The 57,671-nt window shown below is 70.7% G+C and carries 55 protein-coding genes (2 of these 55 only partly in view); 17 read left to right on the forward strand and 38 right to left on the reverse strand.

All coding sequences use genetic code 11. The annotated features are described in order from the left end of the window. Positions 1-1,530 carry the 3' portion of a formate C-acetyltransferase gene (gene pflB / locus H9651_RS05500; protein ID WP_191718168.1) on the forward strand. 741 nt of this gene lie to the left of the window's left edge, so 1,530 of the gene's 2,271 nt are visible here — the last part of the coding sequence; its start codon lies off the left edge, out of view; it ends in the stop codon at positions 1,528-1,530. Positions 1,531-1,634: 104 nt separating this feature from the next. Further along, on the forward strand, positions 1,635-2,348 hold the full coding sequence (gene pflA, locus H9651_RS05505; RefSeq protein ID WP_318244774.1) for a pyruvate formate-lyase-activating protein: 714 nt from the start codon (positions 1,635-1,637) through the stop codon (positions 2,346-2,348). Positions 2,349-2,357: 9 nt separating this feature from the next. Here pflA and dxr read toward each other — a convergent pair whose 3' ends face one another. Together dxr and H9651_RS05515 are read right to left on the reverse strand one after the other, a co-directional pair. Then, complete coding sequence (dxr, locus tag H9651_RS05510; RefSeq protein ID WP_191718171.1) at positions 2,358-3,443, reverse strand: 1-deoxy-D-xylulose-5-phosphate reductoisomerase; 1,086 nt, start codon at positions 3,441-3,443, stop codon at positions 2,358-2,360. 15 nt (positions 3,444-3,458) lie between these two features. Further along, entirely contained in the window at positions 3,459-4,406 is a 948-nt protein-coding gene (locus H9651_RS05515; RefSeq protein WP_191718173.1) for an FKBP-type peptidyl-prolyl cis-trans isomerase, read from the reverse strand. 170 nt (positions 4,407-4,576) lie between these two features. On the opposite strand from H9651_RS05515, the gene H9651_RS05520 reads away from it, so the two are divergent. Then, the gene (locus tag H9651_RS05520) at positions 4,577-5,308 is read left to right on the forward strand and encodes a lysophospholipid acyltransferase family protein (RefSeq protein WP_318244795.1); all 732 of its coding nucleotides are present in this window, start codon (positions 4,577-4,579) and stop codon (positions 5,306-5,308) included. 9 nt (positions 5,309-5,317) lie between these two features. Here H9651_RS05520 and H9651_RS05525 read toward each other — a convergent pair whose 3' ends face one another. Beyond that, a complete protein-coding gene (locus H9651_RS05525; protein WP_191718174.1) occupies positions 5,318-5,791 on the reverse strand; it encodes an OsmC family protein in 474 nt (157 codons plus the stop codon). 48 nt (positions 5,792-5,839) lie between these two features. On the opposite strand from H9651_RS05525, the gene H9651_RS05530 reads away from it, so the two are divergent. After that, on the forward strand, positions 5,840-6,832 hold the full coding sequence (locus H9651_RS05530; RefSeq protein ID WP_191718176.1) for an asparaginase: 993 nt from the start codon (positions 5,840-5,842) through the stop codon (positions 6,830-6,832). A 38-nt stretch (positions 6,833-6,870) separates the two neighbouring features. Further along, positions 6,871-7,986, forward strand: coding sequence for an alanine dehydrogenase (gene ald, locus H9651_RS05535; RefSeq protein WP_191718178.1), 1,116 nt, complete (start codon positions 6,871-6,873; stop codon positions 7,984-7,986). Positions 7,987-7,989: 3 nt separating this feature from the next. On the opposite strand, the gene H9651_RS05540 is transcribed toward ald, so the two are convergent. The 20 genes from H9651_RS05540 to prmC all read right to left on the reverse strand — a co-directional run bounded on the left by H9651_RS05540 (position 7,990) and on the right by prmC (position 30,490). Then, positions 7,990-9,213: a saccharopine dehydrogenase family protein gene (locus H9651_RS05540; protein WP_191718180.1), complete on the reverse strand. Its 1,224-nt coding sequence runs from the start codon at positions 9,211-9,213 to the stop codon at positions 7,990-7,992. Positions 9,214-9,223: 10 nt separating this feature from the next. Beyond that, on the reverse strand, positions 9,224-10,783 hold the full coding sequence (locus tag H9651_RS05545; protein ID WP_191718182.1) for an APC family permease: 1,560 nt from the start codon (positions 10,781-10,783) through the stop codon (positions 9,224-9,226). Between the two features lie 52 nt (positions 10,784-10,835). Beyond that, positions 10,836-13,610: an FtsK/SpoIIIE domain-containing protein gene (locus H9651_RS05550; protein ID WP_191718184.1), complete on the reverse strand. Its 2,775-nt coding sequence runs from the start codon at positions 13,608-13,610 to the stop codon at positions 10,836-10,838. Positions 13,611-13,676: 66 nt separating this feature from the next. Beyond that, complete coding sequence (locus H9651_RS05555) at positions 13,677-14,594, reverse strand: PP2C family protein-serine/threonine phosphatase (RefSeq protein ID WP_191718186.1); 918 nt, start codon at positions 14,592-14,594, stop codon at positions 13,677-13,679. A gap of 50 nt (positions 14,595-14,644) precedes the next feature. Beyond that, positions 14,645-16,606: an ABC transporter ATP-binding protein gene (locus tag H9651_RS05560; RefSeq protein WP_191718188.1), complete on the reverse strand. Its 1,962-nt coding sequence runs from the start codon at positions 16,604-16,606 to the stop codon at positions 14,645-14,647. After that, positions 16,603-18,333, reverse strand: a complete 1,731-nt coding sequence (locus H9651_RS05565) for an ABC transporter ATP-binding protein (RefSeq protein ID WP_191718190.1) — start codon at positions 18,331-18,333, stop codon at positions 16,603-16,605. Before H9651_RS05565 ends, H9651_RS05560 begins: the two co-directional genes overlap by 4 nt. Before the next feature lie 197 nt (positions 18,334-18,530). Beyond that, positions 18,531-19,262, reverse strand: coding sequence for a DUF5684 domain-containing protein (locus H9651_RS05570; protein WP_191718192.1), 732 nt, complete (start codon positions 19,260-19,262; stop codon positions 18,531-18,533). 175 nt (positions 19,263-19,437) lie between these two features. After that, a complete protein-coding gene (locus tag H9651_RS05575) occupies positions 19,438-20,187 on the reverse strand; it encodes a YaaA family protein (RefSeq protein WP_191718194.1) in 750 nt (249 codons plus the stop codon). An 88-nt stretch (positions 20,188-20,275) separates the two neighbouring features. Continuing rightward, positions 20,276-20,536: a F0F1 ATP synthase subunit epsilon gene (locus H9651_RS05580; RefSeq protein WP_191718196.1), complete on the reverse strand. Its 261-nt coding sequence runs from the start codon at positions 20,534-20,536 to the stop codon at positions 20,276-20,278. 1 nt (position 20,537) lies between these two features. Then, on the reverse strand, positions 20,538-21,983 hold the full coding sequence (gene atpD / locus H9651_RS05585) for a F0F1 ATP synthase subunit beta (RefSeq protein ID WP_191718197.1): 1,446 nt from the start codon (positions 21,981-21,983) through the stop codon (positions 20,538-20,540). A gap of 18 nt (positions 21,984-22,001) precedes the next feature. Further along, a complete protein-coding gene (locus H9651_RS05590; RefSeq protein WP_191718199.1) occupies positions 22,002-22,904 on the reverse strand; it encodes a F0F1 ATP synthase subunit gamma in 903 nt (300 codons plus the stop codon). 20 nt (positions 22,905-22,924) lie between these two features. Next, on the reverse strand, positions 22,925-24,565 hold the full coding sequence (gene atpA / locus H9651_RS05595) for a F0F1 ATP synthase subunit alpha (protein ID WP_191718201.1): 1,641 nt from the start codon (positions 24,563-24,565) through the stop codon (positions 22,925-22,927). A gap of 63 nt (positions 24,566-24,628) precedes the next feature. Further along, complete coding sequence (locus tag H9651_RS05600) at positions 24,629-25,420, reverse strand: F0F1 ATP synthase subunit delta (RefSeq protein ID WP_191718202.1); 792 nt, start codon at positions 25,418-25,420, stop codon at positions 24,629-24,631. Beyond that, positions 25,420-25,971 carry a F0F1 ATP synthase subunit B gene (locus tag H9651_RS05605; RefSeq protein WP_191718204.1) on the reverse strand — a complete coding sequence of 184 codons (552 nt, stop codon included), beginning with the start codon at positions 25,969-25,971 and terminating at the stop codon, positions 25,420-25,422. The genes H9651_RS05600 and H9651_RS05605 overlap by 1 nt, the downstream gene beginning before the upstream one ends. Positions 25,972-25,999: 28 nt before the next feature. After that, complete coding sequence (gene atpE / locus H9651_RS05610) at positions 26,000-26,233, reverse strand: ATP synthase F0 subunit C (protein WP_067163287.1); 234 nt, start codon at positions 26,231-26,233, stop codon at positions 26,000-26,002. A 44-nt stretch (positions 26,234-26,277) separates the two neighbouring features. Beyond that, entirely contained in the window at positions 26,278-27,063 is a 786-nt protein-coding gene (atpB, locus tag H9651_RS05615) for a F0F1 ATP synthase subunit A (protein ID WP_225216464.1), read from the reverse strand. 146 nt (positions 27,064-27,209) lie between these two features. After that, positions 27,210-27,698 (reverse strand): hypothetical protein, encoded by a 489-nt coding sequence (locus H9651_RS05620; protein WP_191718206.1) that lies wholly within the window; start codon positions 27,696-27,698, stop codon positions 27,210-27,212. Next, a complete protein-coding gene (locus H9651_RS05625) occupies positions 27,695-28,849 on the reverse strand; it encodes an MraY family glycosyltransferase (RefSeq protein WP_191718208.1) in 1,155 nt (384 codons plus the stop codon). The genes H9651_RS05620 and H9651_RS05625 overlap by 4 nt, the downstream gene beginning before the upstream one ends. Next, entirely contained in the window at positions 28,846-29,556 is a 711-nt protein-coding gene (locus H9651_RS05630; protein ID WP_191718210.1) for an L-threonylcarbamoyladenylate synthase, read from the reverse strand. Before H9651_RS05630 ends, H9651_RS05625 begins: the two co-directional genes overlap by 4 nt. Before the next feature lie 46 nt (positions 29,557-29,602). Beyond that, positions 29,603-30,490 carry a peptide chain release factor N(5)-glutamine methyltransferase gene (gene prmC / locus H9651_RS05635; protein WP_191718212.1) on the reverse strand — a complete coding sequence of 296 codons (888 nt, stop codon included), beginning with the start codon at positions 30,488-30,490 and terminating at the stop codon, positions 29,603-29,605. A 151-nt stretch (positions 30,491-30,641) separates the two neighbouring features. Here prmC and cysK (H9651_RS05640) point away from each other — a divergent pair, with 151 nt between their 5' ends. The 4 genes from cysK (H9651_RS05640) to H9651_RS05655 all read left to right on the forward strand — a co-directional run bounded on the left by cysK (H9651_RS05640) (position 30,642) and on the right by H9651_RS05655 (position 33,656). Next, entirely contained in the window at positions 30,642-31,580 is a 939-nt protein-coding gene (gene cysK / locus H9651_RS05640) for a cysteine synthase A (RefSeq protein WP_191718214.1), read from the forward strand. 68 nt (positions 31,581-31,648) lie between these two features. After that, positions 31,649-32,602: a cysteine synthase A gene (gene cysK, locus H9651_RS05645; RefSeq protein ID WP_191718215.1), complete on the forward strand. Its 954-nt coding sequence runs from the start codon at positions 31,649-31,651 to the stop codon at positions 32,600-32,602. Further along, the gene (epsC, locus tag H9651_RS05650) at positions 32,602-33,192 is read left to right on the forward strand and encodes a serine O-acetyltransferase EpsC (RefSeq protein ID WP_191718217.1); all 591 of its coding nucleotides are present in this window, start codon (positions 32,602-32,604) and stop codon (positions 33,190-33,192) included. The genes cysK (H9651_RS05645) and epsC overlap by 1 nt, the downstream gene beginning before the upstream one ends. Positions 33,193-33,236: 44 nt before the next feature. Continuing rightward, on the forward strand, positions 33,237-33,656 hold the full coding sequence (locus tag H9651_RS05655; RefSeq protein ID WP_191718219.1) for a VOC family protein: 420 nt from the start codon (positions 33,237-33,239) through the stop codon (positions 33,654-33,656). Here H9651_RS05655 and H9651_RS05660 read toward each other — a convergent pair. The 12 genes from H9651_RS05660 to H9651_RS05715 all read right to left on the reverse strand — a co-directional run bounded on the left by H9651_RS05660 (position 33,653) and on the right by H9651_RS05715 (position 47,801). After that, positions 33,653-35,125, reverse strand: coding sequence for an HNH endonuclease signature motif containing protein (locus H9651_RS05660; protein ID WP_191718221.1), 1,473 nt, complete (start codon positions 35,123-35,125; stop codon positions 33,653-33,655). The two genes, H9651_RS05655 and H9651_RS05660, sit on opposite strands and share 4 nt — an antisense overlap. A gap of 177 nt (positions 35,126-35,302) precedes the next feature. Then, positions 35,303-35,518: a hypothetical protein gene (locus H9651_RS05665; protein ID WP_191718223.1), complete on the reverse strand. Its 216-nt coding sequence runs from the start codon at positions 35,516-35,518 to the stop codon at positions 35,303-35,305. A gap of 56 nt (positions 35,519-35,574) precedes the next feature. Beyond that, positions 35,575-35,985: a hypothetical protein gene (locus H9651_RS05670; RefSeq protein ID WP_191718225.1), complete on the reverse strand. Its 411-nt coding sequence runs from the start codon at positions 35,983-35,985 to the stop codon at positions 35,575-35,577. A gap of 31 nt (positions 35,986-36,016) precedes the next feature. Then, a complete protein-coding gene (gene prfA / locus H9651_RS05675) occupies positions 36,017-37,096 on the reverse strand; it encodes a peptide chain release factor 1 (RefSeq protein WP_191718556.1) in 1,080 nt (359 codons plus the stop codon). Between the two features lie 28 nt (positions 37,097-37,124). After that, positions 37,125-39,302 (reverse strand): transcription termination factor Rho, encoded by a 2,178-nt coding sequence (gene rho / locus H9651_RS05680; RefSeq protein WP_318244775.1) that lies wholly within the window; start codon positions 39,300-39,302, stop codon positions 37,125-37,127. Between the two features lie 158 nt (positions 39,303-39,460). Beyond that, positions 39,461-40,429: a homoserine kinase gene (thrB, locus tag H9651_RS05685; RefSeq protein ID WP_191718231.1), complete on the reverse strand. Its 969-nt coding sequence runs from the start codon at positions 40,427-40,429 to the stop codon at positions 39,461-39,463. After that, positions 40,426-41,511 (reverse strand): threonine synthase, encoded by a 1,086-nt coding sequence (gene thrC, locus H9651_RS05690; RefSeq protein WP_191718233.1) that lies wholly within the window; start codon positions 41,509-41,511, stop codon positions 40,426-40,428. The genes thrB and thrC overlap by 4 nt, the downstream gene beginning before the upstream one ends. 1 nt (position 41,512) lies before the next feature. After that, the gene (locus H9651_RS05695; RefSeq protein ID WP_191718235.1) at positions 41,513-42,862 is read right to left on the reverse strand and encodes a homoserine dehydrogenase; all 1,350 of its coding nucleotides are present in this window, start codon (positions 42,860-42,862) and stop codon (positions 41,513-41,515) included. Then, positions 42,859-44,271: a diaminopimelate decarboxylase gene (lysA, locus tag H9651_RS05700; RefSeq protein ID WP_191718557.1), complete on the reverse strand. Its 1,413-nt coding sequence runs from the start codon at positions 44,269-44,271 to the stop codon at positions 42,859-42,861. Before lysA ends, H9651_RS05695 begins: the two co-directional genes overlap by 4 nt. A 152-nt stretch (positions 44,272-44,423) precedes the next feature. Beyond that, the gene (locus tag H9651_RS05705) at positions 44,424-45,260 is read right to left on the reverse strand and encodes an LmeA family phospholipid-binding protein (protein ID WP_191718237.1); all 837 of its coding nucleotides are present in this window, start codon (positions 45,258-45,260) and stop codon (positions 44,424-44,426) included. A 1-nt stretch (position 45,261) separates the two neighbouring features. Further along, positions 45,262-46,926, reverse strand: coding sequence for an arginine--tRNA ligase (argS, locus tag H9651_RS05710; protein WP_191718239.1), 1,665 nt, complete (start codon positions 46,924-46,926; stop codon positions 45,262-45,264). A gap of 38 nt (positions 46,927-46,964) precedes the next feature. After that, positions 46,965-47,801: a transglutaminase-like domain-containing protein gene (locus H9651_RS05715; protein WP_191718240.1), complete on the reverse strand. Its 837-nt coding sequence runs from the start codon at positions 47,799-47,801 to the stop codon at positions 46,965-46,967. 105 nt (positions 47,802-47,906) lie between these two features. On the opposite strand from H9651_RS05715, the gene H9651_RS05720 reads away from it, so the two are divergent. The 4 genes from H9651_RS05720 to H9651_RS05735 all read left to right on the forward strand — a co-directional run bounded on the left by H9651_RS05720 (position 47,907) and on the right by H9651_RS05735 (position 50,287). Continuing rightward, complete coding sequence (locus tag H9651_RS05720) at positions 47,907-48,707, forward strand: SGNH/GDSL hydrolase family protein (protein WP_191718558.1); 801 nt, start codon at positions 47,907-47,909, stop codon at positions 48,705-48,707. Positions 48,708-48,785: 78 nt separating this feature from the next. Beyond that, positions 48,786-49,589, forward strand: coding sequence for an SDR family oxidoreductase (locus H9651_RS05725; RefSeq protein WP_191718242.1), 804 nt, complete (start codon positions 48,786-48,788; stop codon positions 49,587-49,589). Between the two features lie 40 nt (positions 49,590-49,629). Beyond that, positions 49,630-50,055 (forward strand): glucose-6-phosphate dehydrogenase, encoded by a 426-nt coding sequence (locus H9651_RS05730; protein ID WP_191718244.1) that lies wholly within the window; start codon positions 49,630-49,632, stop codon positions 50,053-50,055. 73 nt (positions 50,056-50,128) lie between these two features. After that, positions 50,129-50,287, forward strand: coding sequence for a hypothetical protein (locus H9651_RS05735; protein WP_191718245.1), 159 nt, complete (start codon positions 50,129-50,131; stop codon positions 50,285-50,287). Between the two features lie 15 nt (positions 50,288-50,302). Here H9651_RS05735 and H9651_RS05740 read toward each other — a convergent pair whose 3' ends face one another. Then, positions 50,303-50,512: a hypothetical protein gene (locus H9651_RS05740; RefSeq protein WP_191718247.1), complete on the reverse strand. Its 210-nt coding sequence runs from the start codon at positions 50,510-50,512 to the stop codon at positions 50,303-50,305. A gap of 193 nt (positions 50,513-50,705) precedes the next feature. On the opposite strand from H9651_RS05740, the gene H9651_RS05745 reads away from it, so the two are divergent. From H9651_RS05745 to H9651_RS05755, 3 genes are all read left to right on the forward strand, one after another. After that, positions 50,706-53,231, forward strand: a complete 2,526-nt coding sequence (locus tag H9651_RS05745) for a LuxR C-terminal-related transcriptional regulator (protein ID WP_191718249.1) — start codon at positions 50,706-50,708, stop codon at positions 53,229-53,231. A 34-nt stretch (positions 53,232-53,265) separates the two neighbouring features. Beyond that, entirely contained in the window at positions 53,266-54,420 is a 1,155-nt protein-coding gene (locus tag H9651_RS05750) for an AI-2E family transporter (protein ID WP_191718251.1), read from the forward strand. 80 nt (positions 54,421-54,500) lie between these two features. Continuing rightward, complete coding sequence (locus tag H9651_RS05755; RefSeq protein WP_191718253.1) at positions 54,501-55,889, forward strand: hypothetical protein; 1,389 nt, start codon at positions 54,501-54,503, stop codon at positions 55,887-55,889. Between the two features lie 244 nt (positions 55,890-56,133). Here the strand turns inward: H9651_RS05755 and H9651_RS05760 are convergent, their stop codons facing one another. Beyond that, entirely contained in the window at positions 56,134-56,496 is a 363-nt protein-coding gene (locus H9651_RS05760) for an SHOCT domain-containing protein (RefSeq protein WP_191718255.1), read from the reverse strand. Positions 56,497-56,508: 12 nt separating this feature from the next. Then, positions 56,509-56,931 (reverse strand): DUF6325 family protein, encoded by a 423-nt coding sequence (locus tag H9651_RS05765; RefSeq protein ID WP_191718257.1) that lies wholly within the window; start codon positions 56,929-56,931, stop codon positions 56,509-56,511. A 359-nt stretch (positions 56,932-57,290) separates the two neighbouring features. Between H9651_RS05765 and H9651_RS05770 the strand changes: the two genes are divergently transcribed. Then, on the forward strand, positions 57,291-57,671 hold the 5' portion of the coding sequence (locus H9651_RS05770; RefSeq protein WP_191718259.1) for a hypothetical protein. The gene runs 171 nt beyond the window's last position; 381 of the gene's 552 nt are visible here — the first part of the coding sequence; the start codon lies at positions 57,291-57,293; its stop codon lies beyond the right edge, outside the window.

A 57,671-nucleotide genomic window follows, 5' to 3' on the forward strand; every position in this document is an offset into this window, starting at 1 on the left:
ACGCGCCCCGCCGCCACCGCCCGCGAGGCCGTGCAGTGGCTGTACTTCGCCTACCTCGGTGCGGTGAAGGAGCAGAACGGCGCGGCGATGAGCTTCGGGCGCAACACCGCGTTCCTCGACATCTACATCGAGCGCGACCTCGCCCGCGGCATCCTCGCCGAGCAGGACGTGCAGGAACTCATCGACGACCTCGTCATCAAGCTGCGGATCGTGCGATTCCTGCGCACCCCCGAGTACGACTCGCTGTTCTCCGGCGACCCCACCTGGGTCACCGAGTCGATCGGCGGCACCGGCGAGGACGGCCGCACGCTCGTCACCAAGACCGCGTTCCGCTTCCTGCAGACGCTGTACAACCTCGGCCCCGCGCCGGAACCCAACCTCACCGTGCTGTGGAGCAACGACCTCCCCGACGGCTTCAAGGAGTTCTGCGCACGCGTGTCGATCGACACCTCGTCGATCCAGTACGAGTCCGACGCCCACATCCGCGCCCTCTGCGGCGACGATGCGGCCATCGCGTGCTGCGTGTCGCCGATGACGGTCGGCAAGCAGATGCAGTTCTTCGGCGCTCGCGTCAACCTCGCCAAGACCCTGCTGTACGCCATCAACGGCGGCCGCGACGAGGTCAACGGCAAGCAGATCGCCCCGATCATGCCCGCCGTCACCGGCGACGTGCTCGACTACGACGACGTGCGTGCCAAGTTCCGCGTGATGATGGAGTGGCTCGCCGAGACCTACGTCGACGCGCTCAACTGCATCCACTACATGCACGACAAGTACGCCTACGAGCGCCTCGAGATGGCGCTGCACGACCGCGAGGTCCTGCGCACCATGGCCTGCGGCATCGCCGGTCTCTCGGTCGCCGCCGACTCGCTGTCGGCGATCAAGTACGCCACCGTGCACCCGGTGCGCGACGAGACCGGTCTCGTGGTCGATTACACCGTCGAGGGCGAGTTCCCCTGCTTCGGCAACGACGACGACCGTGTCGACGACATCGCCCGCGATCTCGTGACCGAGTTCATGGAGATGGTGCGCCGCCACCCGACGTACCGCAACGCGGTGCACACCCAGTCGGTGCTGACGATCACCTCGAACGTCGTGTACGGCAAGAAGACCGGCAACACCCCCGACGGTCGCCGCGCCGGACAGCCCTTCGCCCCGGGTGCGAACCCGATGAACGGGCGCGACACCCACGGTATGCTCGCCTCGACCCTCTCCGTCGCCAAGCTCCCCTTCGAGCAGGCGCAGGACGGCATCTCGCTCACCACCACCGTGGTGCCGGCCGGCCTCGGCCGCACCGAGGACGAGCGGGTGAAGAACCTGGTGGGTCTGCTGGATGCGCAGATGGTCTCGGGTGGCTACCACCTCAACGTCAACGTACTCACGCGCGAGACGCTCGAGGATGCCATGGAGCACCCCGAGGAGTACCCGCAGCTGACCATCCGTGTCTCCGGCTACGCGGTCAACTTCGTGCGTCTGACCCGCGAGCAGCAGCTCGATGTGATCAGCCGCACCTTCCACACGGGGATCTGAGCCCCGTGTCCGCCATCCTGGTGCCGGCGCCGAGTACCGCACGCCCTGACTCCGACGGACATCACGCCCGCCTCGAAGCCATGCGGACGGGTCGCGTCGCGAGCGTGCATTCCTGGGAGCTCGTCACTTCCGTGGACGGCCCCGGCACCAGGATGACGCTTTTCCTCGCCGGCTGCCCGCTGCGCTGCCAGTACTGCCACAACCCCGACACGTGGCAGCAGCGCGACGGTGCGACGACCGACATCGATGACATCCTCGCGCGGGTGAAGCGCTACCTGCCCGTGTTCGAGGCGACCGGGGGCGGCCTCACGATCTCCGGTGGTGAGCCGCTGCAGCAGCCCGCGTTCGTCACCCGGCTGGCCGCTGAGGCCTCCAAGCTCGGTGTCCACGTGGCCCTCGACACCTCCGGTTTCCTCGGCCGCAACGCCTCGACGGCGCTGCTGGACGACCTCGACCTCGTGCTCCTGGACGTGAAGTCGGGCCTGCCCGACACCTACCGCGACGTCACCGGTCGCGAGCTGCAGCCGACCATCGACTTCGGGGATCGCCTGGCGGCCAAGGGCGTGCCGGTGTGGATCCGGTTCGTCATGGTGCCCGGACTCACCGACGCCCCCGAGAACGTGGAAGCCGTCGCCGATATCGTCTCGCGCTGGCCCAACGTCGCCCGCGTCGAAGTGCTGCCCTTCCACCAGATGGGCACGTCCAAGTGGGAGCGCCTCGGCATCGAGTACCCCCTCGCCGATGTGCACCCGCCCGAGTCCGACGAGGTCGAGGCCGTCCGCGAACGGTTCCGCGCGCGGGGTCTGGTCACGTACTGAGCGTCGCCGTCACTGCGCGGCAGCGATCATGCGGTCGGCGGCGCGCCGCGCCCACTCCTCCGCCTCGGCGAGCGTCTCGCGGGTGAGCCCGTCGGGCGCCTCATGCGAGTCGACGACGCGCCGCACCGTGTCGACGATGCCGGTGAACGCCAGCGCACCCTCGTGGAACGCATCGACGGCCTGCTCGTTGGCGGCGTTGAAGACCGCCGGGTACGTGCCGCCGGCGCGGCCGACGTGCTTCGCGAGCGCGACGGCGGGAAACGCCTCCTCGTCCAGCGGCTCGAAGGTCCAGGTGGCTGCGGTGGTCCAGTCCAGCGGCCGCCCGACGCCGGAGACCCGATGCGGCCAGTCGAGACCCAGCGAGATCGGCAGGCGCATGTCGGGCGGTGACGCCTGCGCGATCGTGGAACCGTCGACGAACTCGACCATCGAATGCACGATCGACTGCGGGTGCACCACGACGTCGATGTCGGCGTAGTCGACACCGAACAGCAGGTGCGCCTCGATCACCTCGAGCCCCTTGTTCACGAGCGTGGCGGAGTTGGTGGTGACCACGCGTCCCATGTCCCACGTCGGGTGCGCGAGCGCCTGGGCGGGCGTGACGGATGCCAGTTCGGCGCGCGTGCGCCCCCGGAACGGTCCCCCGGAGGCGGTCAGCACGAGGCGGCGCACCTCGCCGGGCTCTCCCGAGCGCAGTGCCTGGGCGATGGCGGAGTGCTCGGAGTCGACCGGCACGATCTGTCCGGGCGCGGCGATCGCCGTGACGAGGTCGCCGCCCACGATGAGCGACTCCTTGTTGGCGAGGGCGAGGGTGCGCCCCGCCTCGAGCGCCGCGATCGTGGGACCGAGCCCGACCGATCCGGTGATGCCGTTGAGCACCACATCGGCCTCGACATCCCGCACCAGCTGCTCGGCTTCGTCCGCGCCGAGCGCGGTGTGCTCGACTCCGAACTCCGCCGCCTGGCGGGCCATCGCCTCACGCTGCGATCCGGCCGACAGACCGACGACATCGAACCGTCCCGGGTGGGCACGGATGACTTCGAGGGCCTGCGTGCCGATGGAGCCTGTGGAACCGAGGATGAGAACGCGACGCACGCGCTCAGCCTACGGTCACTCGGTCGGCACCTGCTGGACGCCGAGGATGTCCACGACGAAAACGAGGGTCTGGCCCACGAGATCCTCATCGTTGATCTCACCCTCGCCGTAGGCGGTCGCCGGCGGCAGCACGGCGATGACCTGCGAGCCGACCTGCTGGCCCACCAGCGCGTCGGCGAAGCCCGGCACGACCTGGGTCGTGGTGAGGGTGGCGGGAGCGGAGCCCCAGCTCTGGTCGAAGACCTCGCCGGTGTTCCACGACACACCCTGGTACTGCACGAGCACGGCATCGCCCTCGGCGACGGTCGCGCCGTCGCCCTGCTTCAGCACCGCCAACTCGTACTCGGTGGGGGCGTCGCCCTCGGGAAGGGTCACGGTGGGCGCGCCGTCCTCGGCGAGCTCGACCGTCGGCATCCCTTCGACCGGTTCCTGCTGCTCGCCCCACGCGGCCGTCGGCACGATGTCGAGCAGGTCGAGCACGTAGACCTGCGCGCCGCTGCCGGTGGCCGTATCCGCGGGGAGGGTCACGGCGACGCGCGTGCCGACCGTGGCGCACCCGAGGAAGGCTCCGATGCTGGTTTCGGCGCTGATCTGCTGCGGGAGCACCTCGCTGCCGGCGTAGCCGATCGATCCGAGTTCGGTCGCCGTCTCGGCGTCCAGCCCGACGAAGGCCACGTTCACGAGGTCACCCTCGGAGACCTGCTCGCCGTCGCCCTCGACGAGCACGGTGCTCTGGATGTCTTCGATCTCCAGTGGTGCCGAGAAGCTGACGGTGGGGACCTCCCCCACCTCGCCCTCCGCCTCGACCGCGTCCGAGGCCGCACCGGCGGGCAGCTTCGCCTCGCAGAGCGCCCCTGATCCGGGGCTCGAGGTGTCCGTCGGCTCCGGCGAGCTGCTGCACCCGGCCAGGAGAACCACCGAAACGGCGGCGACGGACAGGGCGGCGAGTGGGCGGAAGCGCACGGGAATCCTCACGGAAGATGGCAGGGGGAACTCCCCCATCTTGTCGCACTCTGCTCCGTCGCACCTGGGAGTCGCATGCGGCGGCCATGCCGGAGGGTGCATGCGAACGGGAGTAACCTCGACTGGTGACCGTGCAGCAGCCCGAACCCGACGAGCAGACGACCGGTGAAGTGTCCGTTCCCGGCATCGGCCTGGCCTACGTCATCGGCCGGTGGGTCATCGCACCGCTCGCGCGCCTGTTCTACTGGCCGCGCATCGAGGGCCGGGGGAACGTGCCGCGCAAGGGACCGGTGATCCTCGCGAGCAACCATCTGTCGTTCATCGACTCGTTCGCCATCCCCATGGCCTCGCCCCGCCCGGTCCGGTTCCTCGCCAAGGCCAGCTACTTCGACGGCAAGGGGATCAAGGGCTGGTTCTCGCGCGAGTTCTTCTACGCCGTCGGCGCGTTCCCGGTGGAGCGCGGCGCCGGGCAGGCGGCATTGGACGCCCTCGACCAGCAGAAGCGCATGCTCGAAGCAGGATGGGCGACCGCGCTGTATCCCGAAGGCACCCGCTCGATCGACGGGCGTCTGTACAAGGGACGCACGGGCGTCGCCTTCCTCGCCCTGCAGACCGGTGCGCCGGTCGTGCCGGTGGGTCTCATCGGCACGAACGAGATCATGCCCGTCGGGGCGAAGTTCCCGCGGCTGCGGCCCCGCGTCACGGTGCGCTTCGGTGAGCCGCTGGACCTGTCGCACCACGGTCCGGCGTCGTCGGGTCGCGCGCGGCGGCTCGCCACAGACGAGATCATGGCCGCCATCCACGCACTGTCGGGTCAGGAACTCGCGAACGCGTACAACGAGGCACCCGCCCAGAACCCGGTGGAGCGCATCAGGCAGGTCCTTCCGCACGAGCGCCGCTGAGGCGGTCGATCAGGCCGCGACGGCGATGACCGGCTCGTGGCGCACCGGGAAGTTCACCGAGTTCGCGATGAAACACCACTCGTGCGCCTGCGCGTGCGCGGCGAGCGCGGCGACGGCCATCGACGGGTCGGCGACGGTGACCTGCGGACGCAGCACGACCTCGCGGAACGCCCCACCACCACGGCCGTCCTCGACCATCACCCCGCTCGCCTCGTCGCGGTAGTCCGTCACCACGACGCCGACCTGAACGCACGCGTGCAGGTACGACAGCAGGTGACACTCCGACAGGGCCGCCAGCAGCAGGTCTTCGGGGTTCCACTTCGTGCGGTCGCCGCGGAAGGGTTTGTCGGCGGATGCCTCCAGCGTCGGTTTGCCGGCGATGGTGATCGTCACCGACCGGTCGTAGTCGCGGTAGCCACTCGTGCCGGTGCCGTGGTCGCCGGTCCACTGCGTCTGTACCAGGTAGCGGTGCTCACCGAACATTCCGTCAGTCTGCCACGCGGGCTGCACGCCCGGCGGCGCTAGGCTGGCATGGTGCCGCAGACGTTCTCCGCCCGTGATGCCGTGGAGCTCGCCGTGGTCGAGCGCAGCGGTTTCGTCGAGTCCCGACACACCGGCAGCGCCGTGGTGCTCTCCCCCGACGGGACGGTGCGCACCGCCCTCGGTGACGTCGACGCGCCGATCCTCCCCCGTTCCACCCTCAAACCGCTGCAGGCGCTGGGGTGTCTCACCGCGGGGGCCGAGCTCGACGGAGAACAGCTCGGTCTCGCCACCGCCAGCCACGCCGGCACCGACCGTCACGTCACGGTCGTGCGCGACATCCTGCACCGCGCCGGCGTGGGCGAAGACGACCTCGGCTGTCCCCCCGCCTGGCCGGGCGACACTGCGACCCGCGACGAGATCGTCCGCGAGCTCGGCACCCCGTCGCGCATCCGCATGAACTGCTCGGGCAAGCACGCCGCGATGATGCTCACGTGCACCGTGAACGGCTGGGACACCGAGACCTACCTCGACGTCAACCACCCGCTGCAGATGCACATCCGCGAGGTCATCGAGCGTCTGACCGGCACCAAGCTCTCGATCACGGCGACCGACGGCTGCGGTGCCCCCGTGTACGGCATGAGCCTCACGGCGCTCGCCCGCGGCATCCAGCGCATCGCCACGTCCTCCGAGCGGTCCCCCTTCGCCCTGCACCGCCACGCCGCCACGCTCGTGCGCGCCGTGCGCGAGAACCCGTGGACGATCGACGGCGACGGCCGGCCCGACACCGTCGTCATCGACAAGCTCGGCGTCTTCGCCAAGACCGGCGCCGAGGGTGTGCTGGTGATGGCCGCACCCGATGGCACGACCGTCGCACTGAAGGTCCTCGACGGCAGCGCCCGGGCGGCGACGGTCGTCGCCCTCACCCTGCTGGTCCGGGCGGGGGCACTGCCTGCCGCGCAGGTGGCCCAGGTGCTCGGAGCCCTTCCGCTGACCGTCACCGGTGGCGGCAGAGACGTCGGAGCCATCCGCCCGACGGTGTGACGACGCCCTGACCCCGGGGCGCGGAAAAGGAGCGATCAATGCGGATCTGCGTACCGACCGAGATCAAGAACAACGAGTACCGGGTGGCGCTGACCCCCGCCGGGGTGCACGACCTCGTCGCGTCGGGGCACGAGGTGTTCGTGCAGCGCGGCGCCGGCACGGGGTCGTCGATGACGGATGCCGAGTATGCCGCGGCCGGCGCGACGCTGCTGGACGACGCGGGCGAGGTGTGGGCCCGGGCGGAGCTGCTGCTGAAGGTCAAGGAGCCCGTCGCCTCGGAGTACGCGTACTTCCGGGACGACCTCGTGCTGTTCACCTATCTGCACCTCGCGGCCGACCGCGCCCTCACCGAGCGGCTCGTGGCGGACGGGGTCACCGCGATCGCGTACGAGACGGTGCAGCTGCCGGGCGGCACCCTGCCGCTGCTCGCGCCGATGAGCGAGGTCGCCGGGCGCCTCGCCCCCATGGTGGGCGCGTCGACGCTGATGCGCTCTGCCGGCGGCATCGGGCTGCTGATGTCGGGGGTCCCCGGCACCCGCCCGGCACGGGTGACGATCATCGGCGGCGGCGTCGCCGGCGCCAACGCAGCGTATCTCGCCGCCGGCATGGGCGCCGACGTCACGATCTTCGACACCAACATGCAGCGCCTGCGGTTCCTCGACGACCACTTCCAGGGCCGGGTGAAGACCGCCGCCTCCAACCCGCTCGACCTCGACGCCGCCGTGGTGTCCTCCGACCTCGTCGTGGGCTCGGTGCTCATCCCCGGGGCGAAGGCCCCCAAGCTCGTCACGAACGCGATGGTGGCGCGCATGCGGCCGGGTTCGGTGCTGGTGGACATCGCCGTCGACCAGGGTGGCTGCTTCGAGGACAGCCGCCCGACGACGCACGCCGACCCCACCTTCCTCGTTCACGGCAGCGTCTTCTACTGCGTCGCCAACATGCCCGGCGCCGTGCCCAACACCTCCACCTCGGCGCTGACGAACGCCACGATGCCCTACATCCGCCGCATCGCCGGGGTCGGCTGGCAGCAGGCGCTGCGCGCCGACCCGGCCCTGGCTGCGGGGCTGAACACGCACGGCGGCGCCGTCATCAATGCGGGCGTCGCGGCGGCGCACGGCGTCACACCTGCCCCGTTGCAGGACGCTCTCGGGTGAGGGCTACGCCAGCTCGGTGATGCCCCACGGCGACCCGTGGCCCACCGGGGCGGGGGCGGCGAGCAGGTCGAGGAAGGGGCGCGCGTCGAACGCCTCGGGGCCCCGCACGCCGGTCCCCGCCCACGCGCCCGAGGCGAGCAGCTCGAGGGCGATCACGGGATTCAGGGCCGTCTGCCAGACGACGGCCTGCGAGCGGTACTCCCGCATCGTGTCCGCGTTGTCGGCCACGTGATAGAGGTACGTCGAGCGCGGCTGCCCGTCTTTCCCCGTTCCGCGCACCCACACCCCGGCGCACGTCTTGCCGGTCATCCGGTCACCGAGGGTCGCGGGGTCCGGCAGCGCCGCGGCCACGACGTCGCGCGGGGACACCTGCACACCCTTGACCGTGAGGGGCTCGGTGCGGTCCAAGCCCACCTTGTGCAGCACCTGCAGCACCTGGATGAACTCGTCTCCCAGCCCGTATTTGAAGGTGACGCGCTTGGCCTTGGTCCACCGTGGCATCAGCAGCACCTCCTCGTGCTCGACGTTGACGCACTCGACGGGCCCGATGCCCTCGGGGAAGTCGAACACCTCCGGCTCGCTGAAGGGGGCGGTGGTGTACCAGCCGCGGTCGCGTTCGAACACGACGGGCGGATTCAGGCATTCCTCGATCGTCGTCCAGATCGAGAAGGACGGCGCGAAGTCGTACCCCGCCACGACGAGGTTCGCCCCGTCGCGCACCCCGAGCTCGTCGATCTCGTCGAACAGCTCATCCTCGGCGTAGCGGGCGAAGACATCCGAGAGCCCCGGCTCCACACCGATGCCGACGAGCGCGAGCAGCCCCGCCGCCTCCCAACGCTCGGCCTGGGCGAACTGCTCGTCGCCGAGCATGACGCCGGGAAGCTCGTACGGGCGCTCCGGGTGCGGGCGCGACAGGCTCATCGCCATGTCGAGGTACGTCGCCCCCGCCTCGAAGCAGCCGTCGAAGATGGGCATGACGAAGCGGGGATCCACCGCGTTGAGCACGTGGGTCGCGCCGTGGGCGCGGATGAGGGATGCCACCGACGCGGCATCCGACGCATCCACCTGGGCGGCGGCGAGCCGGTCGTCACCCAGGTCGTCGACGAGCGCCTGCGGGCGTGCCGGGTCGTAGTCGGCGAGGACCAGGGTCTCGAAGAAGTCGCGGCGCACGGCGATGCGCGCCGCCGCCGACCCGACCCCGCCGGCACCGATGATGAGGATGCGCATGATGCTCCGATCAGGCCAGGCCGCCGTCAACCGAGCGCGAATAGTCGGCAGGGTCTTCGCGGACGAGCACGGGGGTGTCGCGGTTGAGGCTCTCGCCGCGGAAGAACGGCTTCGCGCGGGGGAAGGCGAACCAGATCAGCATCAGCACGACCCCGAACGCGAGCGATCCGATGCCGACGACGAAAGTCCCGCCGATGCCGAGCAGCACGGTGTAGCCGTAGTCGACGTCCCACATGTCGATCGCCGAGCGCACGAACGCCCAGGTCAGCATGAGCGAGCCGAGCAGGGGCAGCAGGCCGCGGTACAGGAACGACCGGGCCGAGCCGAACAGCTCGCGACGGAAGTACCAGACGCACGAGTAGCCGGTGACGGCGTAGTAGAACGCGATCGCGAGGCCGAGGGAGAGGATCGAGTCCTGCAGGATGTTGTCGCTGATGAGCGACATCGCCACGTAGTACGCCGACGCCACGACACCCATCACGAGCGTCGAGAACGACGGCGTCTTGTACGTCGGGTGCACCCTGGCGAACCGGCGCGGCAGCGCCTTGTACGCCGCCATCGCGAGCGTGCCGCGGGCGGTGGGGAGGATCGTGGTCTGGGTGGACGACACCGCCGAGACGAGCACGGCGACCACGAGCAGCCAGCCGACGGGGCCGAGCAGCCCGTCCTTGACGGCGAGGAAGAAGTCATCGGCGTTGGCCTCGTTGCCGAGCCCGGAGCCCCCCTCGCCGATACCGGCGTACATCATGGCAGCGACCGTGACACCGACGTAGGTGACGAGGAGGATGACGGTAGTCAGCAGCGCCGCGCGTCCCGGGATGCGTTTGGGGTCCTTCGTCTCCTCGTTGAGGGCGAGGCAGGTGTCCCACCCCCAGTAGATGAACAGGGCCAGCAGCACCGCTTCGGCGAAACCCGATTCGTTGAACGCGCCGGTGTCGGTGACGAAGCCGAACGGGTTGAACCACGCCCAGTCGAATGCGGTGGGAGCCGGCGCGGTGCCGGCGAAGTAGTGCCACAGCGCCGCGACGACGAAGATCGCCAGCACGAGGTACTGCAGCCCCAGCAGCACGTTCTGGATGCGTTCGCCGATCTCCACCCCGCGCCAGCTGACCCACGTCATCGCCGCGATGAACACCACGCCCAGCAGCACGACGCGCCAGTCGTTGTTCTCGAACTCCTGGCCCACGAGCGACCAGAAGTAGATCGAGGCGATCTGGGCGAGGTTGGCGAGCACGACCATGCCGGCCACGGCCACGCCCCACCCGCCCATCCAGCCCACCCAGGGCCCGAACGCCTTCGTCCCCCAGGTGAAGGTCGTGCCGCAGTCGGGCACGGCGTTGTTGAGCTCGCGGTAGGCGAAGGCGATGAACAGCATCGGGATGAACGCGAGCACGAACGCGATCGGCGCCTGCCCACCCACCGCCAGCACGACCCAGCCGAGGGTCGCCACGAGTGAATAGACCGGCGCGGTGGAGGCGAGGCCGATGACCGTCGACCCCCACAGTCCGAGCGTTCCTGCCGCGAGCCCCTTGCCGTCGGGTCGGCTGAGGTCGATGGGCGTTGTCGTCACAGTGCCGAAATTATGCCCGTCCGCCGGTGCGGTCAAGCATGGGTTTCGCACCTCACTCCCACCGCACGCGGCGCGCCTGGGCGCGGGCGTCCCACACCCACGCGCGCGCCCTCCCCGGTGCCGCATACGGCGGGACGATTCGGGTGCCCGTCACCGCGCGCACCTCGCCCGCGCACGCCGCGTCGACGACCAGCGTGCCCCCGGCGCGCACGGCCTGCAGAGTGCGCCACTCACGCAGCCACGCCTCGGGCTCGCCCCACAGCACCGTCGTGCCTGTGGCGTCATCGGGTGACTCGCCGAGCCGGGCGACGTGCACCCCGCGCGCCGCCCACCGCTCCAGGGCGCCCCGCGCCGCAGACGCCGACGGGGTCACGAACCCGGTCACCCCCTCGGGGTGGAACAGCGCCGCGTCGGCCGCGGCGCACTCGAGCGCGGCCTCGGCGAAAGCGAACTGCACGGGGACGTCGTCGAGCACCCCGCGTCCAGGCGGCGCGTCACGGCGATGGTCGGTGGCCGCACCCCCCGCGGCGACGTGATCGGCACGCGTCGGCAGCGCCAGCACCGCACGCCGCGGCAGGAGGGGCGCGACCCGTGCGGCGACACCGGAGAGGCGCTGCGTCGTGACGATCAGGCGGATGCCGCGGCGCGCGCCGTCGCGGGCGAGCGCCTCGACCCGCTCGAGCACCAGCGCCTGGTGGTCGGGGCCGAACGGCGCCGGCAGCGCATCGAGGTCGTCGATCAGCACGAGCGTGCCCGGCGTGAGCGCGTCGAAGCCGGCGATCGCATCCCACGCCGCCTCGGCGTCGCGCGGGACGATGAGCGTGCGCGCCGGGTCGTGCTGGGCTGCGACGACGCGCAGCACGCCGGTCTTGCCCGACCCGGGCCCGCCGATCACCACCAGGCCGCGGTCATCGGGACCGAGCAGGAGGGTGCTCTGCCGCTGGTGCTGCGGCTCGTCGGCGAGGCCGAGCACGAGGGCGTCGTGAGGTGACTGCGCCGGCCGTGTCACCTCCGCCAAGGGCAGGAGGACGGGGAGGTCGGGCAGCCACGGCCGTCGCGGCGGAGGGCCCGCGTCGGCGGCTGCGGCGAGTGCGGCGAGGGTCGGGGGTGCGCACACCGCGACCCGTACCGTCCGCGCCGCGCGGTCGGCGGCGCGGCGCACCAGCGCGAGACCGCGCGCGGCGGGGTCGCCCGGCAGCACCGCCGCATCGTCGGATCCGATCACCAGGCGTGAGTCGGCGGCGTCGGTCACCCGCAGGCTGAGGCGCAGCGGACAGTTGGCCAGCAGCGCGTCGCGGAACACGCCGCTCGCGCGCTGGCCGGCGAGGATCAGGTGCATCCCGAGTGCCCGACCGCGCGCGGCGATGTCGGCGAACACGTCATGCAGCTGCGGCTGGGTTCCGACCAGGGCGGCGTACTCGTCGACGACGATCACGAGCCGAGGCAGCGCGTCGCCCGCCTCGTCGATGTCACGCGCGCCGAGCGCGGCGAGCACCCGTTCGCGGTGGCGCAGCTCTGCCCGCAGGCTCTCGATCGCGCGATGGGCGGCAGCTTCGTCGAGATCGGTGAGCACTCCCGTCACATGCGGCAGCACGGTGAGCCGGTCGAACGCACGCCCACCCTTGAAGTCGGCGAGGAGGAACGCCACCTGCGACGTCGTGTGCGTCGCACACAGCGCCGCGATCCACGTCGTCAGCAGCTCGCTCTTGCCGGCACCGGTGACCCCCGTGACGACGGCGTGCGGGCCGTCGACGACGAGGTCGACGACGACGGGTTCCGCTCCCTCCCGTCCGACGACCGCCGGCAGTGTGCCGCGGGTGGCCGCGGGCGCCGCGGCGAGCAGATCGGCGAGGTCGCCGGAAGGGGTGGGACCGCCGCCGGCGACGGCTCCCGCCCGGGCGTCGAGGGAGGCGGCGATGGCCGCCGCCTGCGCGCGCCCCACCGCCTCCACACTCACCGGTCCCGCCTGCCCGCCGTGATCGAGCCATGCCGTGGTCAGCCCGGTGAGGGTGAGGACGGCCGCGCACACGGGCGGCGGCGGCGAGCCCACGGGGACGATGGTGAGCGACACGTCCACCCCGCGCTCGCGCGCGTCACCCGGCGCGCACAGCTGCACGGCGGTGCCGGTGAGCGCCCGCCGGTGCGGGAGTGCGGCACTCCAGCCACCGTCGACACCGGCCGGTCCCACCAGCCGCACCTCCCCCGGCGGTGCGGCCAGACACACCTGCAGCGCGAGCCCGCGTGCGACGGCCGCCGCCGCGACGGGAGGGCCGACGACCGCGATGCCGTCGACGGCGGGGACGGTCAGCGGCGCGGCGGTGAGCGTCGCCGCGCGGGTGCGCAGCGCCGCGTCGGCGGCACCGCTGCCCCCACCCACGCGCACCGTGCTCGCCCGCTCCCCCACCCCGACGACGATGTGGCCCGCCCGGCCGGGGACCCGTCGCCAGATCTCGTGCGGCGCGGCGAGGAATCCCCCGACGTCGGGATGCCGCGCCGCGAGCCGTCGGCGCTCGTCCGCGTGCCGGGCGGCGATGGTCTCCACGGTCTCCGCCCGCACGCGGGCATGGCGCCGTCGGGCGCGGCGGCGGTCACGCCGGGCTGAGCGCAGGCCGTCCAGCGCCGCGCCGCCCGCCAGCAGCGGCCCCAGCGCCGCGAACCACAGCGACAGCACCGAGCCGGTCACCGCCCACAGCACGACCGCCGCGAGCGCCGGAAGCAGGGCCGACACGACCGGCAACGGCGGACGCGGGGCGGGGTCGCCGGCGACCGGCAGCGACAGCGGCTCGTCGATGGGTGGGGCCAGGGGCGCGGGGTCCGGTGCGGGCATGCTTCAGCACACCGCATCGTGAGCCGCCGGCGCGGAGCCGAGCGACCCCGTCGTGCAGGATCCGGCCTAGTCGGCGGCTGGGGAGGAGCCGGCGGTGTCGCCCGGCGCGGAGCCGGCGGTGTCGCCCGGCGCGGTGCCGTCGGCGGCGTCTGTCGGGGTGACGGCCGTCTCCGATGTCTGCGGACGCGCGGCGGTGTCGCCGTCGTCATCGCCCGCGATGCTGACGGCGGCGGTCAGCACGATGATCGAGATGTTGTCGCGACCGCCGTTCTCGACGGCGGCGTGCAGCATGGCATCCACCGCTTCGGCAGGATCGGGGCGCTCGAGCAGGAAGTGCAGGATGCCGTAGTCGGTGAGTTCCTTGGTGAGACCGTCGCTGCAGATGACGAAACGGTCGCCGTCGACGACGTCGAGGCGGACGTAGTCGGGCGTGACGCTCTCGCTGGGACCGACGGCGCGGGTGATGACGTTGCCGTACGGGTGATTCTCGGCCTCTTCGGGGCTGAGCCTGCCGGCGGAGACGAGTTCCTGCACCACCGAGTGATCGACGGTGATCTGCATGAGACTCTCGTCACGCATGAGGTACACGCGGGAGTCGCCGATGTTGAGGGTGACCCAGGTGGGCTCGTCACCTGAGGTGTCGAGGAAGACACCCGTCACGGTCGTGCCGGTGCCCTCGTCGGTGGCGCCGGGATGCTTGCCGATGTCCTCGACGGCACGCGAGAGCGCCTTCTCGATCGTCTTGGTGGAGACAGCGTCCTTCTCGGCGACCGCGGTGAGCCGTTCGATGGTGCGGGCACTGGCGATCTCGCCGCCGATGTGACCGCCCATGCCGTCGGCGACGATGAAGAGCGGGTACCGGGCGAGCAGCGCGTCCTGGTTGACCTCGCGGCGACGGCCGACGTCGGTGACGGCGGCCCACGAGAGTGTGACTTCACCACCGGGCACCTCGACGGTGCGGGTGTGGGTGGTGGCCTCGGGCACGCTGTCAGCCTTCCGATGTGTGCGGATGCGCTCCCGGGCGGAACGCGTTTTCACATCCTAGTGGACTCACGCGAAGCCGCCTCGGAATCGTCGTCGTCGATCGCGCCCTCGAACTGCGCGTTGTAGAGCCGCCAGTACGCGCCCCTCGTCGACAGCAGCTCGTCATGCGTACCCTGCTCCACGATGGCGCCGGACTCCATCACGAGGATGAGATCGGCGTCGCGGATGGTGGAGAGCCGGTGGGCGATGACGAACGAGGTGCGGTCCTGACGCAGCCGCACCATCGCGCGCTGGATGAGCAGCTCGGTGCGCGTGTCCACCGAGCTCGTCGCCTCGTCGAGGATCAACAGCCGCGGATCGGACAGGAACGCGCGCGCGATGGTCACCAACTGCCGCTCCCCCACACTGAGGTTGGTCGCCTCGTCGTCGAGCACCGTGTCGTACCCGTCGGGGAGCGCGTGCACGAACCGGTCGACGTAGGCGGCGGAGGCCGCCTGCACCATCTCCTGCTCGCTCGCGTCGGGCCGGCCGTAGAGGATGTTCTCTCGGATCGTGCCGGCGAACAGCCACGTGTCCTGCAGCACCATGCCGGTGCGCGAACGCAGGTCGTCGCGGGTCATCTCGCGCGTGTCGAGGCCGTCCAGTGTGATGCGACCGGCATCGATGTCGTAGAAGCGCATGATGAGGTTCACCAGCGTCGTCTTGCCCGCCCCGGTGGGGCCGACGATCGCGACGGTGCTGCCGGGGCGCGCCGACAGGTCGAGTCCTTCGATGAGGGGCTTGTCGGGCGTGTAACGGAACGAGACGTCCTCGAAGTCGAGGTCGCTGGCGTCACCGGAGACCGTTCGGGCGGGCTCGGGGTCGGGTGTCTGCTCCGGCTCGTCGAGCAGCTCGAACACGCGCTCCGCGCTCGCGACGCCCGACTGCAGCAGGTTGGCCATCGACCCCAGCTGGCTCAGCGGCTGGGTGAACTGCCGGGAGTACTGGATGAAAGCCTGCACGTCACCGATCGACAGGCGGCCACCCGCCACCTGCAGCCCGCCGACGACGGCGATGCCGACGTAGACGAGGTTCCCGATGAACATCATCGCGGGCATGATGATGCCCGACAGGAACTGGGCACCGAAACTGGCCCGGTACACCGCGTCGTTCTCGTCACGGAAGTCGTGTTCGACCTCGCGCTGGTGACCGAAGACCTTCACGATGGCGTGCCCCGAGAAGGTCTCCTCCACGCGGGCGTTGAGGATTCCGGTGGCCTTCCACTGCTCGACGAACAGCTTCTGCGACCGTCGCGCCACGAGCACGGTCACCACGATCGTGAGCGGGATCGTGACGAGCGCGATGAAGGCCAGCAACGGCGAGATCACGAACATCATCACCAGCACGCCGATCACCGTCAGCAGCGACACGATCACCTGCGACAGGGTCTGCTGCATCGTCTGCCCGACGTTGTCGACGTCGTTGGTGACCCGGCTGAGCAGTTCGCCGCGCTGCACCCGGTCGAAGTAGGCCAGCGGCAGCCGGTGGATCTTGTCCTCCACCTGCGTGCGCAGGCGATGCATCGCGCGCTGCACGATGCCGTTGAGGATGCGCGCCTGCAGCCAGCCGAAGATGCTGGAGAACAGGTACACCGCGACCACCGCCATGAGGATCCATCGCAGCCGCTCGAAGTCGATGCCGGCGCCGGGGACGAAGTCCATCGCGGCGAGCATGTCCGCCTGCTCCTGGTTTCCCTCGGCACGAAGCGCATCGACGACCTGTTGCTGGGTGGCGCCCGCGGGCGCCTGCAGCGAGATGAAGCCGGCGAACACCACGTTGGTGCCCTCGCCGAGGATCTTCGGTCCCGACACCGACAGGGCGACGGAGAACACCCCCAGCACCAGCACGGTGATCAGCTGCGGGAGGTCGACGCGCAGCATCCCGAACAGCCGCCGGGCGCTCGGGCCGAAGTTCTGCGCCTTCTGCACGGGGGCGGTCATCGGGCCGTGGCCGCGCGGTCCCTGGCCGCTCATGCCGCCTCCGCCGCGAGCTGCGAGGCGACGATCTCGCGGTACGTCTCGCACGTCTCGAGCAATTCGTCGTGCCGGCCGATGCCGACGATGCGACCGTGCTCGAGCACGATGATCTGGTCGGCGCCTTGGATGGTGGAGACCCGCTGACCCACCACCAGCCGGGTCGCGTCGGGCAGGTGCTCGTCCAGCGCACGGCGCAGCGCCCGGTCGGTGCTGAGGTCGAGCGCCGAGAACGAGTCGTCGAAGATGTGGATGCGCGGGTTCTTCACCAGCGCGCGGGCGATCGCCAGCCGCTGGCGCTGACCGCCCGACACGTTCGTGCCGCCCTGCGCGATCGGGGCGGCGAGCTGCTCGGGCATCGCCTCGACGAAGTCCCGCGCCTGCGCGATGCGCAACGCTTGCCAGAGCTCGTCATCGGTCGCCTCGGCGTTGCCGTATCGCAGGTTCGAGGCGACAGTGCCCGAAAACAGGAACGCGCGCTGCTGCACGAGCCCGATGCGCTGCCACAGCTCGTCGGGATCGTACTCGCGCACGTCGACGCCGTCGATGCGCACCGCACCCCCGGTGGCGTCGAACAGGCGCGGCACGAGGCCGATGAGGGTGGTCTTGCCCGACCCGGTCGAGCCGATGATGGCGGTCGTGGTGCCCGGCTCCACGGTGAAGGTGACGTCGTGGAGCACCGCGTCGTCCGCGCCGGGGTAGGCGAAGTCGACGTGGTCGAACTCGATGCGCCCGCGGGCCGGCGGGGCGGCCACGGCGACGGCGGGGGCGATGACGGAGGGCTCGGTGTCGAGCACTTCGCCGATGCGGTTCGCGCAGACCGCCGCACGCGGGATCATCACGAACATGAAGGTGGCCATCATGACCCCCATGAGGATCTGCATCATGTAGTTCAGGAAGGCGAACAGCGTGCCGATCTGCACCCCGGAATCCTGCACCTGCGCCGCGCCGAACCAGATGACCGCGACGCTGGACAGGTTCATCACGAGCATGACGGCGGGGAACATCAGCGCCATCAGGTTGCCCGCCCGCAGCGCTGTCGCCATGACGTCCTCGCTGGCATGCGAGAACCGCTTGTGCTCCTGCCGCTCCCGCACGAACGCGCGGATCACTCGGATGCCGGTGAGCTGCTCGCGCAGGATCTGGTTGACCCGGTCGATGCGCCGCTGCATCAGGGTGAACGCCGGCACCATGCGCACCACGATCAGTCCCACGATCACCAGCAGCAGCGGCACGGAGACCGCCATGAGCCACGACAGCCCGACGTCCTGGCGCACGGCCATGATGATGCCGCCGATGGCGAGCATGGGGGCGGAGATCATGAGGGTCGCCGACACCTGCACGAGCATCTGCACCTGCTGCACGTCGTTGGTGTTGCGGGTGATGAGCGACGGCGCCCCGATCTGTCCGACCTCCCGCTGCGAGAATGCGACGACGCGGTGGAAGATGTCCGAGCGCAGGTCACGGCCGACGGCCATCGCCAGGCGCGACCCGAACCAGACGGCGATGATCGCGCAGACCACCTGTACGGCGCTGACGACCAGCATCACCCCGCCCGTGGACCAGATGACCTCGATGTCACCGGTGACCACCCCGTTGTCGATGATGTCGGCGTTGAGGGTCGGGAGCATGAGGGACGCGACGGATTGCGCCAGCTGGAACACCACGACCGCGACGATGAGCGGCCACATGGGCTTGGAGTACCTGACGAGGAGCTTGCCGAGCACGGCGGGTGCCTTTCCGGGCGCCGGGCGGCGGCGCACGCGATCAGACGCTACGCCAGCCTCGGGCACTCTGCCAATCGCTCGCCCTGCGCTGTCGGCGAACGACGCTCAGACGCGGGCGGCGGCGTGCGGGAGCGGTCATGCCGCCACGCTCGCGCGCGCACAGAAGCCCTCCGCGCGAGCGGAGGGCTTCTGTGCGGTCACGGCTGCTTCGGCGGTTCCGGCGAGGCAGGCGGTTCCGTGGTGGGCGGGGCCGCCGGCGGCTCCGGAGCTGCGGGGGGCGTCGTCGGCGCCGCGGGCGGCTGGTACGGCGGGGGCTGCGTCGCCGCGGGCGGCGGATAGCCGCCAGGTGCCGGCGGCGGCTGGTACCCGGCCGGGGGCTGGGCGGGGTAGCCGGGCGCTGCGGTGTATCCGCCGCCGACGAAGCCTACCCCCGAGTTCTGGGCCGGGATGCCGGACCAGGTCGTGGTGTCGCGCAGGAAGGAGTTGGCCCACGGCGCCGGCGGCACGGCGAGGCTCCACCGCGAACGGTCGAACGCGACGATGCCGAGCCACACGATGGAAAGGAAGATGTACAGCACGACCCACACCGGCTCCTTCTGGAGCTTGAGTCCGACGCGGTAGGCCGCGAGGGCCGTGTAGACCGCGGCCGCGAGACCGAACAGCCCGCCGATGCCGACGGGGGCCAGCACGCCGGCCGCCACCCAGGCGATCAGGAGCCACCAGGGGTTGAGGTCCCCGAGCTTGGCGAAGATCATCGTGTTGTAGATCGGCACCCAGGCGCGCCACTTGCCCTGGACTCCGGCTTTGTCGAACACCTTCATCATGAAGATGGACGACACGACGTACGCGGCGACCGCGATCAGCAACCAGATGAAGCCGAAGACCAGCAGCAGTGCGACCGCACCACCGTCGGTGTCATAGGGACTCATGTCGACCTCCGAAGTCGGGAGTGGCACTCGTGAGCGCCAACGGGGTGTGTGCCCCACGCACACATGCTAGCGATGCCCGGCCCGCGGCCGTGACGACGCGCTCGCCTGGCGCGGCCCGTCCTCGCTCCCTCGCGATCGCCGAGAACACCCCGGGCACGGCAGATCGGGCTGTTGGCTAGGCGAACAGCTGCAGTTCGCCGGCGTCGCCCCGCCGCACCTGCAGCGAGCTCTGCTCGGCCCAGCGCACGAAACCCGACTCCGACCCGATGCGGGGCCGCTCCGTCGCCAGACGGCGGATGAGGGCGCCCTTGGCGTGCTTGTTGAAGTGGTTGAGGGCGCGGACGGCACCGTCGGGCCCGGGCGACACGACGCGCACGTAGGCGCTGGGGACGCTTGCGGGCACCGGCCCGAGCCCGACGTAGGCCTCGGAGCGGAGATCGAGCACGAACGCGGGTGCGGCATCGGCCAGCGCCGTCGACACGGCGCTCGACCACACGCGGCGGAGGGCGGGCAGGCCCGGCAGCGACGCGGTGGCACCCAGACGGTAGGCGGGAATCGCGTCCAGGGCCGACACCGGCCCGAACGGCGCCGAGTGGATCAGCACGTGCGCGCCCAGCCAGCGCCGAGCGCGCGCGTCGAGCGATGCCGCATCCAGCGCGTCGTACAGCACACCGGTGTACCGGTCGACGGCGGGCATGGTCGGTGCGGTGCGCAGCGCCGCGTTGACGGCGATCTCGCCGTGCTGGCGGGCACCGAGCTTGAGCCGCCGCACCGCGTCGTCGGGAGCGGCGGAGAGCGCCACGAGCGCGTCGACCACGGCGGCACGTTCGGGGGCGAGCTGCGGGAACGCGAGTGAGGCGGCATCCCAGGGGGCACCAGAACCGCCGGGGTGCTTGGTCTCGGACGGGGGCAGCAGGATCAGCACGGGCCGGTCTTTCCCCGGCGCGGCGCGCCGGAACGGCCGAATGCACCGAAGGAGAGACCCCCTCGGTGCATTCGGTCGTGCGGTTCGGTCAGGAAACCAGCGCGGCGTGTCCCGCCACGATGGTCAGCTCGTTGTTCTCCATCGAGAGGAAGCCCTCGCGCGCGTCCGCGATGACCTTGCGGCCGTCCTCGGTCGTGATGCGCACCTGCCCCTCGGCGAGCATGGCGAGCACCGGCTCGTGACCGGGCATGAAGCCGATCTCACCCTCGACGGTCTTGGCCACGACGAGGCTCGCCTCACCGGTCCAGACCTCCGCCTCAGCGGAGACGAGGCTGACGCTCAGCGCCATGTCAGCTGTTCTCCTTCTGGATCTGAGCCCACTTCGCCTCGACATCGGCGATGCCGCCGACGTTGAAGAACGCCTGCTCGGCCACGTGGTCGAAGTCGCCCTTGACGATCGCGTCGAACGACTCGATGGTCTCCTTGATCGGGACCGTGGAGCCCTCGACGCCGGTGAACTTCTTGGCCATGTAGGTGTTCTGCGAGAGGAACTGCTGGATGCGGCGTGCGCGCGACACGACGACCTTGTCCTCTTCGGACAGCTCGTCGACACCGAGGATCGCGATGATCTCCTGCAGTTCCTTGTTCTTCTGCAGGATCTGCTTCACCGCGGTCGCCACACGGTAGTGGTCCTCGCCGATGTAGCGCGGGTCGAGGATGCGGCTGGTCGAGGTCAGCGGGTCGACGGCCGGGTACAGACCCTTCGACGCGATCTCACGCGACAGTTCGGTCGTGGCGTCGAGGTGCGCGAACGTGGTCGCCGGAGCCGGGTCGGTGTAGTCGTCGGCGGGGACGTAGATCGCCTGGAGCGAGGTGATCGAGTGACCGCGGGTCGAGGTGATGCGCTCCTGGAGCACACCCATCTCGTCGGCGAGGTTCGGCTGGTAACCCACGGCGGAGGGCATGCGGCCCAGCAGCGTGGAGACCTCGGAACCGGCCTGCGTGAAGCGGAAGATGTTGTCGATGAACAGCAGCACGTCCTGCTTCTGCACGTCGCGGAAGTACTCCGCCATCGTCAGAGCCGACAGTGCCACGCGCAGACGCGTCCCCGGCGGCTCGTCCATCTGGCCGAACACGAGGGCGGTCTTCTCGAAGACACCCGCCTCTTCCATCTCGTGGATGAGGTCGTTGCCCTCGCGGGTGCGCTCACCGACACCGGCGAACACCGACACGCCACCGTGGTCCTGCGCAACGCGCTGGATCATCTCCTGGATGAGGACGGTCTTGCCGACGCCGGCCCCGCCGAACAGGCCGATCTTTCCGCCCAGCACGTACGGCGTCAGCAGGTCGATGACCTTGATGCCGGTCTCGAACATCTGGGTCTTGGACTCCAGCTGGTCGAAGTTCGGCGCCTGACGGTGGATGCCCCAGCGTTCGGTGACCTCGACGGTCTCGCCGGGTGCGCCGTTGAGCACGTCGCCGGTCACGTTGAAGACCTTGCCCTTGGTGACGTCACCGACGGGGACCGTGATGGGGCCACCGGTGTCGCGCACCTCCTGGCCGCGGACGATGCCGTCGGTGGGCTTGAGGGCGATGGCACGCACCAGGTCGTCGCCGAGGTGCTGGGCGACCTCGAGCGTGATCTCGGTGGAGTCCTCGCCGATCGTGATCGTCGTCTTCAGCGCGTTGTAGATCGCCGGGATCGAATCGTGCGGGAACTCGATGTCCACGACCGGTCCGGTGACGCGCGCGACGCGGCCTGTGACCGTGGTCGCCTCGGGTGCGGTGAGAGTCATTGTCTTCTCTTTCGGTTTCTACTTGCCTGACGCCAGGGCGTCGGCGCCGCCGACGATCTCGGCGATCTGCTGCGTGATCTCTGCCTGTCGCGCGTTGTTGCGCAGGCGGGTGTAGTCGGTGATGAGCTTGTCGGCGTTGTCGCTGGCCGACTTCATCGCCTTCTGCGTCGCGGCGTGCTTGGCCGCCGACGACTGCAGGAGGGCGTTGAAGACGCGGCTCTGCACGTAGACCGGGAGGAGCGCGTCGAGCACGACCTCCGGGCTCGGCTCGAACTCGTACAGGGGGTACACCTGACCGGAAGCCGCCTCGTCGTCGGTTGCCTCGACGACCTCGAGGGGAAGCAGTCGCATCCGCTCGGGCGTCTGGGTCATCATGCTGACGAAGCGGTTGTACACGAGGTGGATCTCGTCCACGCCGCCGTCCTCGCCGCCGCGATCGTAGGCGTCCAGCAGGGCACCCGCGATCATCTCGGCGGTGTTGAAGTGCGGAGTGTCGGTGTCACCGGTCCACTCCCCTGCGGCCTCCATGCGGCGGAACTGGAAGTAACCCACCGCCCGGCGGCCGACGAGGAAGTACGACACTTCCTTGCCCTGCGAGCGCAGAAGCTCGGCGAGCTCCAGCCCTTCGCGCAGGATCTGGGAGTTGAAGGCGCCCGCGAGTCCCCGGTCGGAGGCGAAGATCACCACCGCAGAACGGCGGATCACCTCGCGCTCCGTCGTGAGGGGGTGGTGCACGTTGGAGTGCGTCGCGACGGCGGAGACGGCACGCGTCACGGCACGCGCAAACGGAGACGACGTGCGCACGCGCGCCATCGCCTTCTGGATGCGCGAAGCCGCGATGAGTTCCATCGCCTTCGTGATCTTCTTGGTCGTCTGAGCAGAACCGATCTTCTGCTTGTAGACCCGCAGTTGTGCGCCCATTGGCTTCCCCTACTGAGTCGTCAGCCTCGGCGGCCCTTGACGATCTTTTCCTGGTTCACGTCTTCGGCGTCCGCAGCAGCGAACTCCTCGTGACCCGGGTGGTTGATCGCCATGCCCTTGCCGGACTGGAACTCGAGCACGAACGCGTCGGTGAGCTTTTCGAGCTCCGCCGCGGTGTCGTCGTCGAGGACATTGGTTTCGCGCAGGGTGTCGAGGATCGACGTGTTGCGCTTGAGGTAATCCAGCAGCTCGCGTTCGAACCGCAGCACGTCCTCGACCTCGATCGAGTCCAGCTTGCCCTTCGTGCCGGCCCAGATCGAGACGACCTGCTCCTCCACGGGGTACGGCGAGTACTGGGGCTGCTTGAGCAGCTCGGTGAGGCGGGCACCACGGGCCAGCTGGCGACGCGAGGCCGGGTCGAGGTCGGATGCGAACATCGCGAAGGCCTCGAGCGAGCGGTACTGCGCGAGCTCGAGCTTGAGCGTGCCGGAGACCTTCTTGATCGACTTCACCTGGGCGTCACCGCCGACGCGCGACACCGAGATGCCGACGTCCACAGCGGGACGCTGGTTCGCGTTGAAGAGGTCGGACTGCAGGAAGATCTGGCCGTCGGTGATCGAGATCACGTTGGTCGGGATGTACGCCGACACGTCGTTCGCCTTCGTCTCGATGATCGGCAGACCCGTCATCGAACCGGCACCCAGCTCGTCGGACAGCTTCGCGCAGCGCTCCAGCAGACGGGAGTGCAGGTAGAAGACGTCACCCGGGTAGGCCTCGCGGCCCGGCGGGCGGCGCAGCAGCAGCGACACGGCACGGTAGGCCTCGGCCTGCTTCGACAGGTCGTCGAAGATGATGAGCACGTGCTTGCCGCCGTACATCCAGTGCTGGCCGATGGCGGAGCCGGTGTAGGGGGCGAGGTACTTGAAGCCGGCGGGGTCGGACGCGGGAGCGGCCACGATCGTGGTGTACTCCATCGCGCCGGCATCTTCGAGCGCACCCTTGACGGAGGCGATCGTGGAGCCCTTCTGCCCGATGGCGACGTAGATGCAGCGCACCTGCTTGTTGACGTCGCCGGACTCCCAGTTGGCGCGCTGGTTGATGATCGTGTCGATCGCGATGGCCGTCTTGCCGGTCTGGCGGTCGCCGATGATCAGCTGACGCTGACCGCGGCCGACGGGGATCATCGCGTCGATCGCCTTGATGCCGGTCTGCATCGGCTCGTGCACGCTCTTGCGCTGCATGACGCCGGGCGCCTGGAGCTCGAGTGCGCGACGACCCTCGGATGCCACGGCGCCGAGGCCGTCGATCGGGTTGCCGAGCGGGTCGACGACGCGGCCGAGGAAGCCGTCGCCGACGGGCACCGAGAGCACCTCACCGGTGCGGGTGACCTGCTGGCCGGCTTCGATGCCGGAGAAGTCGCCCAGGACGACCACACCGATCTCGTGCTCGTCGAGGTTCAGTGCAAGGCCGGCCGTGCCGTCCGCGAAGCGGACGAGCTCGTTCGCCATGACGCCGGGAAGTCCCTCGACGTGGGCGATGCCGTCGGCGGTGTCGATGACGGTGCCGACCTCGGTCGCCGCGGCCCCGGTGGGCTCGTACGCGGCGACGAAGTCCTTCAGCGCGTCACGGATGACGTCGGGGCTGATGGAGAGTTCTGCCATGGTCTTCCTTTGTGTCATGGGGCTGTGAGGCCCCGAAATCTCCGCTCCGAGGAGCGGCAAGCTCTATCCGGCCAGCTTCTGGCGCAGGTCGTGCAGACGGCTGGCGACGCTGGCGTCGATCACATCGTCCGCGATCTCGATACGCACGCCGCCGACGACCGAACGGTCGATGACGATGTTGAGCGAGATGTCGGTGCCGTAGCGCTGGGAAAGCGCCGCGGTGAGCCGCTTGGTCTGGGTGCGACCCAGCGGCGTCGCCGCGATGACCGTGGCGACCGAGCGTCCCCGCTGCTGAGCCACGAGCCGCATGGCCCGTGAGATCAGCTGGCGCACGCGGCGCTCGCGGGTCTGCTGCACCGCAGACGAGACGATGAGCGTCGTCGCCGCACTGGTGCGGCCGCTCAGGAGCGTCTCGATGAGCGCACCCTTGGCGGTTGCGTCGCCCAGGCGGCTGCCGAGGGCGAGCTCGAGTTCGGGGTTCGCCGCGATCGTGCGCGAGACTCCGAACAGCTCCCCTTCGATGTCGGCGTCCGGCTCCGCGATCGCGGCGACTCGGATTGCGAGTTCCTCGATCCCGTCGACCAGATCCGACGACGACGACCAGCGCTGCTGCGCGGCCGTGCTCAGCAGCGACACCGTCGCGGGCTGGAACGTCGCGCCGAACACGTCGGCGACGACCTTCGCCCGGGCGGCGGGAGCCGCCGACGAGTCCGCAAGCGCACCGCTCAGCTGCGACGATTCGCCGAGGGTGCGCGCCGCGGCGAACAGCTCACGGGCGACGCCCAGGTCGACCGACGGCACCGCACTGAGCGCCGCCGTCGTCGCCGCAAGGGCCTGAGTGGTCGCGCTGCCCATTACTTCGACGCCTCGGAGGACTCGAGGTCTGCGAGGAACCGGTCCACGACGGCCTGAGCCTTCGCATCGTCGGACAGGGTCTCGCCGATGACCCCGCCGGCGAGGTCGAGGGCGAGCGTGCCCACTTCGCTGCGCAGCGACACAAGCGCCGTCTGGCGCTCCGCCTCGATCTGCGAGTGCGCGGACGCGGTCAGGCGTGCAGCTTCGGAGGAAGCGGCATCCTTCGCCTCGGCGACGATCTTCTTGCCGTCCTCGCGGGCGGCTTCGCGGATCTCACCGGCCTCCTTGCGGGCTTCGGCCAGCTGGGCGGTGTACTGCTCGAGAGCAGCCTCTGCCTTGCGCTGGGCCTCGTCGGCACGGGCGATGTTTCCCTCGATCGCGGCGGCGCGCGCGTCCAGCAGCGTCTTCATCTTGGGAAGGGCGACCTTCCACACGACGAAGAGGATGATGACGAAGCAGACCGCGGACCAGATGATGTCGTACCACGCGGGGATCAGAGGGTTGGGCGTAGCCCCCTCTTCCGCGGCGTACGCGACAAGAGCGTTCAGCATCCTGTCTCCTTAACTGGTGGAGGGCGATTTACTGGAAGATGAAGTACGTGGCGATGCCGATGAAGGCGAGCGCCTCGGTGAAGGCGATACCGATCCACATCAGGACCTGCAGGCGACCTGCGAGCTCGGGCTGACGGGCGACACCCTCGATCGTCTTGCCGACGACGATGCCGACGCCGATGGCGGGACCGATCGCGGCGAGGCCGTAGCCCATCGTCGCGACGTTGCCGCTCAGCTCAGCGAGAACCGTAGTTGCGTCCACGGGGGTTTTCCTTTCGGTTATGGGCGGCTTCGAGCCGACCCGCTTTAGTGCTCTTCCGCCACCGCGAGCTGGATGTAGACCGCGGTGAGGAGAGCGAAGACGTAGGCCTGGAGGACGGCCACCAGGACCTCGAACAAGGTGAAGGCGAAGCCGAAGGCGAGCGAGCCCGCTGCCAGTGCCGACCACCAGCCGCCGAGGTCGAGCAGGAAGAACTGCGTCGCGGCGAAGAAGAGGACCAGCAGCAGGTGACCGACCATCATGTTCATGAGGAGTCGGAGGGTGAGGGTCACCGGTCGGATGACGAAGGTCGAGATGAACTCGATCGGCGTGACGATGATGTAGATCGGCCACGGCACACCCGACGGGAAGAGCGCGTTCTTGAAGAAGTTCTTCGGGCTCTTCTTGAGGCCGGCGTAGATGAAGGTCACGTAGCTGATGAGTGCGAGCAGCAGCGGCACCGCGACGATCGCGGTTCCGGCGATGTTCATGAACGGGATGATCCCCGTGAGGTTCATGAACAGCACCATGAAGAAGATCGTGGTGAGGATCGGCAGGAATCGCTGCCCGTCCTTCTTGCCCAGCAGGTCTTCGGCGATGTTGACGCGCACGAAGTCCAGGCCCATCTCGACGATGCTCTGGAAGCGTCCCGGAACGACCGTCATGCGACGGGTGCCGAGCCAGAGGATCAGGACGATCGCCGCAGTGGCGATGAACTGGATGAGGTGGATTCGGTTGATGACGAGATCGCCGAACTGGAACACGGCATCCGGGAAGAACTCGTCGATCGAGGGTCCGTGGAAACCGCCTTCGTCAGCGGTGGGGGCGATCAGGGTCGCAGCATGAATGAACAGCGCGGGCTCCAGCTTCGGGGCTCCGGTACAAGGCCGGTGCGACGATGGTCGGTGAGCGTCACTCGCAAATCCTCCGTGAGGATATGGGCGGGCGCACCAGTAACACTATCAAACTTGGGGAGTGCTCAAATCCGTTCCGAGGGACCGTCCGTCGGGTCGTCGATCTCTTCGGCCGTCGGCAGCGTGACATCGCTCGCGTGCGGAATGCGCATGCGCATCAGCACGATGACGTCGATGATGAGCGAGGCGATGATGCCGACGATGAGCGCGACGAAGAACACCGTCGGCTGCAGCCACGGCTGGCCCTGCAGCACCAGCAGCACCACGATGAAGACCCCGAACTTCACGATCCACCCACCGAGGACGATCGCGAAGAAGAACGGCACGTACAGCGCATCGCCGTACCAGCGGTTGGCGATGAGGATGCTGGCCCCGGTGATGGCGAGGAACGCGAAGGCGACCACCACTCCCCCGAGGGCGCTCCACAGTCCCTCGACGCCGGCGACGGCGAAGCCGGCGATGGCGCCGATGACGGCGAGCACGGCGGTGACGGCGGCCGACCACAGCAGGGTGGCGCGCAGCACCGGGGTGCTGGAGACGGGACTGGGGGTCATGCGGACTCCTGGAGGGCGGGTCGGGTGCGGCGGGTGGGGGTGAGGGTGACGACGAGGCAGGCAGCGCCCCCGAGCAGGCCGAAGGCGACGCCGGGCAGATACTGCCCTGGCCAGTCGGCCGTCGTCCCGATGTACATCAGCAGCACCGAGAGGCTGACCACGGCGGTCCACGCGTAGAAGACGAGCACGGCGTCGCGGTCGGTGTGGCCCATGTCGAGCATGCGGTGGTGCAGGTGCTTCCGGTCGGGCGAGAACGGCGATTTGCCGGCACGCATGCGACGCAGCACCGCCATGCCGAAATCGAGCAGCGGCAGCATGACCACCACGATCGGCAGCAGGATCGGGATGAAGGCACCCAGCAGCTGGGACCGGCCGAACTGGTCGGGGTCGCCGAGCAGCGCGGGGTCGAGCGAGCCGGTGATCGACACGGCCGAGCACGCCATCAGCAACCCGATCATGAGGGCTCCGGAGTCGCCCATGAACATCTTCGCGGGATTCCAGTTCATCGGGAGGAACCCGATGCACGCGCCGATGAGCACAGCGGCGATGAAGGATGCCATCGTGAAGTAGGTCGCCGAGCCCATGTCGCGCATCAGGAGGTACGCGTAGGCGAAGAAGACGACATTGGCGATGAGTGCCACGCCGGCGACGAGTCCGTCGAGGCCATCGACGAAGTTCACGGCGTTCATGACGATCACGATCGAGAAGATCGTCAGCACGAAGCTCACGGTGCTGGAGAACCCGGTGATGCCGCCGATCGGGAGCGTGTAGATCTGCAGCTCGCCGAACCACGCCACGATGCCGGCGGCGAGGAACTGGGCGCCGAGCTTGATGGTCCAGTCGAGGTCCCAGAGGTCGTCGGCGACCCCCACGATCACGATGAGGGTCACGGCGGCCAGCACGGCCCACGGCGCCGGGTCCGACCAGAAACTCGCGAACCGCGGGTCGGGGTGCATCGCAGAGACCGCGAACGCCAGCACGACCGCGAGGTACATCGCGATGCCGCCGAGGCGCGGCGTGGGTGTCGTGTGCACATCACGTTCGCGGATGCCGGGGTAGAGCTTGTACTTCAGGCTCAGCCGCCAGACTCCCCACGCGAGCACGAGGGTGACAGCGGCGGTCAGGATGATGATGAAGATGTACTGCTTCACGCCGATCCACCGACCGACGCGGCGGCATCGTCCGCCTGCTCGGGGTCGGCTGCCAGCAGGTCGCCGAGCACATCGCGCAGACGCGCACGGCTGATGGCACCGTCCCGCAGCACGCGCACCACCCGCTCACCGTCGCCGACGAGACCCGTCGCATCCACGATCGTCGAGGGGATGCCGGTCTCGCGCGTGCCGGCGTCGAGGTAGACAGCGACACTGTCCCCCAGCATGTCGACCGCCTCGTCGATCGCGACCGCGGCCGGTTTGCCGGTGAGGTTGGCACTGGACACCGCGAGCGGCCCGCATTCCTCGAGCATCTCCAGCGCGATGCGGTCGTCGGGCATGCGCACGGCGACGGTGCCGAACGTGTCACCCAGGTCCCACGACAGCGACGGTTGCGAGGGGAGCACGATGGTCAGTCCCCCGGGCCAGAATGCCTCGACGAGACGCTCGACAGGCTCCGGCACGTCGGCCGCGAGAGCCTGCAGCGTGGAGAGCCCGGGCACGAGCACGGGCGGCGGCGACTGGCGTCCACGGCCTTTGGCGGCGAGGAGGCGAGCCACGGCGGCCGGGCTGAAGGCGTCGGCAGCCACCCCGTACACCGTGTCGGTGGGCAGGACGATGAGCTGTCCGCGAGCGATCGCCTGGCGGGCCTGGCGGAGTCCCGGCAGCAGCTGGGCCTCGTCGCGGCTGTCGAAAACAGGGGACATGACCTGCCCATTCTACCGACGCGCCGTCGGTGTCGTCTGTCGCGGGTCAGGCGCGGATCGCGGTGGTCGCGCGGTCGCGCAGGGTGAGGTCCTGATGGGTGGCCGCCGCCCGCCAGCCGTCAGCGGCGAGGAGGTCGCGGATGGGCGCTCCCTGCCATTCGCCGTGCTCGAGCACGAGCGTGCCGCCGGGGTGCAGCAGCCGCGCGGCGACACCACTGATCACGCGCACGACGTCGAGGCCGTCTGCTCCGCCGTACAGTGCGGCCGGCGGGTCCCAGTCGCGCACCTCGGGGTCGCGCGGGATCGCCGCGTCGGGTACGTACGGTGGGTTGGAGACGACGACCGAGACCGTGCCGTCGAGCTCGGGGAAGGCCTCCGCCAGATCGATGAACGCGATGCGGGCGTTGGGTGCTCCCACCCTGCGGAAGTTCTCCTTGGCCCACACGAAAGCGTCCACCGAGTTCTCGGCCGCGTACACGCGTGCGTGCGGCACCTCGGTCGCCAGCGCCAGAGCGAGGGCGCCGCTGCCGGTGCCGAGGTCGACGGCGACGGGCTCGGGGGCGGCGGCCGCGGCCAACGCGTCGATCGCGATCTGGGCGACGGTCTCGGTCTCGGGGCGCGGCACGAACACGCCGGGGCCGACCCGCAGCTCGAGGTGGCGGAAGGGGGCGAGGCCGGTGAGGTGCTGCAGCGGTTCGCGGGCCGCCCGGCGGGCGAGCAGGTCGGCGTACTCGGATGCCGCGACATCGGCCATCACGTCGCCGCGGATGAGGGCCGCGTGAAGTTCGCCGCGTCCGATGTCCAGCACATGGGCGAGCAGCAGCTCCGCGTCGACGTCGGGCGAAGTCACGCCCGCGCGCTGGAGGAGGTCGACGGCAGCGCGCAGCGTGTCGGCGACGCGCGCGGATTCGGGTGCAGGGCGGGATTCGGGCATGAGCGGGTCCAGCCTAGACGCCGCTCGCACCCGGCGCAGACTGTCGTCACACCACCGTCATAAAGGGCCCGACCACCCGGGTGCGTCATAGGCTGGACCGACGATCTCCCGCGTACCCGCGCGGTTCCCCGACCCGCACGAAAGGCAGACCATGTCCGGCATCCATCCCGACATCACGAGCGCATTCGGCAACACTCCCCTCGTCAAGCTCAACCGCATCGCCGAGGGCCTCCCCGGTACGGTGCTGGCGAAGCTCGAGTTCTACAACCCCGCCTCCAGCGTCAAGGACCGTCTCGGCATCGCCATCGTCGACGCCGCCGAGGCCTCCGGCGAGCTCAAGCCCGGCGGCACCATCGTCGAGGCCACGAGCGGCAACACCGGCATCGCGCTGGCCATGGTGGGCGCGGCGCGCGGCTACAAGGTGGTGCTGGCGATGCCCGCGTCGATGTCCGTGGAGCGGCGCATGCTGCTCAAGGCATACGGCGCCGAACTCGTGCTCACGGAGCCTGCGGGCGGCATGAAGGGTGCCGTCGCCAAGGCACAGGAACTCGCCGCCGAGATCCCCGGCGCGGTCCTGGCCCGCCAGTTCGAGAACCAGGCCAACGTCGAGGTGCACCGCAAGACCACCGCGGAGGAGATCCTGCGCGACACCGACGGCAAGGTCGACTACTTCGTCGCGGGCATCGGCACGGGCGGCACCATCACCGGTGTCGGGCAGGTGTTGAAGGAGCGCGTCCCCGAGGCGAAGGTCATCGCCGTCGAGCCGGCCGACTCGCCGCTGCTGACCAAGGGCACCGCCGGTCCCCACAAGATCCAGGGAATCGGGCCCAACTTCATCCCGGCGATCCTCGACCAGGGCGTCATCGACGAGGTCGTCGACGTGGAGTTCGCCGACGCGATCGCCACCGCGCGCGAGGTCGGCGTGAAGGACGGCATCCTCGTGGGGATCTCTTCGGGCGCGGCTGTCTGGGCGGCGCTGCAGATCGCCGCGCGCCCCGAGGCCGCGGGCAAGAACATCGTCGTGGTGATCCCTTCGTTCGGTGAGCGCTACCTCTCGACCCCGTTGTACGAGCACCTGCGCGAAGAGTGATCCCCGGCCCGGGCGGCGCCGGCCGCCCGGGCCGCACCGTTTCACCTTCCCTCAGAAAGCAGGTCCGCGTGCCCGGCATCCACCCCGACATCACCACCGCCTTCGGCCAGACACCGCTCGTGCGGCTGAACTCGCTCACGGCGGGGCTGGCCGCGGAGGTCGTGGTCAAGCTCGAGTTCTACAACCCCGGCGCGAGCGTCAAGGATCGCCTCGGGGTCGCGCTCGTCGAAGCTGCCGAGGCGTCGGGTGAGCTGCAGCCGGGTGGGACGATCGTGGAGTCCACGAGCGGCAACACGGGCATCGCGCTGGCCCTCATCGGTGCGGCGCGCGGCTACCGCGTGGTGCTGACGATGCCGGCGTCGATGTCGAAGGAGCGGCGCACGCTGCTGAAGGCGTACGGCGCGGAGCTCGTGCTCACCGACCCGCACAAGGGCATGACCGAGGCGGTCGACACCGCGCGGCGCATCGCGGCCGAGACCCCCGGTGCGGTGCTGGCGCGTCAGTTCGAGCATGAGGCGAATGCTGCGATGCACCGCCGTACGACCGCCGAGGAGATCTGGGCCGACACCGATGGGCGGCTCGACTGGTTCGTGGCCGGGTCGGGGACCGGCGGCACCGTCACCGGTGTCGGGCAGGTGCTCAAGGAGCGCAATCCCGACGTGCAGATCGTGCTGGTCGAGCCGAAGGACTCCCCCGTGCTCAGCGAGGGTCGTGCCGGCGGCCACCGCATCCAGGGCATTGGGCCCAACTTCGTCCCCGACGTGCTCGACCGCTCGGTGGTCGACGAGATCTTCGACGTCGAGTTCGACGATGCCATCCGCACCGCTCGCGCCCTCGCGACCGACGAGGGCATCCTCGCCGGCATGTCGGCCGGGGCCGCGGTGTGGGCGGCGCTGCAGATCGCCGCACGCCCCGAGGCGGCGGGGAAGCGCATCGTGGTGATCGTGCCCGACGCGGGTGAACGCTACCTCTCGACCGCGTTGTACGCGCACCTGCGCGATGACGAGACGGTCGGCGCCTGATGGGTGTGCTGCGCGGCGCCGCGCGCCTCGTCGCGCGCGCTCGCGAGGATGTGAGGGCGGCGAAGCTGCGCGACCCCGCTGCGCGCAGCGCGGCGGAGATCGCGGTGCTGTACCCGGGGCTGCACGCGGTCTGGTCCCATCGCGTGGCGCACGCACTCTGGGTGCGCGGCGCGCGCTTTCCCGCCCGCGCACTGTCGCAGGTCACCCGCTGGCTCACCGGCGTGGAGATCCACCCGGGCGCGGTCATCGGGCGGCGGTTCTTCATCGACCACGGCATGGGCGTCGTCATCGGCGAGACCGCCGAGATCGGCGACGACGTCATGCTGTACCACGGCGTCACGCTCGGCGGCCGCACGCGCAACGGCGGCAAGCGGCATCCCACCCTCGAAGACCGCGTCGTCGTCGGGGCGGGCGCCCAGGTGCTCGGCCCCATCCGGGTCGGCGCCGGCACCACGATCGGCGCCAACGCCGTCGTGACCCAGGATGCCCCCGGCGACAGCGTGCTGGTGGGCGTGCCCGCGAAGGTGCGCCAGCGCGCCGCGGGCGAGCAGACCCGCGGACTGCTGACCGCACCGGAGTACCTGATCTAGCCGTGGCTGGCGAAGCGTGGATGCTCTGCTGAGAGGCTCGTGACGTGGCGGGGTTTCATCATGTCGAGGTCTGGGTCGCGGACTTCGAGACGGCCCGGGCGGAATGGGGCTGGCTCCTGGAGCGACTGGGCTTCACGCTCGGGAGCGAATGGCCCGAGGGCGCGTCGTGGGGTGCCGGGGGCTCATATCTCAGCGTGACGGTACCGCCGAATCTCACCGGGTCGACGCACGACCGTCGGGCGCCCGGGGTCAATCACCTCGCCTTCAAGGCCGGCTCCCCCGACGAGGTGGACGCGATCATGGCTGAGGCCCCGGAGCGCGGCTGGCGTCCGCTCTATCAGGACCGTTATCCGCACGCTGGTGGGCCCGACCACTATGCCGGATGGCTGGAGAACTCCGCCGGCTTCAAAGCCGAGGTCGTCGCAGACGAGGCTCGCGGCACACCGTCGACGACGGAGTCCTAGAACGGGGCCGGTTCCGCGGTGTCGGCAGCGTCGAGCGCGGCGGCCCCCACCGCGGCGGCCCCAACCGCGGCGGCGAGGGCAGTGAACTCCAGCATCCGGCGCGGCACGTCGGGGTAGACGCGGCCGGTGGGGCTGGTCCATTCCAGGATGCCGGTGGCGAGTTGGATGACGCTCCAGGCGGTGGCGTGCTTCATGGTGTGGTGCCGGAGGCACAGGTTCGCGAGATTGCAGAGCGTCGTCGGTCCACCGTGGGCGGCGTCGTGGGTGTGGTCGTGGTCGCACCGGTGCACGGGCCTGCGGCAGCCGAGGAACCGGCAGTGCTCGTCGCGGGCGTCGAGATGTCGGCGCTGCGCCCGGCTCGGCCGGTAGGTGTCGACGTGGGTGACGGCGCCGGTGGTGGGTGAGACGAACACCCGCTCCCAGGTCTTCGCGGCCGCGGCGAGCCGGCGGGCGGTGTCGGGGTCGATCGGCCCGTATCCGACGAGTTCGGCCGGTGTCGTCCCGGTGCCGGTGAGGGTGTCGGCGGGGATCACGACCTGCACGCGGGCGCGCACCCCCGATCCGGGCAGCAGGTCCCCGTCGAACCCGGGCCCGGTCGCATGACCGGTGAGCAGCAGATCGGTCAGCACGTCCGCGCGCACCTGATCGGTCGTGCGGGTGTCGGGCTCGACGGCCAGCGGCTCCTCCGGCGTCGCGCCCTCCGCGTTGTCCGCCAGGCCGACCAGAGGTAGCCCCTCGGTCCCGTCGGTGTCCCCCGTCGTGTCCGCCCCGCCACGGACCGCCGCCACATCCGCCGCTTCCGCCGCGGCCCGGCGCCGCGCCGCGACGATCTCGCGCGCGTACTCCGTCAAACGGTCGCGGATCGCGTACGTCAGCACTGCCGGGAGCACCGCCGCGAGCTCCGCCATCCCGTCGTCGAGATCCCGCACCCACACCCGCCGTTCCGCGGCCGCGTCGGTGTGGCGTTCCGCGAGCGGTACGGGGTGGAGTTTCTGGGCGATCATCGCCACGATGGGCCGCGCCCGCCCCGGCGTCTCGCGCTCGCACACCACCAATGCTGCCTGTTCGAACCTGGCCCGGGCCTCGGGGTCGGTGATGCGGGCCCCGGCATCCTGAATCAACCGCACGTGCCCGGTGTCGATGCGCCCCGTCCGCAACGCGGCCACCGTCGCCGCGAACCCGGTGACCAGCACCGTCGCGTCGTGCAGGCGGTCTTGCATCACCCGGTCCGACCGGCGCAGCACCGCCCCCACTTCGGCAGCGATCGCCCGCAACGGCATCTCCCGCTCCCGCCCCGCTGATGACGGCACCCGCGCGGTCTGTTCCGCCGCGATCGCATCCGCCCGCGCCAGCAACCCGAGTTCCTCGGCCTGCAACGCCGCGATCCGCCGCCGCGTCACCTCCAACCGCGACACCACGCCACCCAGCGACAATCCGTCGCGGGTGGCGGTGGCCGGTGAGGTGTTCATACCTCAATTCAACCGAGGGCCACCGACATTCACGCCGACAAACCCCCGACCAGTCGACAGATTGTGGATAACTCCGAAACTCGCCGCCTGGGGAGGAGGCGGCGCCCCGACGCGCCCGCCGCAGCACACGACCGGATGCCCCGGTCCAGCGCCGTCGCCGCGAAAGAGCGCCAGACCTCAGTCCTGCGTCAGACCCGCACCAGACGCTCGCCGCCCCGCACCGCGCCGCACCCCGACCGGCATCATCGGCACGGCGAGTCCGGCGAACGCGAGCAGCGGCCAGAAACTGCTCAGCACCACTGCAAGCACGACCCCGACGACGGCGACACCGATCGCCAGCGACCACACGGCCGCGCTCAGCCACGCCGAACCCTCACCGTCACGAGCTGTCATGACCGGACCCTACCCGAGCCCAACGCAGCGAACCCGCCGCCGCAGAACGAGACCTCCTACGCCCGCCGGCCGTCCCGCCGGTCCTCGGCCTTGCGCTTGATGAACACCATCGGCAGCAGCACGGTCGCGACCGCCGTCACGACCCAGACGATCACCGGCGCGAGGATCCACGACTGCGCGTCGGTGATGTGCATCCCACCGATGGGCAGCAGCACCACGATGAGCAGCGACACGAGCGTCGAGATGATGCCGATGCCACCCAACAGCGCCGGCGCGTAGCGGCGCGCGACCTTCGCGATCCACGGCGCGAGCACGCTCTGCAGCACCGCGAAGATCACGATGCACAGCACGAAGCCCCACCAGTCGGACCAGTCGATGCGGAAGCCGCTGAGCAGCGCGTCTGCGACGAGCAGACCGAGCGCGGCGGATGCCAGGAAGATCAGCGCACGCAGCAGGAACATGACCATGCGCCGACCCTAGCGCCTCCCGCGCGCGTCGTCAGGCGTCGGAGGCGAGCGCGGCCAGCCGCGCCTCTTCGTCTGCGGCGATCGCCGACTGCACGATCGGCTCGAGCGCGCCGTCCATCACCTGGTCGAGGTTGTACGACTTGTACCCGGTGCGGTGGTCGGCGATGCGATTCTCGGGGAAGTTGTAGGTGCGGATGCGCTCGGAGCGGTCCATGCCGCGGATCTGCGATCGGCGCGCGTCGGAGGCGGCGGCATCCCGCTCCTCCTGCTGCTTGGCCAGCAGTCGCGCGCGCAGCACCCGCATGCCCGCTTCGCGGTTCTGCAGCTGCGACTTCTCGTTCTGCATCGACACCACGATGCCGGTCGGCACGTGCGTGATGCGCACCGCCGAGTCGGTGGTGTTGACCGACTGACCACCGGGTCCCGACGAGCGGAACACGTCGATCTTCAGGTCGTTCGGGTCGATCTGCACCTCTTCGGGCTCATCGACCTCGGGGAACACCAGCACGCCGGTGGTCGAGGTGTGGATGCGTCCCTGCGACTCGGTGGCAGGCACCCGCTGCACGCGGTGCACGCCCCCCTCGTATTTCAGGTGCGCCCAGACGCCCTGCGCGGGGTCGGCACTGGAGCCCTTGATCGCGACCTGCACGTCCTTGTAGCCGCCGAGGTCCGACTCGTTGCGTTCCAGCAGCTCGGTCTTCCAGCCTTTGGATGCCGCGTACTGGATGTACATGCGCAGCAGGTCTGCCGCGAACAGCGCACTCTCGGCGCCGCCCTCACCCTGCTTGATCTCCATGATCACGTCACGGGCGTCATCGGGGTCGCGCGGGATGAGCAGGCGCCGCAGCCGCTCCTGCGTCGCGGTGACCTGCTCCTCGAGCGCGGGGACCTCGGCGGCGAACGCCTCGTCGTCCTTCGCGAGCTCGCGCGCGGCGGCGAGGTCGTCGCTCGCCGCGACCCACGCGTCGTGGGCCGCGACGATGCGCGACAGTTCGGCATACCTCCGGTTCACGCGCTTGGCGCGCGCCGCGTCGGCGTGCACGGCGGGGTCGGAGAGTTCCTCCTGCACCGCCCGGTGCTCGTCGATCAGCCCGCGGACGGAGGCGAACATGCCGGAGTCGGACACCATGCCCGTCCGCTCAGCGGATGCTGTTGTCGTGCGCGTGGCTGTTGCCGCCGGCGTGGCCGTCGCGGCTCGGAGCGGGCATCGACTTCTGCATCTGCACGAGGAACTCGACGTTGGACTGCGTCTCGCGCAGCTTGCCGAGCACGACCTCCAGCGCCTGCTGCGGGTCAAGGCCCGCGAGGGCACGACGCAGCTTCCACGTGATCTTCACCTCGTCAGAGGACAGCAGCATCTCTTCGCGACGCGTGCTCGACGCGTTGACGTCGACCGCCGGGAAGATGCGCTTGTCGGCGAGCTGGCGGCTGAGGCGCAGCTCGCTGTTGCCGGTGCCCTTGAACTCCTCGAAGATGACGTCGTCCATCTTGGACCCGGTCTCCACCAGCGCGGTCGCGAGGATCGTGAGCGATCCGCCGTTCTCGATGTTGCGCGCGGCGCCGAAGAAGCGCTTGGGCGGGTACAGCGCCGATGCATCCACGCCACCGCTGAGGACGCGCCCCGACGTGGGGGCGGTGATGTTGTACGCACGTCCGAGACGGGTGATCGAGTCGAGCAGCACGACGACGTCGCGACCGAGTTCCACGAGGCGCTTCGCGCGCTCGATGGCGAGCTCGGCGACCGTGGTGTGGTCCTCGGCGGGACGGTCGAACGTCGAGGCGATGACCTCACCCTTGACGGTGCGCTGCATGTCGGTGACCTCTTCGGGCCGCTCGTCCACGAGCACGACCATCAGGTGCACTTCGGGGTTGTTCGTCGCGATCGCGTCGGCGATCTGCTGCAGCACGATCGTCTTGCCCGCCTTCGGGGGCGCGACGATGAGGCCGCGCTGGCCCTTGCCGATGGGGGCGACGAGGTCGATGATGCGCTGCGTCAGCTTCTCGGGAGCCGTCTCCAGGCGCAGGCGCTCCTGGGGGTACAGCGGCGTCAGCTTGCCGAACTCCACGCGGGCGGCGGCGTCGTCGACGGACAGACCGTTGATCGAGTCGACCTTGACCAGGGCGTTGTACTTCTGGCGTCCGGACTGCTCGTTCTCACGCGGCTGCTTGATGGCGCCGACGACGGCGTCACCCTTGCGCAGGTGGTACTTCTTCACCTGGCCGAGCGAGACGTAGACGTCGCTCGTGCCCGGGAGGTACCCGGTCGTGCGGACGAACGCGTAGTTGTCGAGCACGTCGAGGATGCCGGCGATGGGGATGAGCACATCGTCATCACCGATCTCGGTCTCGAACTCGTCCGACGTGCCGCCCTGCGGGCGACGCTTGTTGCGCTGGCGACCGCGACCCGACCCCTGACCGGAGTCGTCGTCGGACTCGGCGGCCTGCGGCTTCTCGGCCTCGGCGGCGTTCTGGCCGCCCTGGGCGTTCTGACCGTTGGCTGCGGCGTCCTTGTTGCGGTTGCGGCTGCGGCTGCGCGAGCGGCTGCGGCCCCGCGACGGGGTCTCGCCCTCGCCCTGCTCGTCACCCTCGGTGCGGGCGGCGGCGTTGCGCGAATCTGCGGGCTGCTCGGTCTCGGCGGGCTTGTCGGCCTCAGCCGGCTTCTCAGCCTCGGCGGGCTTCTCGGCCTCGGCAGGCTTCTCGCCCTCGGCGACGGCCTCGGCGGCCTTCTCCGCTTCGGCGGCGGCCTTGCCGCGGCCACGGGGGGCGCGGCGGCCGGGGGCCTTCTTCTCCACCGGCGCATCGGCGACGGCGGCGTCGGCGGATGCCGGTGCCTCCGCGGCCTCGGCGGATGCCGGTGCCTCGGCGACAGCCTCAGCCGGCGCGGAGGCGTCGGCGGGCGTCTCGGCCGGTGACTCGACGGTCTCGGCCGCGGCTGCCGGCTCGGCCGGAGCTTCGACGATGTCGGAGCTCTTCGCCCGGCGCGGGGCGCGCTTGCGCGGCGCCTTTGCGGGTTTGTCGGCCACAGGCTCGGCGGCGGCCGCAGGCTCGGCGGGCGCCTCGGCGGCCCCGTCCTCGACGACGGCGACCGACTCGATGACCGCAGCGGTCTCGGCGTCGGCCGGCGCCTGCTCGGCCGGAGCGGCTTGCGCCCCGTCTGCCTCGGGGTCCGTCTGCTCGTCGGCCGCCGGTTCGTCGGCGGCGGGCGCCTCGGTCGGAGCGGCCGCGTCTGCGGCGGATGCTGTGGTGACGGCCTCGTCGACCGGCGCGTTCTCGCGCCCGGTCTCGCCGTCGGTGTGGATCTCGGAGATGGACTCCACGAGTTCTCCCTTTGCGTGTGATTGGTATGCCGAATCACGTTCGACCATCGCGCCCGGGTGCCCGTTCCCCTCGATGGGCTCCGGGGACCAGCGCAGCACGATCAGATCGGGATGGATGCGGCGGTTCGCAGAATTGCGACGGAGGCCAGATTCACGTGTTACGTGGCACCCTCCGTATGGTCCCTCACTGTACCACCCTTGACATCGACCGCGAGCATGAGCGGCTCCCACGGGGTGTCCGTCGCGGCGGCGGCGATGTCGGCGGCCACGAGGCGGCCTCCCGGGCCGTCCGCGAGCACGAGCACGCTGGGACCGGCGCCCGAGACGACGGCGGCGAAGCCCTCGGCGCGCAGCGCCCGCACGAGGCGGTCCGTCTCGGGCATGGCCTGCGCCCGGTAGGACTGGTGCAGCTTGTCTTCGGTCGCCGCCATCAGCAGCTCGGGACTCTGGGTGAGCGCCGCGATCAGCAGCGCCGAGCGCGAGACGTTGAACACGGCATCCTCGCGCGGCACCTGCAACGGCTGCAGGCTGCGCGCGAGTGCGGTGGACATCGTGAACCCGGGGACGAGCACGAGGGGGGCGACGCCGCGGTGCACGATGAGCTTCTTGTGCTGCGGTCCGGTCTCGTCGACCCACGCGATCGTGAGGCCGCCGAAGAGGGCAGGTGCGACGTTGTCGGGGTGGCCCTCGAGCTCGGTGGCCAGGCGCAGCAGGGTGTCGGGTCCGAGTTCGACGTCGCCGGCGAGCAGGCCCTTGGCGGCGAGGAGCCCGGCGACCACGGCCGCGCCGGACGAGCCCATGCCCCGACCGTGTGGGATGACGTTATGGGCGCGCAGGCGCACGCCCGGCATCCGTCGCCCGCACGCCTCGTAGGCGTACGCCATCGCGCGGATCACGAGATGCGAGCCGTCGCGGGGCACGTCGGCGGCGCCCTGCCCGGCCACCTCGATGTCGAACTCGCCCTCCGGCAGCGCCGAGACGGTCAGTTCGTCGTACACGCTGAGCGCGAGACCCAGGGTGTCGAACCCCGGCCCCAGGTTGGCGCTGGTGGCCGGCACCCGCACGGCGACGGTGCGCGGCTCGCCCGAAGCGGCAGCCGACGCACCGACCGAGACGGGTGGGTTCACGCGGTGGCCTCCGCGACAAGCCCCAGCACTGAGGCGACCTCGCTCGTGGCGGCGTCGACGACCGTCGGCTGCACGTCGGAGCCGTCGGCGGTGCGCAGCGCCCACTGCGGGTCCTTCAGGCCGTGGCCGGTGACGGTGAGCACGACGCGGGAGCCGGCCGGGACGATGCCCGCCTCGGCGCGGTCCAGCAGACCCGCCACGCTGATGGCCGATGCCGGCTCGACGAAGACACCGACGGTCGAAGCGAGCAGCTTCTGCGCCGCGAGGATGCGGTTGTCGTCGATCGCCCCGAACCAGCCGTCGGTGGCGTCGCGCGCCTCGAGGGCGAGCTCCCACGAGGCGGGGTTGCCGATGCGGATGGCGCTGGCGATGGTCTCGGGGTTGCGCACCACCTCGCCGCGCACGAGCGGCGCGGAGCCCTCAGCCTGGAAGCCGAACATGCGGGGCACCCGGGTGGCCGCCCCGCGGGCGGCCTCCTCGCGGTAGCCGCGGGAGTAGGCGGTGTAGTTGCCGGCGTTGCCGACGGGGATGAAGTGGAAGTCGGGGGCGTCGCCCAGCTGCGAGACGACCTCGTAGGCGGCGGTCTTCTGCCCCTCGATGCGGTCCGGGTTGACGGAGTTGACCAGGTGCACCGGGTAGTGGTCGGCCAGCTCACGGGCGATCTCGAGGCAGTCGTCGAAGTTGCCGCGGATCTGGATGAGGCGCCCGTTGTGCGCGACGGCCTGACTGAGCTTGCCCATCGCGATCTTGCCCTCGGGCACCAGCACGGCGGCGGTGATGCCGGCGTGCGCGGCGTAGGCGGCGGCCGAGGCGGACGTGTTGCCCGTCGAGGCGCAGATGACCGCCTTCGCACCGTGCTCGACGGCGCGCGAGAGCGCGACGGTCATGCCGCGGTCCTTGAACGAGCCGGTCGGGTTCATGCCCTCGTACTTGACCCAGACGTCGGCGCCGGTGCGCTGCGACAGCGCAGGGGCGGGGATGAGCGGGGTGCCGCCCTCGCCGAGGGTGACGACCGTCGACGTGTCGGTGACCCCGAGGCGGTCGGCGTATTCGCGGAGCACTCCGCGCCAGAGGTGAGCCATGTCAGTCTCCTTCCACACGCAGCACGGACACGACGCGTGCGACGACGTCGCTCGCGGCGAGACGGTCGACCGTCTCGCTCAGGTCCTGCTCACGTGCTGTGTGAGTTCCGATGACGAGACGGGCGACGCCGGTCCCGGGTGCTGCGCCGGGGGCGAGGTCGTCGCTCCCGGTGAGGATGTTCTGCTCGACGGTCGCGATCGAGACGCGGCCGTCGCTCAGGATGCCGGCGATGGTCGCCAGCACGCCCGGGAGGTCCTCGACCTCGAGGGTGATCTGGTAGCGCGTGGTCACCCGTCCGATCGCGACGACGGGCAGGTTCGCGCGGGTGGACTCCCCCACCCCGACGCCGCCGGCGATGTGACGGCGTGCGGCCGAGACGACGTCGCCGAGCACGGCGGACGCGGTCTGGATGCCGCCGGCGCCGGCGCCGTAGAACATGAGGTCCCCGGCGGCCTCGGCCTGCACGAACACCGCGTTGTTCGCGCCGTGCACGCTCGCCAGCGGGTGGGTGCGCGGCACCAGGGCGGGGTACACGCGCACCGAGATGGCCTCGCCCGTGGCCGACGCGTCGGTCTCGCCCGCCAGACGCTCGCACACCGCGAGCAGCTTGATGACGTAGCCGGCGTGCCGCGCGGCATCCATCATCGCCTTGTCGATGCCGAGGATGCCCTCGCGGTGCACCGCCTCGAGCGGAACGGCGGTGTGGAAGGCGAGGCTCGCGAGGATCGCGGCCTTCTGGGCGGCGTCGTAGCCCTCGACGTCGGCGGTGGGGTCGGCCTCGGCGTAGCCGAGCGCCTGCGCCTCGGCGAGCACGTCGTCGAACTCGGCCCCCTCGGCATCCATGCGGTCGAGGATGTAGTTGGTGGTGCCGTTGACGATGCCCATGATGCGGTGCACACGGTCGCCGGCGAGCGAGTCGCGCAGCGGCCGGATGATGGGGATGGCACCGGCGACGGCGGCCTCGTAGTAGACCGACGCGCCCACCTGGTCGGCGGTGTCGAAGATCTCCGCGCCGTGCGTGGCCAGCAGCGCCTTGTTGGCGGTCACGACGTCGGCACCGGACGTGATCGCCTGCAGGATGTGCGTGCGGGCGGGCTCGATGCCGCCGATGAGCTCGATGACGATGTCACTGCCGACGATGAGCGTCTCGGGGTCGGTCGTGAACAGCTCCCGCGGCAGGTCGACGTCGCGGGGTGCGTCGATGTCGCGCACCGCGATGCCCGCGAGCTCGAGCGTTGCACCGGCACGGTCGGCGAGCTCGTCTGCGTGCTCGAGCAGCAGCGACGCGACCTGCGACCCCACCGCGCCCGCTCCCAGCAGCGCGACGCGCAGTCGGCGGTATTCGGTCATGCGGTTCCCTCCGTCGGTGAGACCCCCGCATCGCGCGCGAGCAGGTCGTCGATGCTCTCGCCGCGCACGATGACGCGGGCAGAGCCGTCGGCGACCGCCACGACGGGCGGACGGGGGACGTAGTTGTAGTTGCTGGCCAGCGAGAAGCAGTACGCCCCCGTCGCCGGCACAGCCAGCAGGTCGCCCGGTGCGACGTCGCCGGGCAGGTACTCGGCGTCGACGACGATGTCGCCGGACTCGCAGTGCTTGCCGACGACCCGCGCCAGACGCGGCTCGGCCGGGCTCGTGCGCGAGGCCACGCGGGCGGAGTACTGCGCGCCGTAGAGGGCGGGCCGGGCGTTGTCGCTCATGCCGCCGTCGACGCTCACGTAGAGCCGCTGCAGGTCTTCGCTCGCCTGCACGGGCTTGACCGTGCCGACTTCGTAGAGGGTGACCCCCGCGGTGCCGACGATCGCGCGCCCCGGCTCGAACGCCACGATCGGCACCGGGATGCCGCGCGAGGCGCACTCGGATGCCACGGCGCCGACGATGCCGTCGGCGAGCTGCTCGATCGGGGTCGGGTCGTCGGCTGCGGTGTAGGCGATGCCGAAGCCGCCGCCGAGGTTGAGCACGGGCACGTCGCCGCCGGCGAGCAGCTGCGCGTGCACCTCGACCAGGCGCGCGGCGGACTCGCGGAAGCCCGCCGTGCCGAAGATCTGGGAGCCGATGTGGCAGTGCAGGCCGTCGAACCGCAGACTCGGCAGCTCCCGGATGCGCGCGACGACCTCGGCCGCACGATCGAGTGGGAAGCCGAACTTCTGGTCCTCGTGGGCCGTGGCGAGGAAGTCGTGGGTCTCGGCGTGCACGCCGCTGTTCACGCGCACCCGCACCGACTGCACGACGCCGCGTGCGGCGGCCGCCTCGGCGACGCGGGAGATCTCGATGTCGCTGTCGATGATGATCGATCCGACGCCCACCTCGACGGCGCGGGCGATCTCGGCGGCGCTCTTGTTGTTGCCGTGGAAGCCGATGCGCCCCGGCTGGGCGCCGCCGGCGAGGGCGACGGCGAGCTCTCCGGCCGAGGCGACGTCGACCGCGAGCCCTTCCGCCGTGACCCAGCGCACGACCTCGGTGGACAGGAACGCCTTGCCGGCGTAGTAGACGTGGGCGGCCGTGCCGTGGGCGGCGGCCGCACGGTCGAAGGCGGCGCGCGTGCGGCGGGCGCGGGCGCGCACCTCGGTCTCATCCAGCACGTACAGCGGGGTGCCGAAGCGCTCCTTCAGCTGCGTGACCGCAACCCCCGCCAGCTGCAGCACGCCGTCGTCGTCGCGCGTCGCCGACGCGGGCCACACACCCTCGACGAGCGCATTCGCGGCATCCGGCTTCACGAGCCAGTCGGGAACGGGCGGGCGGGCGGGCGAGGCGGACACGAGCAGACCAATCGGGTGGGGGTTGCGGGGAAGCCGTTCCTGGCGGAACGGCGGCCGGGCACCGGGCGGATCATTCACGCGCCGACGTTGCAAGCAGTCTAGGGCACCTCCCCCACGCCGGCCGTGTGTGTGTCGCGGGGTGGCAGGGCGGCTCAGGAGCAGGTGCCGTCGGCGCGCAGGGCCGGGTCGATGAGGATGTCGTCGGCGATGTCGAACCCGGCCTGCAACTCGTCGCCGGACACCCCCGCATCGGTGAGCACGAGGCCCGCGGGCAGGCGTTCGGCGATGCACACCGGCCAGTCGCGCAGCACGGCGTTGGAGACGATGCCGAACTGGCGGCGCAGCTCGTCTGCGGTGATGTCGGAGCCTGCGACCTGGATGGCGGCGGGGGTGAGCACGAGCTGCCCGTCGGCGGCGCTCGGGGTCAGCGACAGGCCGATGGGCACGGCCGCACCGAACAGGTTCAGCTCCACCGACGCGGTGATGTCGGGCGCCTCGATGCCGAGGGACTCGATCGGGAAGTCCTCCACGGCCGACATCAGCCGCTGCAGCTGAGCTTGGTCGAGCGTCACGGTGGCGCGTCCGCCGCTGATCGGCCCCTCGCCGTCGACGGGCACATCGTGCGCCTCGACGACGATGTCACCGGCGAACGAGTCGAGCTCGACGTCGTCGGCGGCGATGCGGATGCCGGTGAGCGTGCCGCCGATGAGCTGCGGGATCACCGCGCCTTCGAGATCGACGTCGATCGGCTGATCGGCGGGCAGCTGGAGGGTCGTGATGATCTTGTCGCGCACAACCTGGGTGACGATCCCGCGGGCGATCGCCTCGGCGGCGAACCAGGCGACGACGGCGAGCACGATCACGACGACCGCCGCGATGAGCCAGGGCCAGAGCCGCCGGCGGGGCCGCGGCACAGCCTCGGGCTGCGACAGCACCCACTGCGCGGCCGGGTCGGGCAACGGCTGGGTGGGCTGCGTGTCGCCGCTCATGTCACATCCGTTCGGGTGCGCTCACACCGAGCAGGGTCAGGCCGTTGCGCAGCACCTGGCCGGTGGCGTCGTTGAGCCACAGGCGGGTGCGGTGCAGGTCGGTGACCGACTCATCGCCCAGCGGGATGACGCGGCAGTTGTCGTACCAGCGGTGGTAGAGGCCGGCGAGCTCCTCGAGGTAGCGCGCGACGCGGTGCGGCTCGCGCACCTCGGCGGCGTACGCCACCGTGCGGGGGAACTCCTGCAGGGCGCCCAGCAGCGCCGATTCGGTCTCGTGCACCAGCAGCTCGGGGGCGAACCCGGAGCGGTCCACGCCGGATGCCGCGGCGTTGCGGCCGACGTTGTGCGTGCGCGCGTGGGCGTACTGCACGTAGAAGACGGGGTTGTCGTTCGTGCGCTTCTGCAGCACGTCGAGGTCGACGTCGAGGTTGGAGTCGGTCGAGCTGCGCACCAGCGCGTAGCGCGCGGCATCCGTGCCGACGATCTCGACGAGGTCCTCGAGGGTGACGACGGTTCCCGCCCGCTTGGACATGCGCATGGGCTGGCCGTCTTTGACGAGGTTCACCATCTGGCCGATGAGCACCTGCAGGTTCACGCCCGGCTCGTCGCCGAAGGCGGCGCTCATCGCCATGAGCCGCTTGACGTAGCCGTGGTGGTCGGCGCCGAGCATGATGATGCAGCGGTTGAAGCCGCGCTCGCGCTTGTCGAGGTAGTAGGCGAGGTCGCCGGAGATGTAGGCGGGCTGGCCGTCGGACTTGATGACGACGCGGTCCTTGTCGTCGCCGAACTCGGTGGTGCGCAGCCACAGGGCACCGTCGGCCTCGTACATGTGACCGAGATCGGTGAGGCGCTTCACCGCGCGCTCGACGGCACCCGAGTCGTGCAGGTCGTTCTCGTGGAAGTACACGTCGAAGTCGACACCGAACGAGTGCAGGCTCGCCTTGATCTCGTCGAACATGAAGTTCACACCGAGGGCGCGGAAGGCCTCCTGCTTCTCGTCCGCGTCGAGCGCGTCGATGTCACCGTCGTACGCCAGCGCGACCCGGCGGGCGATGTCGTCGATGTAGCCGCCGCCGTAGCCGTCCTCCGGCGTCGGCCGGCCCTCGTGCGCCGCGATGAGGCTGCGCGCGAAGCGGTCGATCTGGGCGCCGTGGTCGTTGAAGTAGTACTCGCGCGTCACCGAGGCGCCCTGCGCCGCGAGGATGCGGGCGAGCGAGTCGCCCACGGCCGCCCAGCGCGTACCGCCGAGGTGGATGGGGCCGGTGGGGTTCGCCGACACGAACTCGAGGTTGATGATCTCGTCCGCGCGGGAATCGTTCGTGCCGAAGGCGGCACCGGCCTCGACGATGGTCTTCGCCAGGGCACCGGCGGCGGCGGCATCCAGACGGATGTTGATGAAGCCGGGACCGGCGACCTCGACCGAGGCGATACCGGGCACCTCGCCCAGCGCCGCGGCGATCTCGGCGGCGAACTCGCGGGGGTTCGCGCCGACCGTCTTGGCGAGCTTCATCGCGGCATTGGATGCCCAGTCGCCGTGGTCGCGGTTGCGGGGCCGGTCCAGCGGCAGATCGGCCGGAGTGAGTCCCTCGGTCGAGCCGGCGCGTCGCGCTTCGGCGAGCGGGCGGACGACATCGAGCAGCGCGGCGGAGAGGGCTTCAGGATCCATAACCCGTCAAGTCTACGGGCGGGGTGGCGCCGGGCCGCTCAGGCCAGTTGCAGCAACAGCGACGGATCCTCGTCAGCGTGGCCGGAGGCCGCGCCCGACGCGTCGGCGTCGAGGTCCCCGCCGGACACCGTCCAGGCATCCACGTACATGCGCGCAAGCCCCACGTTGCCGCCGTAATAGCTGAGGAAGGCGCAGTCGGCGGCATCCCGCCCGGAGGCGATGCGCACGAGCGAGCGTCGGTTGCTCAGGCGGGTCGCGTCGATGACGTACCAGGCGCCGTCGAGGTAGGCCTCGGCCACGGCGTGGAAGTCCATGGGCCGGAGGCCCGGCGCGTAGCAGGCGGTGTAGCGGGCCGGCACATCCATGGCGCGCAGCAGCGCGATCACGAGGTGCGCGTAGTCGCGGCACACGCCTTGACCGGAGGCGAGGGTGGTGACGGCCGAATCGGTGCCCTGACTGAAGCCCGGGGTGTACGCGGTGCTGGTGGCGACGAAGTCGTCGACGGCGGCGATGAGGTCGTGCCCCGAGAGCCCGCGGAACTGGCGCCGGGCCTGGGCGAACACTTCGTCGGACTGGCAGTAGCGGCTCGGACGCAGATACGTGATCGTCTCGAGCTCGTTCACCGGCATCGAGGGCGACGCGGCGTCGACGACGGCCTCGTAGCGCACCTCGAGCACGCCGGGCTCGCCCTGCAGCCGGTGCAGCCGGCTCCCGGTGGCATCCACGATCTCGGTCGCTGCGAGCACGCGGTCGCCCTGGCGGAAGGTCAGCTGCTCGTGCACGATCGGCGCGGTGCGCGCCGCCGCGATCTGGAGGATGAGGTCGATCGACGAGCTCAGTTCCAGGTCGAGTTCGGCGGTCACTTTGCGCTGCACCGAGCTATCCTCGCACGCTGTCAGAGCACCGGGCGTCGAGCTGCGAAGCCCGGTGCGCGCGCGGTGTTCGTCGTGTCGCTCGCGGTGATCTACCCTCGAAGCGTGATGCTGCGCACACGCACGCGAGCACGTCGCCCGACGTGGCCCCTGGTCGTGCTCGCAGCCGCCGTCGCCGCGATCTGCCTCTTCTCGATCTGGCGCCCCTGGCAGACCGCATCCGCACCCGCAGCCGGTGCGGTCGGGGCGGCCGCCGCGGTGGCTCCGGCACCCCTCGCGCTGCCGCCCGCACCCCGGGTGCTCGTGTTCGGCGACTCGTGGACGTACGGATCGGCGGCGACCGACCCGACCGACGGCTACGCGTACGTCATCGGCGAGCAGCTGGGCTGGGACGTCGTGGTGGCGGGGGTCCGCGGCAGCGGTTACCTCAAGCCGGGCCTGGACGGCGGCAGTTACGGCGAGCGCATCGCCGATCTCGACCCGACCCTTCACCCCGATCTCGTCATCGTGCAGGGCTCGATCAATGACCGCCGCCTCCCCGCCGACGGCTACCGCGAGGCGGTGACGGCCGCGTGGGACGACCTCGCCGCGCGTTATCCCGACGCGCGCATCGTGATCCTCGGCCCCGCCCCTCAGGTGCTTCCGGTCGAGGCGGCGACGGCCCGCATCGACGCAGACCTGCGCGAACTCGCCGGCAGCCGTGGCTGGTGGTACCTCTCCCCCGTCGCCGACGAGTGGATCACCGCCGAGGATTACCTCGAGGTCATCGACACGTCCGACGTGGGCAGGGACCATCCGTCCACCGCGGGACACGCCTTCCTCGCCTCCCGGCTCGCCGAGGCGATCGCCGGCATCTCGGCGACGACGGATGCCGCGGCGCCCCCCGCCGTCGCTCCGCTCGTGCCCTGACGCCACGAGTCACTAACCCAGCGACGTGCACCTGTAAACCCCGATGCACCCGCGCACGGCGCGTCGTAGCGTCGCAGGATGGACGCGAACTTCTCCCCCGCCCACGCCATCGTCACCGCCTCCGACTCCGGCATCGGTGCCGCGACGGCGGTCGCCCTCGCCGAGGCGGGCCTCGACGTCGGCATCACCTGGCACTCCGACGAACAGGGCGCACAGCACACCGCCGACGCGGTGCGCGCCCGCGGCGCCCGGGCCGTCGTGACGCGGTTCGACGCGACCGACCTCGAGGGCGCAGACGACGTACTCGAGGCGCTCGCGACGGAACTGGGCGGCGTGGACGTGTTCGTCAACAATGCCGGCGGCGGGGGCGGCATCCCGTTCTTGGACCTGTCGCTGGACCAGTGGCGCTCGACGGTCGCCCTCAACCTCGACGGCGCGTTCGTCGGAATGCAGTGGGCGGCCCGGCGCATGGCCGCCGCGGGGCGCGGCGGGCGCATCGTCGCCGTCACGAGCGTGCACGAGAGCCAGCCCCGGGTCGGGTCGGCGGCCTACGTCGCCGCCAAGCACGGCCTCGGAGGCCTCGTGAAGACGATGGCGCAGGAGCTCGGCGAGCGACAGATCACCGTCAACGCCGTCGCGCCGGGCGAGATCGCGACGCCGATCAACGACATGGACTCCGATGACGCCGCCCAGACCCACCGCCCCGGCATCCCGCTCGGGCGTCCCGGACGTCCCGAGGAGATCGCGGCGGTCGTCGCCTTCCTCGCCTCGCCCGCGGCCTCCTATGTCACGGGCGCCAGCTGGACCGTCGACGGCGGGATGCTGCAGATGGGACCGCAGGGCGGATCGCACCTCGACAGCGACCGGTGGCGCCGGGGGTGAGCGCAGGCGCGTAGTCTCATGAGGTGGGAAGACATCGAGTATGAAAATCGTCGCATCAGCGGACTGGCGTGACGCCGTCCCCTTCGAAACCCCGGTCGTGGTCGCCGACGTCGTCCCCGGCGACCCGGCGCACTGCGTGACCTGCGGCACCGAGACCGAGCCGCGCGAGCGCACCGAACTGTGGGCCGTCAAGCACCGGCATCCGAAGCACCACGGCGGTTTCGTGCGCTTCTACTGCGCCGAGCACCTGCCCGAGATCGAGCAGCCCCCGGCACCCGTCGCCGCGCCGGCGCGCAAGCCCCGGGCCGCATCCCGTGCGGCGCGCCCTGCCGTCCGCGCCGAGCGCACCCCTGCGGTGCGACGCGTCTCGTCGGTCGATGAGGCTCCCCGCGCGATGTGCCCGAACTGCTTCGTCGAGGTGTCGGCGCTGGGGCTGTGCGGCATGTGCGGCACGTCCATCGCGTAAAGAACGTGTATTGCTGCGGGCGTCCGGTGTCAACCGGTCGCCCGCATTCACGGGATCGGGCGAGAATCGCCCGATGACCGGACTTGCTGTGATCCTCCTCATCGTCGGAATCGTGCTGCTGCTGCTCGGCCTCTTCGTCGAAGCCGTGAAGTTCCTGCTGTGGGTGGGCGTCTTCATCATCGTCATCGCGATCATCGCCGGGCTCATGCGGTTCATCCGCCGGCAGACCTGAGTCGACCGCCCGCGGCTACGAGCCCACGCGGTTGACCGAGACCACCTCGATGTTGAGATCGTCGAACATCTCGAGCAGCCCCAACAGCATGGGCTGATCGACGACCGGACCGGTCACGCGGGTCGTGCCATCCGCGACGGGTTCGATGCGGTAGCCGTCCAGCGCCGCCACGAGGGGGGACCCGAGTCTGCCGCGGACGACGATCTCGACGGTGCGTGCGAGCATGACACGACCTCCTCGTCCCGCGGACGTCTTCGCCCGGTGAGCGTCATCGTGCGCGACGCACCTCGATGTCTCGTCACCTCTATGGGATGATTCTGCTGCCCGCACCGCCAGCCGATGCAGAGAGCTGCGATCGATGACGATTCCACGAGGGGTACCACCGCATTCCGTAGAGCGCCCGGAGTTGTGGGCGAGATTGGATACCGGGGCGAGCGCGCCGCTGACCCTCATCGTCGCCTCTGCCGGCTCGGGCAAGACCGTGCTGCTGACGCAGTGGGCGGCGTCGATCCACGACGCCGGGGTGGTGTGGCTGGACATGTCGTCGGCCGATGACGACGCCGTGGTGTTCGCCCGTCGCCTCCTCACCGAGCTGGCGGCGGCTGATGCGGCTCTGGCAGAGATCGATGCACCGCTGGACCACGCCGGCGGTGGGCTCGGCGCCGCGCTGCTCGAGGCTCTCAGCGCCGCGTTCGCCGAGATCAGCCGCCCACTCGTGGTGATCTTCGACGACCTGCACCAGGTGGGCAACTCGGAGCTCGTGACCGATCTGTGGCGACTGGTCGACATGCTGCCGCAGGGCGTGCACTTCGTCTTCTCGTCACGCGTGGACCTCAAGCTCGGATGGAGCCGCCACCGCCTCGAGCACGGTCTCGTGGAGCTGCGGCAGGCGGATCTCGCCTTCGACTCCGACACGACGGCGCGCGTGCTCGAGCAGATCAGCCGGATGCCGGTGGACACCGCCACCGCCGCGGCGGTCGTCTCGCGCACCGAGGGGTGGGCGGCAGGCGTGCAGCTCACCGGGCTGAGCCTGCGGTTCCGCACGCGCGGCGGAGACGTCGTCGACGCCCTCGCGGGCAGCGACCGCCTGGCCATCGACTACCTCAGCGAAGAGGTCCTCGACGCGCTGGAGCCCGCGCGGGCGCGGGCTCTGCTCGAGCTGTCGGTGCTCCCCGAGCTCTCTGCGGGACTGGTCGAGACGGTCGCGGGGGTGCACGACGGCGCCGCGTTCCTGGCCGCGCTCGAGTGCGAGTCGCTGTTCGTCGTGCCCGTCCCCGGGACGCTCGACCGCTACCACTTCCATCCCCTGTTCCGGGATCTGCTGCGCTATCGACTGCGCGAAGCGGATGCCGCAGCCGAAGAGCGCCTGCTGGTGACCGCCGCGCAGTGGCACCTCGCGCACGGCGACACGAACGCCGCGATCGAGTCGCTGCTGGCGGCGCGCCGATGGGAGGAGGCGATGGGGCACATCGTGACCCGCGGCCGAGAAGTCTACGAGCGCGGCACCACCGCCACCGTGGCACGGTGGCTCTCGCTCGTGCCGGACGGCATCCGGGCCATGCACCCGGATGCCAACGTGCTGTTCGGCATGCTCCAGGGGATGTCGGGACGAGTCGCGCTCGGCGAGGACGTGCTGCGGGCATCGCTCGATGACCCCGACATCTCGGCCGGTCTCGTTCTGACGATCCGGGCGTTCCTGTCGGCCGGGGTGCAGTTCCGGCCGCACCCCGAGGTGTACCTCGAGGAGGGGCGGCGGTTCTTCGCCGAAGCGGGACGCCACCGCGACGCGGTCATGCCGCACCTGCTGCACCTCACGTCGCTGCCGCTGCTGGAAGCGGTCGCGGCCGTGTCGAGCGGCCGTGCGCTGTTCCTGCAGGGCGACCTCGTCGGCGCCGATCTCGCCCTGTGCCAGGCGCTCGATCTGGAAGGCGCGCACTACGGCCCCTACCGCGTGCACACCCTCGGGAGCCTCGCCCTGTGCCGGGCGTGGTCGGGGCGCCTGCGCTCGGCCACGGCCCTGGCCGACGAAGGACTCGAGCTCGCCCGCGAGCTGAACCTCCTGCTGCATCCGTGCGCCGCCGACGCCTACCTCGCGCGAGCGCTCGTCGCCATCCAGCGGGGCGAACCGGATGCCGGTGCCGTGGCGCTGCACGAGGGCTACGCGCGCGCGGCGGCCAACCGGCGCGCGCAGCTGATGTGGGTCGCGCACGCGCTGTCGCGTCTGGTCGACCCGCAGAGCGTCGATTCCCTCATCGCCGCGCCCACGGGGATCGCCCCTCCGCTCGTGGAGGACATGCTCGTCGCGATCACGCGCCGGGCGGCGCGGGAGGCGGGGCATCCCACGCGTCCGACCCGCGGCCTGACGTGGTCGAGCGGCGTGTTCGAGGACATCGCCGGGCACCTCGCCGACGGCGACGTCGAGGCCGCACGCACACGCCTCGAAACCGCCGTCATCCGCGACGAATCCGCCCCCGCGACGGCGGTGGAGCTCAGCCTGCTGACCGCCTGGCTGGAATCGCGGCAGTCACGCGCGGCGAGCGCCCGAGAGCATCTCGAGCACGCCATCGAGGTCGCCGCCGCCGAGTCGCTGATCCACCCGTTCGTGCGCGCCGGTGCACACGTGATCGACCTGATCGAGGCTCTCCCCGGTGTGCCGCGGGGGTTCCGGCTGAGGATCCTCACACTGTCGCGCGCGCTCGGGCAGGGCTCACGCGAGGGGCTCCTCGAGCCGCTGACCCCGCGCGAACTCGATCTGCTGGCCTACCTGCCGAGCCGGCTCACCAACGCGGAGCTCGCCGCCCTGTGCTTCGTCTCGGTCAACACGGTGAAGACCCACATCGCCCACATCTACCGCAAGCTCGATGCGGCGGGGCGTGATGCCGCCATCGCGCGGGCCCGCGAACTCGGACTGCTGGTCGCACCCGATATCGCCCACCGGGGGTGACGATCCGGCGGCGGCCACTGCCTACGGTGCGGGCATGACGCCTTCTCCCCCAGACGACGCCGACGCCGCGGCATCCGACGCCGCCGGGTCCGAAACGACAGACGTCACGGCACCCGTCGGCCGCCCCGTCCGCCGAGCCATCTCGGCGCTGGTCGAACGCCCCCTGTCGGTCGCGTTCATCGCGACGCTCGGCGTGTTGGGCGGGCTGGTGCTGGGGTCGGCGATCGGCTCGATCACGACGATCATCGCCTCCATCGTGCTGGCGCTGTTCGTCGCGCTGGGGCTCGATCCGGTCGTGCGTCTGCTCGAGCAGCGCGGCCTGTCCCGCGGCGCGGGGATGGCGATCGTCTTCGGCGTCTTCGTGCTGCTGGTCGTCGCGGTCTCTGTCTTCGTGCTGCCGTCGGCCCTCGCCCAGGTCGGCCAGTTCGTGCGGGCGCTGCCCGGGGCCGTCGCCGATCTGCAGCAAGCGGACTGGTTCACCGCCCTTCCCGCCGACTTCCAGGCGGCGGCGACCACGATGATCGACGAGGTGGGGGCGGCCCTCACCGCACCCGAGACCCTCGCCCTCATCGGCGGCGGCGTGCTCGCCGCGGGCGTGGGGATCGTCAGCGCCGTGTCGGCGGGGTTCGTCGTGGTGGCGCTGACGCTGTACTTCCTCGCGGCGCTCAGCAGCATGAAGCAGGCCCTGTACGCGCTCGCCCCCGCCCGCAACCGCCCGAAGCTCACCGAACTCACCGAACGCGTCACGGCGTCGGTGGGCAGTTCGCTGCTCGGCGCGGTGACGCTGTCGGCACTCAACGCGTGCGTCGTGCTGCTCCTGCACCTGATCATCGGGTTGCCCTACCCCGCCCTCATGGCGATGATCGCGTTCGTCATCACGCTCGTGCCGATCTTCGGCTCGGTGGTCTTCCTCGTCGTCGGCACCCTGGTCGCGCTGCTGTCCGATGGGACGCAGGCGCTCATCTTCGGCGCCAGCTACCTGGTCTACGTGCAGCTGGAGGCCTACATCATCACGCCGCGCGTGCTCAACCGGGCGATCTCCATCCCGGCCGCGCTCGTACTGATCGCCGCGATGATCGGCGGCACGCTCATGGGGGTGCTGGGCGTGCTCGTGGCGCTGCCGGTGATGGCATCCATCCTGCTGATCCTGCGCGAGGTGGTGGTCCCGACGCAGAACCTCAAGGTGTGAGCGCAGCCGGAATCACCCCGAACGGATGACGCCTGCGGCGACCCCGCTTGTATGGTCGGCGCGAGGAGAGGGAGAGAACCATGGCTGCTGACCTGGACACCGCCGCCGCGCTGCAGGCACGGGTGGACGCCCTCGAGGCGGAGAACGCACGCCTCGCCGCGACGGCCGTCGAGACCCCCGACCGTGCGCGAAACCACCCGGGGCGCTGGCGCCCCGTGGTCTCGGCGCTGTGCATCATCATCGCCACGATCCTCGTGCCCCTCTCGATCGTCACCGCGTGGGCCCGCGTCGAACTGGTGGACACCGACCGGTTCGTCGCGACGATGGGTCCGATCATCGACGATCCCGCCGTGCAGGCGGTGATCGTCGACCGCACGACGGCGGCGATCGAGGAGCAGCTGAACCTCGAACAGGTCACCGACGACCTGTTCGACGGCATCGCGCAGCTGGGGCTCCCGCCGCGGGCGGCGGCTGCACTGGAGCTGCTGCGCGCGCCCGCAGCCCAGGGCGCGCAGAGCGTCATCGATCAGACCGTCACCCGGCTCGTCGGATCGGAGGCCTTCGCCGACATCTGGGAGCGGGCGCTGAGCGCGAGTCACCGCACGATGGTCGCCGTGGCCGAGGGCGACCGCGACGGCGCGGTGAGCATCGACGACGCGGGGGTGGTCGGGATCGAACTCGGGCCGATCATCGCGGAGGTCAAGACACGCCTCATCGATCGGGGCGTGGGGGCCGCCGCGGCGATCCCCGAAGTGGACCGCACGATCGTCGTCGGGCAGGTGGACCAGGTGGCGACGCTACGCGTCGCCTATCCCGCGGCGGTGGCGGCCGGGGTGTGGCTGCCGATCGTCACCCTCGCCCTGTTCATCGCCGGCATCCTCATCGCGCGCCGTCGGACGACCGCCCTCCTCGGCGCCGGGGTGGGGCTGATCGTCGGCAGCGCAACGCTGGCACTGGCGCTGGCGATCGGCCCGCTCGTGCTCGGCGTCGTCGCCGCCGATCAGCAGCTGCCCGGCACCGCGATGACGGCCATCTACACGCAGGTGGTGCAGAACATGAGCCAGACGGCCGTGGTGGGCATCGTGCTCGGGATCGTGCTGGCGGTGCTCGCCTGGTCGCAGGGGCGGTGGCAGCCGGCGGTCGCGCTGAGACGCTCGGTCGGCTCGGCCAACGACGCGGTCCGCTCCTCGCTCGCGTCCCGCGGGTTCGACACCGGTGGGTTCGGACGATGGATGCAGCGCTACCGCGTGCTCGTGCGTACGGCGATCTGCGCACTGGGCATCGTGTGGCTGTGGCTGCTGCGCCCACTCGGGGTCGGCGAGATCGCCGGCGTGCTCGTGGTGGGGCTCGTGGCGTGGTGGCTCTGCGAGCTGCTGCGCACACCGCCCACCACGGCCCCGACCACCCGTCCGGCGGATCCGGCGGAAGCATCCGGGGAGGGTGAGGACGCGGTCATCGTCACTTCATAGCGTCGGAGCCGTCAGAGACCTGACGGCGACACCCAGGGAGATGGTGGTCGCTGATCGTGCTGACCATCGACATCCTCGTCATCTACGCCCTCACGGTGCACGGCCGGGAGCTGTCGCACGACCGCTGATCCGACGAGCAACGGCACAGCGGGAGGGCGCGTCCGAGAAACGCGCCCTCCCGCTGTGCACACGCCGAGAAGCGGGGGAACGGTGAAGCCCTACCGTCCCCCCGCTTTCCCGGGGCTCAGCCGAGGAGCTTCGCCTTCCCCGCGGCGAACTCCTCGTCCGACAGAACGCCCCGGTCGTGCAGTGCCGCCAGCTGGGTCAGCTGACCCAGCAGGTCGCCTCCCGGCGCGGCTGGCGCGGCCGGCGCGGCCGGCGCGGCCTGCTGCGCAGCAGGCGCGGCGTTCGCGACCGCCTGGGCGGCCGCGGCATCCATCGCCTGCTGCTGTTGCTGCGCCTGCCATGCCTGCGCCTCGGCCGCCTCCTGGTCATTGCGTTGCCGACGCGACGCCACCCCGCCCGACACCGCAGTGGCGGTTCCTGCGACGACCGCGGTACGCGCCGCCAGACCGATGAGTCCCGGCCGCCCTCGTCTTCCGAGCATGATCTCCCCCTTCTACCCCACGTGCTCCGACAGATACGCATTCACCAGCGGCGCGGGGACGCCGTACCGCCCGGTGACGAAACCGCCGGCGTCGTACAGCGCGGCGGCGAACGCCTTCGCCCACAGCAGCTCGATCACGAGGATCGCGGCAGAGGCGCCGGGCGGCAGATCCGCGGCCAGCGTCTCGATGTCCTCCTCGCCGGCGAACCCCGGCAGTGCCAGCGCGCTCGTGCCCGTCTCGTCGTCGTCGGTGTCGTCGATCTCGAGCACGGTCAGTTCGCCCGCCGGCGAGCGGGAGGCGAAGACGAGGTCGAGCAGATTCACCGTGCCCGACTCCACCAGATCGTCGATGGCCTCCAGCACTCCTGGGCCGGGCCTGTCGCCTTCGAAGCCGATGGCGTAGAACTCGACCGGCCCGTAGCGGAACGTGGTCATGCGTGCCTCCCGATGTGTCGCAACCCACACGCGGCTGCGGTGCGGTGCCGCCCGCGTGGTGATGCTCCGAGGCTCGCGGCGCGCGGCGCACCCGGCGTCATCCGCGGCGGGTGATTTGCACGCATCGCGCCGCGGTCGCCCTGCGGCAGCGGATCATTCGTCGAGGATCACGCCGCTCACAGGTGACGCCGCGGTCGGCGAGATCGCGCTGCGCCCCCAGGATCTGTCCGCCGCGCTCGGCCCGTTCCCGCAGCGCGAGGTCTGCGCGGTCGCGGCGGGCAGGCGCGGGGACGTGCTGGACGCGGCCGGGTGCGCTCCGTAGCGTCGGAGGCAGTACCGACGCAAGCCAAGGGGGATCCGTGGGCGACGACGAGGGCCGTGGCAGCCGGAAGGCATCGGGGCCTCCTGCCGCCCGCGCGACGGCCTGGGGCCCCGAGCCGTCGCACCTGGTGACCGAGGAGGGCGTGTACGGCGTCATCCTGGTGTCGGGCATGATCGTCGTCGCCGGCACCCAGTCGTTCGGGGCATGGGAGGTGTTCGCGACGGTCGTGACCACCGTGCTGGTTTTCTGGATGGCGCACATCTACGCCGGCACGGTCGCCCATCACGGCACCCACGACGGCCACGCGGTGGGACTGCGAGCCGCGATGCGCATCGCACTGGTGCGGTCCTCGGGGCTGCTGCTGGGAGCGCTGCTTCCGACGGCGGTGCTGCTGCTGGGCGCCGCCCGTGTCATCCCG

Origin of the sequence: Microbacterium pullorum, assembly GCF_014836535.1 — a bacterium.
GTDB lineage: Bacteria > Actinomycetota > Actinomycetes > Actinomycetales > Microbacteriaceae > Microbacterium > Microbacterium pullorum.

Coding starts and splice junctions, on each gene's coding strand:
- H9651_RS05525 (WP_191718174.1), bottom strand. CDS start 5,791: ATGTTCGGTGAGCACCGCTACCTGGTACAGACGCAGTGGACCGGCGAC.
- H9651_RS05530 (WP_191718176.1), top strand. CDS start 5,840: ATGGTGCCGCAGACGTTCTCCGCCCGTGATGCCGTGGAGCTCGCCGTG.
- ald (WP_191718178.1), top strand. CDS start 6,871: ATGCGGATCTGCGTACCGACCGAGATCAAGAACAACGAGTACCGGGTG.
- H9651_RS05540 (WP_191718180.1), bottom strand. CDS start 9,213: ATGCGCATCCTCATCATCGGTGCCGGCGGGGTCGGGTCGGCGGCGGCG.
- H9651_RS05550 (WP_191718184.1), bottom strand. CDS start 13,610: ATGCCCGCACCGGACCCCGCGCCCCTGGCCCCACCCATCGACGAGCCG.
- H9651_RS05560 (WP_191718188.1), bottom strand. CDS start 16,606: ATGAGCGGCCAGGGACCGCGCGGCCACGGCCCGATGACCGCCCCCGTG.
- H9651_RS05570 (WP_191718192.1), bottom strand. CDS start 19,262: ATGAGTCCCTATGACACCGACGGTGGTGCGGTCGCACTGCTGCTGGTC.
- H9651_RS05580 (WP_191718196.1), bottom strand. CDS start 20,536: ATGGCGCTGAGCGTCAGCCTCGTCTCCGCTGAGGCGGAGGTCTGGACC.
- atpD (WP_191718197.1), bottom strand. CDS start 21,983: ATGACTCTCACCGCACCCGAGGCGACCACGGTCACAGGCCGCGTCGCG.
- H9651_RS05590 (WP_191718199.1), bottom strand. CDS start 22,904: ATGGGCGCACAACTGCGGGTCTACAAGCAGAAGATCGGTTCTGCTCAG.
- atpA (WP_191718201.1), bottom strand. CDS start 24,565: ATGGCAGAACTCTCCATCAGCCCCGACGTCATCCGTGACGCGCTGAAG.
- H9651_RS05600 (WP_191718202.1), bottom strand. CDS start 25,420: ATGGGCAGCGCGACCACTCAGGCCCTTGCGGCGACGACGGCGGCGCTC.
- H9651_RS05605 (WP_191718204.1), bottom strand. CDS start 25,971: ATGCTGAACGCTCTTGTCGCGTACGCCGCGGAAGAGGGGGCTACGCCC.
- H9651_RS05620 (WP_191718206.1), bottom strand. CDS start 27,698: ATGACCCCCAGTCCCGTCTCCAGCACCCCGGTGCTGCGCGCCACCCTG.
- H9651_RS05630 (WP_191718210.1), bottom strand. CDS start 29,556: ATGTCCCCTGTTTTCGACAGCCGCGACGAGGCCCAGCTGCTGCCGGGA.
- prmC (WP_191718212.1), bottom strand. CDS start 30,490: ATGCCCGAATCCCGCCCTGCACCCGAATCCGCGCGCGTCGCCGACACG.
- cysK (WP_191718214.1), top strand. CDS start 30,642: ATGTCCGGCATCCATCCCGACATCACGAGCGCATTCGGCAACACTCCC.
- epsC (WP_191718217.1), top strand. CDS start 32,602: ATGGGTGTGCTGCGCGGCGCCGCGCGCCTCGTCGCGCGCGCTCGCGAG.
- H9651_RS05660 (WP_191718221.1), bottom strand. CDS start 35,125: ATGAACACCTCACCGGCCACCGCCACCCGCGACGGATTGTCGCTGGGT.
- H9651_RS05665 (WP_191718223.1), bottom strand. CDS start 35,518: ATGACAGCTCGTGACGGTGAGGGTTCGGCGTGGCTGAGCGCGGCCGTG.
- H9651_RS05670 (WP_191718225.1), bottom strand. CDS start 35,985: ATGGTCATGTTCCTGCTGCGTGCGCTGATCTTCCTGGCATCCGCCGCG.
- prfA (WP_191718556.1), bottom strand. CDS start 37,096: ATGTTCGCCTCCGTCCGCGGGCTGATCGACGAGCACCGGGCGGTGCAG.
- thrC (WP_191718233.1), bottom strand. CDS start 41,511: ATGGCTCACCTCTGGCGCGGAGTGCTCCGCGAATACGCCGACCGCCTC.
- H9651_RS05695 (WP_191718235.1), bottom strand. CDS start 42,862: ATGACCGAATACCGCCGACTGCGCGTCGCGCTGCTGGGAGCGGGCGCG.
- H9651_RS05705 (WP_191718237.1), bottom strand. CDS start 45,260: ATGAGCGGCGACACGCAGCCCACCCAGCCGTTGCCCGACCCGGCCGCG.
- argS (WP_191718239.1), bottom strand. CDS start 46,926: ATGGATCCTGAAGCCCTCTCCGCCGCGCTGCTCGATGTCGTCCGCCCG.
- H9651_RS05720 (WP_191718558.1), top strand. CDS start 47,907: ATGCTGCGCACACGCACGCGAGCACGTCGCCCGACGTGGCCCCTGGTC.
- H9651_RS05725 (WP_191718242.1), top strand. CDS start 48,786: ATGGACGCGAACTTCTCCCCCGCCCACGCCATCGTCACCGCCTCCGAC.
- H9651_RS05730 (WP_191718244.1), top strand. CDS start 49,630: ATGAAAATCGTCGCATCAGCGGACTGGCGTGACGCCGTCCCCTTCGAA.
- H9651_RS05735 (WP_191718245.1), top strand. CDS start 50,129: ATGACCGGACTTGCTGTGATCCTCCTCATCGTCGGAATCGTGCTGCTG.
- H9651_RS05740 (WP_191718247.1), bottom strand. CDS start 50,512: ATGCTCGCACGCACCGTCGAGATCGTCGTCCGCGGCAGACTCGGGTCC.
- H9651_RS05750 (WP_191718251.1), top strand. CDS start 53,266: ATGACGCCTTCTCCCCCAGACGACGCCGACGCCGCGGCATCCGACGCC.
- H9651_RS05755 (WP_191718253.1), top strand. CDS start 54,501: ATGGCTGCTGACCTGGACACCGCCGCCGCGCTGCAGGCACGGGTGGAC.
- H9651_RS05760 (WP_191718255.1), bottom strand. CDS start 56,496: ATGCTCGGAAGACGAGGGCGGCCGGGACTCATCGGTCTGGCGGCGCGT.
- H9651_RS05765 (WP_191718257.1), bottom strand. CDS start 56,931: ATGACCACGTTCCGCTACGGGCCGGTCGAGTTCTACGCCATCGGCTTC.